Consider the following 56,164-nt stretch of genomic DNA (forward strand, 5'->3'; position numbering starts at 1 on the left):
CCGGGGGACAAGGAGGACGTCGCGGGGGAGCCCTTCGTCGGCCCCGCGGGCCGGCTGCTGGACCGCGCGCTCGACGAGGCCGGCGTCGACCGCTCGCAGGTGTACGTGACCAACGCGGTGAAGCACTTCAAGTTCGTCCGCGGCGAGCGGGGCAAGCAGCGGATCCACAAGAAGCCGTCCCGCGGGGAGATCGTCGCGTGCCGGCCGTGGCTGGTGGCCGAGCTCGAGGCCGTGCAGCCGGCGGTGGTGGTTCTGCTCGGGGCCACCGCCGCGTCGTCGCTGATGGGGCCGTCGTTCCGGGTGACCGCTCATCGGGGTGAGCTGCTGCCCGCGCCGGAGGAGTTCGGCGGCCGGCCGGAGCGGGTCCTGGCCACCGTGCACCCGTCCTCGGTGCTGCGGGCACCGGACCGCGACGAGGCCTACGCCGCGCTGGTGGCCGACCTGCGCTCGGTACCCGAGATGATGTAACCCCCGCCGCTGGGCGCCGGGACGGGCCGGGGCCGTCGGGGCGTGAACTGGAGGAGCCCCTCGCCGGGAGGGCGAGGGGCTCCGGAAACGGCGCGGGGCTGCGTGCGGTTCAGGTGTTGCGCTTGGAGAGCCGGTCGCGGAGCTTGTCGATCAGGCCGGCGCCCGGGTCGAGGATCATGTTCAGCGGCGGGCGGTCCGGGGCGCTGGGGTGCGGGCGGGTCGGTGCCATCTTCTTCGCCCGCTCCACCTTGTCGCCCAGGTCCTGCAGTTCCTCGGCCGAGCAGGCGGCCTGGAGCTTGGGCAGCAGGTCCTGCTCCTCGTCCTCGATGTGGTGCCGGATGTCCTGCATGAGCTGCCGCATCAGCTCGTCGAAGCGCGGGTCGGTCGCCGGCACCTCCTCGAGCTGCTTCATGACCTCCTCGGCCTCGGCGTGCTCCTCCAGTTCGTGGTCGGCGAGCTGGTCGCCGTTCTCCAGGTACTTGCGGGCCGCCGGGTACATGAACTGCTCCTCGGCGACCGAGTGCCGCACGAGCTCGGCGATCACGTGGTCGGCGAGGTCGCGGCGGTGCTCGGGGGTGCCGGTGCCCGCCTCCAGCTCGGTGAAGACGCGCTCGACGTGCCGGTGGTCGGAGATGATCACCGAGATCAGGTCCGGTTTGTCCGTGGCGGTCATCGTGGCTCCGTTTCGGTCCGTTCGAAGATTCCACTCGAACCGGTACCCACCCGATCCGGGGCTAACCTCACGGGTGAGCCGTCAGGCGCAAGGAAAAGTTGTCGAAGGTCGCCGGCAGCGGACGGCCGGGCACGGGTTTCGGTGCGGAGTCCACTGTGTAGTCCCGGTCCCTGATCATCGTCGCGAGCACGGCCGATGTCGTGAACAGCACCAGGTTCTTCGCCGGGCACTCGCCCGGGCCGGCGCTGAACGGCACCAGTGACGGTTCCCGCTGCGCCCGCCCGTCCAGCCAGATCTCCGGCGTGAAACGGTGCGCGTAGGGCAACCGGGACTCGTCGCGGTGGAACAGCGGCGCGAAAATCAGCAGACCGGTGCCGGCGGGCACCCGGTGCCCGTCCCAGTCCAGCTCCTCGGTCGTGTCCCGCAGGATCGCCGGCGTCGTCGGCCACAGCCGCACCGTGTCCAGCACGCACGCTCGCAGGTAACCCCGCGCCGCTCCGGAGGCGAGGTCCTGGCGGGCCTGCTGCCGTTGCGCGGGATGCGTGGCCAGCAGGGCCAGTGTCCGGAACGTCACCATCCCGGCCGCGTCGAACGCGAACAGCCAGTGCGCGACCTGGCTCGCCGCCTCGTCGTCGGCGGCCGACGCCCCGGCCAGGCTGTCCCCGTCCGCGTGCGCCAGCAGCGCGCGCACCCGGCCGAGGAACTCGTCCCGCAGCCGGCGCCGCCGCGGCAGCAGGTAGGACCAGTTCGCCGCCACCCGCAACCGTTCCAGCAGGTCCGTGGTCACCTGGTCGTCGCGTGCGTGGTCGCCGAACACGATCCGGCGCACCAGCCGCCACCACACCGGGGCGAACGTGTCCCAGTCCAGTGGTCCGGGCCCCAGCGCGCCGAACTCGCCGGCGACCTTCGCCTCCACCGCCGGCGCCAGGTGGTGCACCGGACGGCCGGTCTCCAGGGCGCGTTCGTTCCACTCCCGGCGCCGTGCGCGGTCCGGCTCGCCGGAGATCAGCACGCCGTGCGGCTGGAACTGCGACAGCGCCGCGCGTTTCTCCAGGTTCGCCGGGGTGAACGGCTCGGGCGACCGGGCGAGCACGCGCCCCACGTCGTCGGCGGACAGCACCAGGGCGAACGACCGGCCGGGCACCGCCAGGCGCAACAGCCCGGGGCCGTGTCGCGCCCGCAGCTTCCGCAGGGTGCGCACGGCGGAGGCGTCGGCCTGGACCCGCTCCAGTGCGGTCATCACGCGGGGGCGGCGTTTGATCACCCCGCCGGCCAGCGCCGGGCCGACGACACCGGTGAGCACCCGCACCGTCTCGGGCACCGAGGCCGCCGGCAGCCCGCTCACCGCGTCACCAGCTCCGCGATCCGGGCCAGGGCGTGTTTCGCTTCCGGGATGTTCGCGATCATCCACGCGTGGAACATCCCGCCGTACTCCCAGTACTCCAGTGGCACGCCCTGCGCGGCCGCCTTGTGGTACAGGTTGCGCGCGTCGGCGAGCAGCACATCCCGGGTGCCGATGAAGCAGCTCAGCGCACCCAGGCCGCGCAGATCGCCGTGCAGGGGGCTGACGAGCTCGCTGGCCGGGTCCAGCGCGCCGGCGTAGAGGCGGCCTGCCTCCCGCAGCCCGGTGATGCCCAGGTACGGGTCGTGCCGGTCGTACCCGGGCTGTGCCGGGTCGGTCATCGTGATGTCCAGCCACGGCGAGAGAAGGACGATCTCCTTCGGCTGCGGCCGCCCCTCGTCGCGCAGCGCCCGGGCGAGCGTCAGGGAGAGGCCACCGCCGGCCGAGTCGCCCATCAGGATCTGCTCCCCGGGCGCCACGCCGCCCAGCACTTCCTTGTAGGTGGCCTGGATCATCGACAGCGTCTCGTCGTAATGGCTGCCGGGCGCCAGCGGGTACAGCGGTGCGGTGACGGTGCAGCCGGTTCGCCCGATCAGCCGGGCGAAGAACTTCCAGTGGTCGCCCTGGATCTGGTGGACGTACGCCCCGCCGTGGAAGTACAGGACGTGCCGCGGGGCGGCGTTCGCCCTGGGCCGCAGCGTGTACACCGGATGCCCGTGCACCTCGGTGCGGTCGATGTCGAGCTGGTCGCGCACCGCGGGCGGGGGCACCGCGTTCTCCCGCTGCTGCCGTGGTCCCATGCTCTTGCGCAGGGCGTCCACATCGGTGAACGTGCGTTTGCGCCCGGTGAGCAGCATCTGGGCGATCAGCAGTTTGGCGTGCAGGCTGGTCTTCCCGATCACCGGTGGCGGTTACCCTGCTCCGCGGCGGCGAAACTCAGACCAGATCGCGCGGGAACCGGCGCTGCCAGTTGCGGGAGAACACCCGTTGCGCACCCTCGTACCCGTCGAGCGTCGCGTGCAGCACGAACTCGGTGGGCGTGCAGGACAACACGGTGTGCGTCTCCGTGCGGGCCTCCCAGTCGCCGCGCGCGAACGTCATGCTCCACTTCGTCTCGCCGCGCACCGAGGCGAAATCGTCGGCGACCGAGCTGTAGCGCTCGTAGGCGCGGCGGGACACCTCGAGGTCGATGTCGTCCAGCCGCACGGTGCCCGAGTCCTTGACGATCTCCAGGGCGGAACGGTAGTCGACCAGGTCACGCGACACCGTCCACCGCTGTTCCCCGGGCCGCAGCACGGTCGAGGTCATCGGCGGCGAGCCCTCCGGCTCGCCGAACACCGGGCCGGTCACCTCGTCGGACTCCCGGATCGGCCGGACCGGCAGCGTCAGGCTGCTGCCCTCCGGGTGGACGGTCAGCCGGGCCGGTTCCGGCGCCGGCCACGCCAGCGGCCAGTACGAAGTGGACAGGGACAGGCGGATCCGGTGCCCTGGCGGGAAAGCCTGCGCGACCCCGTTGAGCTCGAGCTCGACCTGGTAGCGCTTGCCGGGTTCGAGCGGCTGGGGGTCGTGGTGGCTGTCCCGGTGGGTGAGGTTGAGCATCCCGTAGGTCACGCGGGTGGCGCGCCCGTCCGGGTGCACATCGGACAACCGGGCCGCGACCATCGCCACGGGTTTGTCCACCGACAGCTCCAGCCGGACCTTCGGCGCGCCGAGGATCTCACACGTCTCGGTCAGTTCGTCGCCGTCGAACACCAGCGACCCGCCGTCCTCCTCGCGCTGGTCGTAGGGCAGGTCCGGCGGTGCGTTGTAGGAGGCCCACTTGCCCGCGAACTGGCCGACCGACAACGGGGACTCCACCGGCAGCGGGGTATCCGCCACCTCCTCGCCGCGGCGCGCGATGCGGTGCGGCGCCAGGGGGTAGGTGCGCCAGTCGATGTGCGGCGAGGGCCACTGCGGCTCACCGACCCACCGGCCGGGACGCTCCTGGTAGGACGTGGAGGGCGGCACGCTGTCCTGCATCCAGGTCAGCAGCATCGGCCCGTCCATCGCGCCGTTGTCGCGGTCCTTGAGCCAGTGGTCCCACCAGCGCACGACCTCCTGCAGGTACCCGATCGCCGGGCCGGGCTCGCCCAGGTGCGGGTACTTGTGCGACCACGGGCCGATCAGGCCCTTGCGCGGCACGGACAGGTTCGCCAGCAGCCGGGTGACCGCGTTGGAGTAGCCGTCCGCCCAGCCGCTGGAGGCCAGCACCGGCACCTGGACGTCGCTGTAGCTTTCGCACACCGAGGCGTGGCACCAGTACTCGTCGCGGCGCTGGTGCTCCAGCCAGGTGTCCACCCACGGCCCGACGCCCTCGATCCGCTCGCGCCACATGTCGCGCCAGCGCTCACCGACCAGGGCCGGGTCCGGCGGCAGCGTGCTGTAGGCGAACATCGTGCCGGCCTCACCGAGGTTGTCCGACAGCATGCAGCCGCCCATGTAGTGGAAGTCGTCGGAGTAGCGGTCGTCGGTGAACGAGGAGATGACGATGGCCCGCAGGCTCGGCGGTTTCCGCGCCGCCACCTGCAACGCGGCGAACGCGCCCCACGAGATACCCATCATGCCGGTGCGGCCGTCGCACCACGGCTGCGCCGCGATCCAGGCCAGCACGTCCTCGGCGTCGCGCTGCTCCTGCTCGACGTACTCGTCGGTCAGGACACCCTCCGACTCGCCGGTGCCCCGCAGATCCACCCGGACGCACGCGTAGCCGTGCCCGGCCAGGTAGGGGTGGTGCACCGAGTCCCGGACCGCGGTGAGGTCCCGCTTGCGGTACGGGATGTACTCGCAGATCCCGGGGACGGGTTCGCCGTCGGAGGACACCGGCCGCCAGATCTTCGCGGCCAGCCGCGTGCCGTCCGACACCGGTATCCAGACGTGTTCTTCCGCAGTGATCTCGTACGGCAGGGAGCGGACCTCCCGCATGGCCGATCAGACCTCCTCGAACTCGAAGTGCAGCGAGTCGATGGTGCGCTGGTACTTGTCCTTGAGCTCTTCCTCGCTGTCGGCGCCGACGTAGACGAAGGCCAGTTCGTAGCTGTAGCTGTCCTGGGCGTCCATCTCGGACAGACGTTGTCCCTCGGCCGGCACGATGTCCACCTCGACACCGGGGATCTCGGCCCGCAGCCGCTCCAGTTCGGCGGCGGTGGGGACGCGCTTGACGATGCCGTCCTCGAACCGGCGGTGGTACCACTTCGCCGCGATCCGGTACTCGCCGCGGCCGCGCGGCATCCGCGGGCGGCGGCCCAGGCCGAGCTCGATCATGTTGTAGTGGTCGGGCACGCCGTCGACGTTCTCGAACATCTCCGCGTGCGACTGCGAGTGCCGCGGGTTGATCTCCAGCAGCTTCACCTCACCGGTCTCCGGCCGGCAGAAGAACTCGATGGAGAACGTGGAGTTGTTCAGGCCGATCTGCTCGATGACCTTCGTCGACACGTCGCGCATCTTCTGCACGACCGGTTCGGGCAGCTGCGACGGGTACTGGTGGCGCAGGAACGACGAGCTGTCCGGGTAGTTCAGCGAGTCCAGCGCACCGTAGACGACGACTTCGCCGTCGTACACGAAACCCTCGGTGGCCGCCTGCTGACCGGTCATCTCCTCCTCGGCCAGCGCGGCGAGCGCGCCCGCCTCGGCCACCTCGGCCGGGATGTCCACATCGGTCACCTGGTCCAGGATGTACTGGAACGGCTTGCCGACGCGGCCGATCCCGGCGCGGATCTCCCGCACGGCCTCGGCGAAGTCCTGTTCGTCCTTGACGTGGAAGGCCAGTTCGGACGAGAACGACTTGACCGGCTTGAGCCACATCGGGAACGACAAACCCGCCGGTGGCTCCGGGTCGCCGTCGAGGTCGACGAGCGCGAACTTCGGGTGCGCGTCGGTGACCTTCTGCTGCTCCAGGCGGCTCCAGTACTTGTGCTCGCACTTGAGCACGCCTTCCAGGTTCGGCGTCGGCAGGCCGTAGCGGCGGCCGAGGATGGGCACCATGGTGGTCACCGGGAAGTCCCAGTAGCCGACGATGGCGCCGATCTTCCCGTCGAAGGCGTCCAGTTCCGCCACGGCCCGGTCGATCAGGCCGGCGATGTCGATGTCGCCTTCCTGCACGTCGGCCTGCGACAGCAGCGCGTGGTAACGGTAGTCCTCCGCTCCGGGCACCCGCCGCAGGGTGCGCATGTTCGCGTCGTCGAGTCCCAGCACGAAAATGTCGGTTCCACTCACCCCGAGTTGATCCCCGTTGCCGCCCAACGGTAAACACCGGCGGGTGATGGGTAACCTCGGCCACGTGCCCGATTTCGCCCGCGTACCGGCGGAAACGCGGTCCGGGGCGGACACCGGAACCGGTGCCAGGACGGGCGGTGCGGCACGGTGACGACGAGGACAACCGTGACGACCGGCACAAGGATGAGCGGGCGGCGGATGTGCGGCCGGCGGCTCAGCGGGTCCGATGACGTGGCGCGATGCGTTTCGGGCCCGGCTCGCCAGGGCAATCTGGGCCGTGACCATTGAGCTGCCCGCACCGCGTTCGCTGTGGGTGCAGACCGCTCCGGCGCCGGACCGGGCCGGGCGGGAACTGCCCGCCGAGGCCGACGTGGTGGTCATCGGTGCCGGGATCGCCGGGCTGACCACCGCCTTCGGCCTGGCGCGGGCCGGGAAGTCCGTGCTGGTGCTCGATGCGGCGGAGGTGGCCTCCGGCGTCTCCGGTCACACCACGGCCAAGCTCACCGCCCAGCACGCCCTCAAGTACGCCGCGCTGGCCTCCCGCAAGGGCGCGGAGGCCGCCGCGCAGTACGGGCGCGCCCAGCTGGACGCGGTCGAGTGGGTGGCGGCCACCGCGAGCGAACTGGGCATCGAGTGCGGGTTGACCCGCCGGGACAGCTTCGTCTACTCGACCGACGCCGCCCAGCTCGGCCGGTTGCGGGAGGAGGCCGATGCCGCGGCCGGGGCCGGCCTGCCCGCGGACTTCACCGAGCACGTCGACCTGCCGATCGCCACGGTCGGTGCGGTGCGGTTCGCCGACCAGGCCCAGTTCCACCCGCGCCGCTGGCTGCTCGGCCTGGCCGAGCACGTCGAGCGGCTCGGCGGGCGGATCGTCGAGCGCGTGCGGGCACGCGGGCTCGACGAGCGGCCCTCGCCCACCGTGCACACCGACCGCGGCCGCGTCCGGGCCCGCGACGTCGTGGTGACCACCCACTACCCGGTCTTCGACCGCGGCCTGTACTGGGCGCGCCTGGACATCACCCGCGATCTCGTCGTCGCGGGGGAGGGGCAGGCACCGCCGGGGATGTACCTGGACGCGGTCACGCACCGGTCGGTCCGCGGCCACACCGAGGGCGACCGCCACTACGTGATCGTCGGCGGGGAGCACTACCGCACGGGCGAGCCGGTCGACGTCGAGGCCCGCTACCAGCGGCTCGCCGGGGCCGCCACGACGTTCGGCGTCACCGGGGTGACGCACCGCTGGTCGGCGCACGACATGAGCACACTGGACGACGTGCCCTACGTCGGCCGCTACCACCCGGCCACGGCGCACGTGTGGGTGGCCACCGGCTTCGGCCAGTGGGGGATGTCCGGCGGCACCGCCGCCGGGCTCCTGCTCACGGAACTGATCAGCGGCGCCGGTCACCCCGCCGCCGGCCTGTTCGACCCCAACCGCTTCGACCTGCGGTCCTCGATCACCCTCGCCGAGGACGGCGTCAAGGTCGGCAGGCACTACGTCACCGGCTACACCCGCGCGCTGACCGCCACACCGGCCGAGCTCGCTCCGGGCACCGCGCAGGTGGTGCGCCGGGGCACCGATCTCGTCGCCTCCTACCGGGGTGCGGACGGGCGGCTGCGGGAGGTCAGCGCCCGCTGCACGCACCTGGGGTGCGTGGTCGCGTTCAACAACGCCGAGAAGACCTGGGACTGCGCATGCCACGGATCGCGATTCGCCACGGACGGCTCGGTGATCCAGGGCCCGGCGACCCGGCCCCTGCCGCCGGCCTGACCGTCGGCGTCGAGGAGGAGTTCCTGCTGCTCGACCCGGGCACCGGGGCGACCCTCCCGCGTGCCGCGGCGATCCTCGCCGCCGACCCGCCGCTGCCGCCCGGCGCCCGGTTGCACCGCGAACTGCGGCCCACCCAGGTGGAGGCCTCGACGGGGGTGTGCACCGAGGCGCGGCAGGTGCGCGAGCAGCTCGCCGGCAACCGCGCGGCGCTCGCCGACGTGGCCCGGGTGCACGGTGCGGTCATCGCCTCGTGCGGCACCCCGGTCCTGTCCGGACCGTCCACCTCGGACGGCCAGGACGGCCGGTTCGGCGACATCGACCGGATCTACCGGGGTGTGGTCGGCGACTACGAGGCGTGCGGGTGCCACGTGCACGTCGGCGTGCCGGATCCGGAGACGGCGGTCGGGGTGATGAACCACCTGCGCCCGTGGTTGCCGTCCCTGCTGGCCCTGTCGGTGAACTCGCCGTTCGACCGCGGCCGGGACACCGGCTACGGCAGCTGGCGGATGGTGCAGCAGTCCCGGTTCCCCGGTGCCGGGATCCCGCCGTACTTCCCGGACCTCGAGTCCTACCGGGCCGAGGTCGGGCGGCTGGTGGCGTGTGGTGCGCTGGTGGACGAGTCGATGACGTTCTGGCTCGTCCGGCCGTCCACGGCGTTCCCCACCGTGGAGTTCCGCGTCGCCGACGCGCTGTCCACTGTGGACGATGCAGTGCTGCAGACGGTGCTGTCCAGGGCGCTGGTGCGCCGTGCGCTGCACGACGTGGCCGACGGGACCGCGCCACCGGAGTTCTCCGGCCAGGTGGGTGCGGCCGCGCTGTGGGCCGCCGCGCGGGACGGGATCGACGGCGAGGGCGTGCACCCGCTGCGGGTCCGGCGGGTGCCGGCCTGGCAGCTCGTCGAGGAGCTGGTCCGGCACGTCGCGCCCGCCCTGGACGAGACCGGGGACCGCGACCTGGTGGCGGCGGGGCTGGCACGGCTGCGTCACGACGGCAGCGGCGCGCGCCGCCAGCGCAAGGCGGCCGCGGCCGGCCTGCCCGCGCTCCTCGCCACGATCACCCACCAGGGTTGACACCCGGCCATCGGGGGTAACCAGCGTCCGTGACGACCGCCATGACGCTTTCGGCTGCCCTCCCGGCGGCCCGGGGACCGCTGTCCGAAGCCGTGATCGAGGCGCTGGGCCGCGACGAGCGCGGGGAGTTCCCGGAGCTGCCGGCGACCGCGGCCGCCGACCCGTTCGGCGAGGACCTGCAGCTGGCCCTGCACGTCTGCTACGAGCTGCACTACCAGGGCTTCACCGGGGTCGACCCGGACTGGGAGTGGGACCCCGACCTGCTGCGGCTGCGTGCCGCGATGGAGCGGGTCTTCCTGGCCGGCCTACGGGCCGGCACGGCGGGCGGTGACGACGTCGAGGAGGAACTGGCGCCCCTGCTGGTGGAACCGGTGCACGGCACCGGCATGTCCCACTTCCTGGCGACGGAGGGCACCTGGGAGCAGATCCGGGAGTATTTCGCGTTGCGTTCGGTCTACCACCACAAGGAGGCCGACCCGCACGCGTGGGTCATCCCGCGGTTGCGCGGCAAACCGAAGGCGGCCCTGGTGGCCGTGGAGTTCGACGAGTACGGCGGCGGCCGCCCCGGCCAGGTGCACGCCCAGCTCTACGCCGATCTGCTCGACGGCGCCGGGATGAACTCGGACTACCTGCACTACCTCGACCACGCCCCGGCCTGCATGCTGGCGGTGGTCAACATGATGTCGTTGTTCGGCCTGCACCGCCGCTTCCGCGCGGCGCTGGCCGGGCACTTCGCCGCCGCCGAGATCACCACCGCGCCGAGCGCGCAGCGCCTGGAGAAGGCGTTGCGGCGGCTGGGCGCCGACGAGCGGTGCCGCTACTTCTACACCGAGCACATCGAGGCCGACGCGGTGCACGAGCAGGTCATGCGCCGGGACGTGCTCGGCGGGCTGCTGGAGACCGAGCCGGAGCTCGCCGGGGACATCGTGTTCGGCATCCAGGCCACCGACCTGGTGGAACAGCGCTTCGCCGACCACGTGCTGGGCGCGTGGCGCTCGGGCCGCAGCGCGATGCGCGAACCGCTGTAGCGGACGCTGGGCGCGCAGGCGCGACGGGTGACGTGGGACATTGACCAACAGTATGCTTTGGTTGTCCGATGTTCACTTGATGGAACGGATGTGCCAGATGCGCAGAATCAAGCAGTGGGCGGGGCTTGCCCTTGCCGTTGGGGGCCTGCTCGCCGGGTCGGTCGCCGTGAGCGTCCCGGCCGAGGCGGAGTCGGTGCCGTCACCGGCCGAGGCGTGCGGCAACGACTACTACGAGATCGACCACCACGACCTGGGCAGCATCGCGACGGTTCACCTGCTGTACAACGGGACCACCGACTGCGTGGTGACGACCAAGAAGGTCAACCGGGGAACCCCCACCTACGCGCTCGCCGCGGTCGCCAGGGCGCAACCCGACGGCACAACCGACGAATGGATCCAGGACTACGGCAAGCGCGCCTACTACGCCGGTCCGGTGAGGGTGAACGCCTCGCACACGTGCATCGTCTGGTCCGGCGGGGCAGACGCACCCTGGCACCTGTGGCAGTCCAAGCCCTCGCACTGCAAGTGATGCCGCCGAGGTGAGCTGATCGAGGAGGCGGCTCCATGATCACCTCGGTGATCATGTGAGCCGTCGGCCTCACTCGTTGCGCACCCGCTTGCGGTGGCTGGTGTCGCAGAAGGGGTACCGCTTGCTGCGGCGGCAGGCGCACAGCGCGACCAGGAAGCGGTCCGAGCGGGCCACCGTGCCGTCCGGCAGCTCCAGCTCGACCGGGCCCTCCACCAGCACGGGGCCGCCCTCGACGAGCGTCACCTTGCGTGGTTCAGCGTTCCGTCCGGTCGGCACGGATCACCACCAGTTCCTCGTGCCGTTGTCCCGGCGCGATGAGGCCGGAGCGTTCCAGGAAGCCGACGCGGCTGCGCAGCACCGGGCCGAACGGCTCGATCGCCCGCGCGACCACCGACGTCTTCAGGCCGTGGTCCCGCAGCATCTCCATCGTCTGCCGGATGCCGCACAGTGACGAGTGGACGACCAGCATGGTCCCGCCGGGGGTGAGCAGGTCGCGGGCCTTGTCGCACAGGCAGTCCAGGTGCTTGCGACCGTCGGCGCCGGCGTCCCAGGCCAGTGCCGCCCCGTCCGGGTCCTCGGCCGACTCGCACGGCACGTACGGCGGGTTGGCCAGGACCACGTCGAACGGTGCGCCCTCGATGGAACCGGACAGGTCACCGTGCCGGACCTCCACGGGAAGCCCCCGCACGCGGGTGTTGAACCGGGCGCTCAGCACGGCGGGCAGGTACCGGTCCACCGCGGTGACGCTCGCGGCGCCGTGGCGGACCGCGGCGATCGCCAGCGCGCCGGTGCCGGTGCACACCTCGAGCACCCGCGCACCGGCCGGGAGGCGGGCCTCCCGCATCGCGCGCATCAGCAGCCAGGTGTCCGCCTGCGGGCGGTACACCCCGGGGAGTCTCAGCAGTTTCACCTGTTGCAGGTACCACCGGGAACGCCGGTCAAACGCCGCCGAGCAGGCGGACGACCGCGCGCTCGAGCACCTCCCGGTCGGTGTCGTCTCGAACGCCGCTCTCCCCGATGCGCCGCAGCGCGCTCCGGATCGTCCTGCCCTGGCTGTGCGCCTCCACGATCCGGGGGTCCACATAGGACTTGCGGCAGACCGCCGGGGTGTTGCCGAGCTCCTCGGACACCTGGCGCATCACCGCGGCCTGGGTGCGTTTGAGCCCGCGCTGCGAGCTGACCGGCTCGGCGGCGGCGAACGCGGCGGCGGCGAGCACGGTCGCGTTCCACGTCCGCAGGTCCTTCACGGTGAACTCGTCACCGACCATTTCCTTGAAGTGCTCGTTGATCTCGTCGGCGTGCACCTCGTGCCAGCCGTTGGGTGTGCGGTAGACGAACAGCCGGTCGCTGCCCGACCGCGCCCGGCGCAGCGCCTTGACGGTGGCGGCGAGGTCCCGGTCGATCAGCGTGATGTTGCGTTCGATCCCGCCCTTGGCCGGGTAGCGGAACGTGAGTTCGTCCCGCTTGACCGTCACGTGCTCGCGCAGCAGGGTGGCCGCGCCGTAGGTGCCGTTGTTCTCGGCGTACTCCTCGCTGCCGACGCGGAACACGCCGCGGTCGATCATCCGCAGCGCGGCCGCCAGCACGCGGTCGCATCCCAGCCCCGGCTGCACCAGGTCCTCGGCGATCCGCAGGCGCCACTTCGGCAGGCGGCGGGCCAGTTCCACCACGCGCTCGTGCTTCTCCTCGTCGCGTTCCTGCCGCCAGCGGTCGTGGTAGCGGTACTGCCGGCGCCCGGCGTCGTCGATGCCCACGGCCTGGATGTGGCCGTTGGGGTAGGGGCAGATCCACACGTCGCGCCACGCGGGTGGCACGGCCAGGCCCTTGATCCGCTGCAGGGTCTCCTCGTCGCGCAGCGGCTCCCCCTCGGGGGTGAAATACCGGAACCCGCGGCCGCTGCGCTGCCGCCGGATCCCGGGGCGGCCGAGTTTGCTCTTGCGCAGCCGCTGTGTCGTCCCAGTCGTCGCAGAGGTCACAGTCGTCCCACTCGTCACGTCATTTCGGAGCAGGCGCTGGTCACGGCGTCGAGGTCAGGGTATGTCGAGTCCGGGATCGCGCCCAGGTGTCCCAGGACGCTGTCGTCGGCACCGTTGGCCGTGGCCCGGCGGATCAGCTCCGCCCTGCCGCACGGGAAGTCCACATCGGACAGCAGCGCGTGCAGCCGGTCGCGATCCGGGATGGTCATGCCCGCCGGTTACCCCGCGTCCACCCGGGCAAACGGGTGACGGTGGCCCGGCACGTGCCGGTGCGGCACGGGACGACCGGAAATAAGACCGCGGCCGCGGCCGTTGTGACCGGCATGACAACCGATGCTCGTGGCCGGGTCCGGACCGAGCCGGGCACCAAGCGGGTACGGGCGGTCTTCGGCGGGCAGGTCGTCGCCGACACGCTCCGCCCGCTCCTGGTGTGGGAGGTGCCCTACTACCCGGCCTACTACATCCCGCGCAAGGACGTGCGGGACGACTACCTGGTCGCCACCGGCGAGACGGCGCATTCGCCGAGCCGGGGCGACGCCGAGGTGCTCACCGTGCGGGTGGGTGATCGCGAGGCTCCCGCCGCGGCACTGGACTACACCGGCTCGCCGCTGGACGGGCTGGCGGGGCACGTGCGGCTCGACTTCGGCGCGATGGACTCGTGGTTCGAGGAGGACGAGGAGATCTTCGTGCACCCGCGCGACCCGCACACCCGGGTCGACATCCTCGCCAGTTCCCGGCACGTGCGGATCGAGATCGACGGGGTGACCGTCGCCGAGTCGCGCAGCCCCCGGTTGCTGTTCGAGACCGGTCTGCCGACCCGGTACTACCTGCCCAAGACCGACGTGCGGCTGGATCTGCTCGAGCCGAGCGACACCATCACGCGCTGCCCCTACAAGGGCGAGGCCGGGTACTACTCGGTGCGCGTGGGGGACACGCTGCACGAGGACGTGGTCTGGTACTACCGGGCGCCGCTGCCGGAGAGCCAGAAGGTGCAGGGGCTCGTCGCGTTCTACGACGAGAAGGTGGACGTCTACCTCGACGGTGTCCGGCAGGAGCGGCCCCGGACGAAGTTCGCCTGACCGCGGACTTCGTGGTGCGCACCGAGCACCGGGTGCAGCCGCTGGCCGGGAGCCGCACCCGCGTGCGCTACCGCACCCTGATCACCGGGCCGGCCGCCGACGCGGTCGGCCCGGAGCTGGGCCCGGCGATCACCGGCGACTTCCCCGCGGTGCTCGCCGCACTCGTCCGGCGCGCGGAGGGCTGAGCGGTGCCGCTCGACCCCGACGCGAGCCCGGTTTCCTGCTCTGGCACGTCACGCTGCGGTGGCAGCGGGAGATCACCGCCGCGCTGGCGCCGCTCGGCCTCACGCACGTGCAGTTCGTCCTGCTCGCCACCACGTGGTGGATGAACACCCACGGCGAGGTACCCAACCAGCTCACCCTGGCCGGCCGGGCTGGTACCGACGTGAAGATGGCCTCGCAGGTCCTGCGCAAGCTCGAGGACAAGGACCTGATCCGGCGCGAGGTGGACCGCGCCGACACGCGGGCCAAGCGGCTGCGCACCACCGCACGTGGCGCCGAGCTGGCCCGCGAGGCGGTCGAGCGGGTGGAGGGGGTGGACGGGGCGTTCTTCCGGTCCGTGCCCGACACCGGTGCCCTGATCGGGATGCTGCGCACCCTCGCCGCCGCCGGGCCCGGCTAGTCTTCGGGCATGTCCGACGAGCGCCTGTACTTCCGCCAGCTGCTGTCCGGCCGCGACTTCGCGGTGGGCAACCCGGTGGCCAGGCAGATGGCCAACTTCGCCTACCTGATCGGCGACCGGGAGACGCGGGAGGCCGTGATCGTCGACCCGGCCTACGCCGTGGGCGACCTGCTGGACGTGCTCGCCGCCGACGACATGCGGCTGGCCGGGGTGCTGGCCACCCACCACCACCCCGACCACGTCGGCGGCACCATGATGGGCTTCACCCTGGCCGGCCTGCCGGAGCTGCTCGCGCGCGAGAGCGTGCCGGTGCACGTCAACCGCAACGAGACGGACTGGGTCCAGCGGGTCACCGGCGTGTCCGCCACCGACCTGACCGGGCACGACCACGACGACGTGGTCGAGGTGGGCGCGATCGCCATCCGGCTGCTGCACACCCCCGGCCACACCCCGGGCAGCCAGTGCTTCCTGGTCGGCGACCGGCTCGTCGCGGGGGACACGCTGTTCCTCGAGGGGTGTGGCCGTACGGACTTCCCCGGCGGCGACGCCGAGGCGATGTACCACAGCCTGCGCTGGCTGGCCGGCCTGGCGGGCGACCCGGTGGTCTACCCCGGGCACCAGTACTCGCCCGCCCCGTCGGCGCCGCTGTCGACGGTCAGGGAGAACAACTTCGTCTACCGGCCGCGCAACCTCGACGAGTGGAAGACGATGTTCGGCGGTTAGAGGAACTCCCGGGCGACCCGCTCGCCGAGCCGGGCCAGCAGCGGAGCGGGGTCGCTGAGGCAGCGCCGCACGTCGGGCTCGATGTCGGTCAGCGCGTACGCCGCGGTGAAACCCGCCGCCGTCAGCGCGTCCGGTGCCAGCGTGGTGCGCCCGGCCAGCGCCACCACCGGGATGCCGCGCTCGGCCGCGGCCGCGGCGATGCCGGCCGGGCCCTTGCCGCGCAGGGTCTGCTCGTCCAGCGAACCCTCGCCGGTGATCACCAGGTCCGCGCCTGGCAGCTTGTCCGCCAGCCCGGTCAGCTCCAGCACCACGTCGATGCCCGGGCGGAAGGACGCGCCGAGCAGCGCCAGCGCGAACCCGGTGCCCCCGGCCGCCCCGGCACCCGGCACGTTCGCCACGTCGGCGCCGTGCGCCCGCACGACCTCCGCCAGGCGATGCAGCGCGGATTCCAGCAGATCGACGTCCTCCGGGGCAGCACCCTTCTGCGGCCCGTACACCGCCGCCGCGCCGTGCTCGCCCAGCAGCGGGTTGTCCACGTCGCTGGCGACCAGCAGCTCCACGTCCCGCACCCGCGCGTCCAGGCCGTCCAGGTCGACCCGCGCCAGCCGCCGCAGCGCGGCCCCGCCCAGCGGCAGCTCGTCGCCGTCCTCGTCCAGCAGGCGCGCGCCCAGCGCCCGCAACAGCCCGGTACCGCCGTCGGTGCTCGAACTGCCACCCAGCCCCAGCACCAGCCGGGTCGCGCCGGCGTCCAGGGCGGCGCGCATCAGCTCGCCGACGCCGAGCGTGGTCGCGGTCAGCGGGGCAGGCTCGTCCAGCAGCGCCAGCCCGGACACCGCCGCCAGCTCGATCACCGCGGTCCCGCCCCGGCGGGCGTAGCCGGTCCCGACCGGCTCGCCGGCCGGTCCGCTCGCCCGCGCTGGCACGAACTCGAACCCGGCGGCCACGGCGGCGGCCACCGTCCCGTCGCCGCCGTCGGCGATCGGGCACTCCACCACCTCGGCGTCACCGCGGCCACGGCGGAGCCCGGAAGCGATCGCGGCCGCCACCTGGTCGGCGGGCAGGGTGCCCTTGAACTTGTCCGGAGCGACGATCACCCGGGGACGGCTCACACCTGCGCCCCGTCGCCGTCCGTCGGACCCTGCTTGACCCGCAGCAGCAGCAACGCGATCGCGATCGCGACCGCCAGGATGCCCAGCGGTGTCGCGACGGTGGTGCTCACGCCCACCACACCGGGTGCGATCAGCAACAACAGTCCGGCCAGGAAGAACAGCAGCACGACGAACGCGCCCTTGCCCGGCCGCGGCAGCGGCGGCGGCTCCGGCGGAACGTAGTGCTCCTCGTCGGAGGAGCCGGCCGGGTCGTCGCCCAGCACGGTGTCCTCCCAGGGGGTGCCGCCGGTGCGCCAGTTCGCCTCGGCGGCCGGCTTCTCCGGCTCCGCCGGCTTGTCCGGCTCCGAGCGCGCGGGGGCGCGCTCGGTTTCGACGTCGTCGACCAGGCCGACCCCCTCGGCCCGCAGGTCCGCGACGATCGCCGCGAACGTGGCGTCGACGTCGTCCGGGTCGGGTACGCGTGAGTTCATCGGGCCCCCACTTGTCCCGGGTCGCGGACCGCTTCCACGAAATCGACACTACGCCGGAAGACGAGTGGCGCGTCGTGGTCCAGCGTCGCCACGTGAAAACTCTTCTCCAGCACCACTTCCGTCACGTCCCGGCTGCGGACGCCGTCGAGCACGATCCGGGCGTTCTCCGGCTCCACCACGTGGTCGACGAGCGAGTGCAGCAGCAGAAGCGGCTGCGTCACCTTCGGCAGATCGGCCCGCACGAGCTTCCACAGCCGCGAAAGGCTCGCCGCCGCCCGCACCGGCACCCGGTCGTAGGCCAGCTCGGTGACGCCCGGCTTGGCGATGTCGTTCGCGACGCCGCGCGACCAGGGCACCACCTTCGACAGCACCGGCAACAGCTTGGTGTCCCAGCTCAGCCGGGTCACCGACGGGTTGACCAGCACCAGGCCGGCGACCGCGTCCCCGTGCTGCTGGGCGATCCGCAGCGCGAGGGTGCCACCCATCGACTGGCCGAACACGAACACCGACGCGCACCGCTCGCGCAGCTCCAGGAACTCGCGCTCGACGGCGCCGTACCACTCGGGCCAGCCGGTCTTGTTCATCTCCTGCCAGGTCGTACCGTGCCCGGGCAGGCGGGGCAGCCGCACCGTGAAGTCGTGTGCGGCCAGGTGCTCGGCCCAGCCGCGCAGGCTCTGCGGAGTGCCGGTGAAGCCGTGGCACAGCAACACCCCGACCTCGGCCGAACCGGTGTGCGCGAACGGTTCCGCACCGGCGAGCACAGGCATGGCATCCGCCCCTTCCTCCCGAACGCGGCCCCATCGTCGCACGCCCGGGCCCGCTCGGGGAGCCGCCCGTGCCCGCCGTCCTCCTGCTGTGACCTCCCGCCCAGTGCGCAGGCGGCCGTTGTGCGGTTGGACGGCGTTTCCTACCCTGGACCCGGCAGGGAGTCGGGGCAGGTAGGAGGGCGTGCCGAGTGGTGTACCGGTTGCTGAAGTACGTGCTGCTCGGGCCGTTGCTCAAGCTCCTGTGGCCCACGAAGGTGACCGGGGCGGAGAACGTCCCCGACACCGGCGGCGCCATCCTGGCCAGCAACCACCTCGCCGTCGCCGACTCGTTCTTCATGCCGCTGCGGGTCAAGCGCCGCGTCACCTTCCCGGCGAAGCAGGAGTACTTCACGGAGAAGGGGCTCAAGGGCACCCTCAAGAAGTGGTTCTTCACCGGCGCGGGCCAGATCCCGATCGACCGCTCCGGCGGCTCGGCCGCCCAGGCCGCGCTCGACACCGCGATCCGGCTGCTGCGCGAGGGCAACCTGCTGGGCATCTACCCGGAGGGCACGCGCTCGCCCGACGGCCGCCTGTACAAGGGCAAGACCGGCGTCGCCCGCGTCGCGCTGGAGGCCGGGGTCCCGGTCATCCCGGTCGCGATGGTCGGCACCGACAAGGTCAACCCGATCGGGTCGAAGATGTGGCGTCCCCGCCGCCTGGAGATCCGGTTCGGCAGGCCGCTGGACTTCTCGCGGTACGCGGGGCTGTCCGGGGACCGGTTCGTCGAGCGGTCCATCACCGACGAGATCATGTACGCCCTGATGGAACTGTCCGGCCAGGAGTACGTCGACATCTACGCCGCCAAGGCCAAGGAACTGATGGCTGCGGAGGCCGCCGGGGTGCGCGCCGTGGTGCCCGCGCAGTCCGGGGCGCCCCAGTCCGACCGGGTACCGGAGACCAGGGCCGGTTGAGCGTCTGACTAAGGTGCTCCGGTGCGGTTCTTCTACGACACCGAGTTCATCGAGGACGGCGTGACGATCGATCTGGTCTCGATCGGTGTCGTGGACGAACGGGGACGCGAGTTCTACGCGGTGTCCACCGACTTCGACCCGGCCAAGGCCGGCCCCTGGGTGCGGGAGAACGTCCTGCCGAAGCTGCCGTCCCCGGGCGACCAGGCGTGGCGCAGCCGCGCACGGATCCGGGCCGACCTGCTGGAGTTCTTCGGGCGGCCGCACGGCGGGATCGAGCTGTGGGCCTGGTACGCCGCCTACGACCACGTCGCGCTGGCCCAGCTGTGGGGCACGATGCCCGAACTGCCCCGCCAGCTGCCCCGCTTCACCCGGGACCTGCGGCAGCGGTGGGAGGACGTCGGCAAACCGAAGCTGCCCCTGCCACCGGCGGACGCGCACGACGCGCTGGCCGACGCCCGGTTCAACCTGGAGCGGTGGCGGATCATCGACGAGGTGCGGCGGCGCAAGGGTTTCCCGCTCTGAGACCGCACGCACCCCGCCGGGGACCCCGCGGTCAGCGCCGCGCGGCCACCGCCTCCGCGAGCCGGTCCAGCAGCCCGGCCGTGCTCGGCCAGTCCAGGCAGGCGTCGGTGATGGACTGCCCGTAGGTCAGGTCCCCGGCGCGCCCCAGCACCAGGTCCTGCCGCCCGGCTTCCAGGAAGCTCTCCAGCATGATCCCGGCGATCCCGCGTTCCCCGGCGGCGATGCGATCCGCGATCTCCCCCGCCACCACGCCCTGCCGCACGTGGTCCTTGCCGCTGTTGCCGTGGCTCGCGTCGATGATCACCCGTTCCGGCAGCCCGGCCTTCGCCTGCCGGGCCAGCGTGCCGGCGACCGTCGCCGCGTCGTAGTTCGGTCCGGCCGAGCCGCCACGCAGGATCACGTGGCAGTCCGGGTTGCCCGCGGTGGTGAACAGCGCGGCCAGGCCGTCGTCGTTGATCCCGGCGAACACGTGGCTCGCCGCGGCGGCCCGCGTCGCGTCGATCGCCACCTGCACGTCGCCCTCGGTGGAGTTCTTGATGCCGACCGGCATCGACAGCGCGCTGCACAGCTGCCGGTGCACCTGGCTCGCCGCGGTCCGGGCGCCGATCGAGCCCCAGCTCACCGTGTCGGCGATGAACTGCGGCGTGATCGGGTCGAGGAACTCGCACCCGACCGGCAGGCCCAGCGCGGAGATGTCGAGCAGCAGTTTGCGCGCCAGGCGCAGCCCCTTGTTGACCGAGTAGGTGCCGTCCAGGTCCGGGTCGTTGATCAAGCCTTTCCAGCCCAGCGTGGTGCGCGGCTTCTCGAAGTACACGCGCATGATCACGTGCAGTTCGTCGCGCAGCTCCGTGGTGTGCGCGGCCAGCCGGTGCGCGTAGTCGAGCGCGGCGGCCGGGTCGTGCACCGAGCACGGCCCGACGACGACGATCAGCCGGTCGTCCGCGCCGTCGAGGATGTCGACGGTGGCGGCCCGGCCCTGCGCGACCGTCTTGGCGACCGCCGCGTCCACCGGCAGCTCCTGCCGGAGCAGGGCGGGGGAGATCAGCGGGCTGACGCCGAGCGTGCGCTGGTTGTCGAGGGCCGCGCTGGTGTCCGCGGGGCCTGCGCTGGGCGTCGTTGCGCGGGAGGTCGTTGCGGGGGGTGTCATGTGCGGGGGGTGTCCTTTCGGTGCCCGGCCCGCGGGAGTCCCTGACGAGCCGGTCGGTCATCCGGCTCCAGGGTGGAAGGTCAGCGCGCAGCGAGGCCGCCGGCTGGCCCACCCAGGGCCGGCCCGCTGAACCAGAAATACCGCTGCACGTCGGCCACCCTAGCAGCCGACCCGACCCCTTGACCGATCAAGGGTGGCGACCGCTACGCTGGCGGAGGTCAGGTGTGACCAGCACTACTTTTCGGAGGTCTGATCAGATGCGTGTCGGCGTGCTGACCGGTGGCGGCGACTGCCCCGGGCTCAACGCGGTGATCCGCGCGGTCGTCCGCAAGGGCATCGAGACCCACGGCTGGGAGATCGTGGGCTTCCGCTCCGGCTGGCGCGGCCCGCTGACCGGGGACAGCCGCCCGCTCGGTCTCGCCGACGTCGAGGAGATCCTCAGCCGCGGCGGCACCATCCTCGGATCCTCGCGCACGAACCCGTACCGCGAGGAGGGCGGCGTCGAGCGGATCAAGTCCGTGCTGGCCGAGCAGGGCGTGGACGCGCTCGTCGCGATCGGCGGCGAGGACACGCTGGGCGTGGCGAAGAAGCTCACCGACGACGGCATCGGCGTGGTGGGCGTGCCCAAGACCATCGACAACGACCTCGCCGCCACCGACTACACGTTCGGCTTCGACACCGCGGTGCACATCGCCACCGAGGCCATCGACCGGCTGCGCACCACCGCCGAGTCGCACTACCGCGCGATGGTCGTCGAGGTCATGGGACGGCACGCGGGCTGGATCGCGCTGCACGCCGGCCTCGCCGGCGGCGCCAACGTGATCCTCGTGCCGGAGCGGCCGTTCTCCGTCGAGCAGGTCGTCGAGTGGGTCGAGCGGCGCTTCGAGAAGATGTACGCACCGATCATCGTGGTCGCCGAGGGCGCGGTGCCGGAGGGCGGCGCCGAGGTGCTCAAGACCGGGGCGAAGGACGCGTTCGGGCACGTCCAGCTCGGTGGGGTGGGCACCTGGCTCGCGGACGAGATCGCGGCCCGCACCGGCAAGGAGTCCCGCGCGGTGGTGCTCGGCCACACCCAGCGCGGCGGCACCCCGACGGCCTACGACCGGGTGCTCGCCACCCGGTTCGGCCTGCACGCCGTGGACGCGGTCGCCGACGGCGACTTCGGCACGATGGTCGCGTTGCGCGGCACCGACATCGCGCGGGTCAAGCTCGCCGAGGCGACCGCGGAGCTGAAGACCGTGCCGCCGGAGCGGTACCAGGAGGCCGAGGTCTTCTTCGGCTGATCCAGCGGATCAGCCCGGCATACCGACCTGGGGCGCGACGGTTTCCGCCGTCGCGCCCCCGGTTTTTCGCCGCCTCGCCCGCGCCTATCGTGGCGCGGTGACGAAGTTCGCCGGATTCGGAGAGCACGCGGTCGAGTTCTACGACGGGCTGAGCGCGGACAACTCGAAGGCGTACTGGGCCGACCACGTCGAGGTCTACCGGTCGGACGTGCGCGCCCCGATGGAGGCGCTGATCGCCGAGCTGACGCCCGAGTTCGGTCCCGGCTTCGGCGAGGGCAAGGTGTTCCGCCCCTACCGCGACGTGCGGTTCGCCCGGGACAAGACCCCGTACAAGACCCATTGCGGCGGCGTGGTCGAGCAGGGCCGTGGCGGCGGCGCGTACTACGTCGAGGTGTCCTCGGCCGGGTTGCGGGTCGGCGGCGGGTGCTTCCACCTCCAGTCCGACCAGCTGGCCCGCTTCCGGCAGGCGGTCGGCACCGAGATCCACGGCGCCGCGCTCGCGGGCATCCTCGCCCGCCTGCGCCGGGCCGGCTGGACCGTCACCGGGGACGCGCTGAAGACCAAACCACGCGGCTACCCCGATGACCATCCGCGCCTCGACCTGCTCAGGCACCGCTCGCTGTACGCCGTCCGCTCCTGGGAACCGGACGACACCCTGCACGAACGCGCCTGCCTGGAGCGGGTGCGCACGGCGTGGCGGCAGCTGCGGCCGTTCAACGAGTGGGCCCGCGACCACGTCGGGGTGAGCGCGAAGCCGCGTCGCTGACCGCGTCACCGCATCGGGTCCCCGCTCCGGATCCCCCGAACGAGTTAAATCCGGCCCGGCGCCCCTTGCCGCCCCCTGAGCAGCCGTGATGCCGCTCACTGGTGAACTTTGCTGAACCGTTCGAGAGATCGGTACAGACGTGCGCGGGGAAAGGGACTACGCTACGGGGACGTGAGCCGACGCGCGAAGATCGTATGCACGATGGGACCCGCCACCGCGACCGCGGAGAAGGTGCGCGCCCTAGTCGACGCCGGAATGGACGTGGCGCGCCTGAACTTCAGCCACGGCAGCCACGGCGACCACAAGCAGGTGTACGACCTGATCCGGGAGGCCGCGGCCGAGAGCGGGCGCGCCGTCGGCGTCCTCGCCGACCTGCAGGGCCCGAAGATCCGGCTCGGCACCTTCGCCGGTGGCCCGGTGGAGTGGCGCACCGGGGACGTGGTGCGCATCACCGTGGAGGACGTGGCCGGTACCCACGACCGGGTGTCCACCACCTACCGGGGCCTGGCCAGGGACGCCAAGCCGGGTGACCGCCTGCTGGTCGACGACGGCAAGGTGGGCCTGGTGGTCCAGGGTGTCGAGGGGCCGGACGTGGTCTGCGAGGTCACCGAGGGCGGCCCGGTCAGCAACAACAAGGGCGTCTCGCTGCCCGGCATGGACGTCTCGGTGCCGGCGCTGTCCGACAAGGACGTCGAGGACCTGGAGTTCGCGCTCGAGCTGGGCGCCGACTTCATCGCGTTGTCCTTCGTCCGCTCGCCCGCCGACATCGACCTGGTGCACCAGGTGATGGACCGCGTGGGCAAGGGGCGCCGCCCGGTCATCGCGAAACTGGAGAAGCCCGAGGCGGTCTACAACCTCGAGGCCATCGTGCTGGCCTTCGACGGCGTCATGGTCGCCCGCGGCGACCTGGGCGTCGAGCTCCCCCTGGAGCAGGTGCCCCTGGTGCAGAAGCGGGCGATCCAGATCGCCCGGGAGAACGCCAAGCCGGTCATCGTGGCGACCCAGATGCTCGACTCGATGATCAACAACTCGCGGCCGACCCGCGCCGAGGCCTCCGACGTGGCCAACGCGGTGCTCGACGGCGCGGACGCGGTCATGCTCTCCGGCGAGACCAGCGTGGGCCGCTACCCGATCGAGACGGTGCAGACCATGTCCCGGATCGTGGAGGCGGTTGAGGCCGACACCCCGGTCGTGCCGCCGCTGTCGCACGTGCCGCGCACCAAGCGGGGCGTGATCTCCTACGCGGCCAAGGACATCGGCGAGCGGCTCAACGCGAAGGCACTGGTCGCTTTCACCCAGTCCGGTGACACGGTCCGCAGGCTGGCCCGGTTGCACACGCGGCTGCCGCTGCTGGCGTTCACGCCCGAGGAGAGCGTGCGCAGCCAGCTGTCGCTGACCTGGGGTACCTACACCGAGCTGGTGCCGTCGGTGGACTCGACCGACCGGATGATCAAGCAGGTGGACCGCGCGATGCTGGAGACCGGCCGCTACCAGCCGGGTGACCTGGTCGTCATCGTGGCCGGCTCGCCGCCGGGCACCGTCGGTTCGACCAACCTGATCCGGGTGCACAAGCTCGGTGAGGACGACCACGCCTGACACGTCGGTCCCGGCCGCGCCCCGTAGGCTTCCGGCATGACTGAGCTGGCGCGGGACGCGGCCGCCGGACTGGACGCCCAGGAGGGCGCCGGCGGGCAGGCGGTGCTCGACAACCTCGTCGCGCTGCTGGACCTCGAGCGCATCGAGGAGGACATCTTCCGCGGGGTCAGCCCGCCGCACTCGCCGGTGCGCGTGTTCGGCGGCCAGGTCGCCGGGCAGGCCCTGGTCGCCGCCGGGCGGACGGTGCCACCGGAGCGGAAGGTGCACTCGCTGCACGCGTACTTCATCCGCGGCGGCGACCCGCGGGTGCCGATCGTGTACGAGGTCGACCGCATCCGGGACGGCCGGTCGTTCACCACCCGCCGGGTGGTGGCGGTCCAGCACGGCAAGGCGATCTTCGCGTTGTCCGCGTCGTTCCAGAAGTCCGAGCCGGGGCTGGAGCACGCGGCCGCGATGCCGCAGGTGCCGGACCCGGAGTCCCTGCCGACCTACGCCGAGCGGATCCGCGCGGTCCCGCAGGCGCTGCCGGACTTCCGCGAGCGCCCACGGCCGATCGACATCCGCTACGTCAACGACCCGCCGTGGGTGACGCGGCAGACCGGCGAGCGGCCGGACCGCAACCAGGTGTGGATGCGCGCGGACGGGGTGCTCCCGGACGATCCGCTGCTGCACGTGTGCGTGCTGACCTACGCCTCGGACATGACGCTGCTGGACTCGCCGCTGGCCCGGCACGGCGTGTACTGGGACCTGGACCGGGTGCTCGGCGCGAGCCTGGACCACGCGCTGTGGTTCCACCGGCCGTTCCGCGCGGACGAATGGTTCCTCTACGACACCGAGTCGCCCTCGGCGTCCGGCGGGCGCGGACTGGCGACCGGCCGGTTCTTCAGCCGCGACGGGCAGCTGCTGGCGACCGTGGTGCAGGAGGGTCTGCTGCGCGTGCTGCCGCCGGACGGCCGGCCGGGCTGACGGGTCAGGCCAGCGGGCTCAGCGACCTCGGCGATGCTGCGCGGCGCCGGTGCTTGGTCCGTGGCCGCACCACGTCCTCGATCGCCGGCCCCAGGCTGAGCTGCGCCGCGAGGTAGGCCCGGCACGGGGTGCGCCCGCGGCGCCGGAACAACAGCCGCGACACACGGCCGCGGCACACCGGGCAGTGGCCCCGTGCGTCGGGGGCGTGCGTGGCGAGCGTGGCGCGCAGCGCCTCCACCAGGCGCGGGATCTCCCGGGCGGCGAGCTCGGCCGCCCCGTCGCGGTCGGCGAGGCCGGCCGACCGGCGGAGATCGTCCAGCCTGCGGTGCACGGACGTCTGGAGTGGACCGACGATGGTGCCACGGTCGAGCACGCCGCCTCCTGGGAGTTGATTTCGCGGAGGCGAGACTACCGGGGCACTCTGCAACTTGCAGGACGCTGTGGGCGGAAGATACCTCGTCGGGGTGAGAGAGGCAGGCGGAACATCCCGATCCGGCTGGTTAGATGGAACGCGTTGTCCACGAGCCCGGAGGAACGCGCGGGCCGGAGTGGAGGAGCGCACATGAGCCGGGGTCAGGGTCCCACGATCCGCAGACGACGGCTGGCGAGCGAACTGCGCCGGTTGCGGGAGACCGCGGACTTCACCATCGACGAGGTCGCCGAGAAGCTCGAATGCTCGGCGTCGAAGATCAGCCGCATCGAGACCGGGCACGTCGGGGTGACGCCGCGGGACGCGCGCGACATGCTGGAGTTGTACGGCATCGTCGGCGACGAGCGGGAAGCGCTCGTGCAGCTCGCCCGCGAGGCCCGCAAACCGGGCTGGTGGCAGGCGTACAAGGAGGTTTTCACCGGCACCTTCGTCGGGCTGGAGGCCGACGCCAGCTCGCTGCGGGCGTTCCAGGCGCTGCTCGTGCCCGGGCTGCTGCAGACCGAGGCGTACGCGCGCGCCGTCATCCGCGCCATGCGGCCGGACGCCGACGAGTCCGACATCCAGCGCCGCGTCGCCGCGCGCACCGCGCGCCAGCAGCTGCTGACCGACGAGAACCCGCCGTCGTACTGGGCCGTCATCGACGAGGCGGTGCTGCACCGCGTGGTCGGCGGCGCGGAGGTGATGGCGCACCAGGCCCACCGGCTGCTGACCGTCGCGCAGCTGCCCCACGTGACGATCCAGGTGGTCCCGTTCGGCGCCGGCGCCCACCCGGGCATGGAGGGACCGTTCCTCATCCTCGGCTTCCCGGAGCAGGCCGACCCCGACGTGGTGTACCTGGACAGCACCTCCGGTGGCTTCTTCCTCGAACTACCCCCCGATGTTCGCCGATACATCCTCATGTTCGATCATCTCCGTGCGGCGGCACTCAAACCGGACGACTCGATCGAAGTGATCGCCGCGGCGGTCGAACGCTTTTCCGGATGACCGCGGCCGGGGAGTCGCCCGGGTGTTGCCCGGGAAGTGAGGAGCGGGGAGAACATGTCCCATGTGGATCCGGGCGCCGTGGTGTGGCGCAAGAGCAGTCACAGCGGCGGCGGGAACGACTGCGTCGAGGTCGCGGTGATCGCCGGGGGCGTCGGCGTGCGTGACTCCAAGAACCCGGATGCCGGCGAGCTGCACGTGTCCGCCGAGAGCTGGCGCGGCCTGCTCCGCGCGGTGGGTGCGCTCGACCGCGCCTGAGTGAGCTGACCGGACGACCCCTTACCCCGCCGGGCGGAGGATGCGGCGGGGTAAGGGGTCGGTTCGCGTCCAGGACGAGGTGATCGTCCGATGCCGGGGGGCCGCCCTCAGGACGACTCTGAGGTTCGCCAGGGGAATCGACGAACCGGAAGAGGGACTCCCGATGCGCAACGAGTTGATGTTCGACGCGGTGATGGCCGAGGTCGCCTACCGCCGCGAGCAGCTGGAGAAGGCGGGCCGGCCGGGCGGACGATGGTTCCGGCGCGCCCGGACCCGGGTGCAGGTACCCGAACAGCGCCGCCCGAGCGCGCTCGAGCTGGCCCGCGCCCGGTAAGGCCCACCGGGGTGGATCACCCGGCGGACCGAAAAGGATACCGGTTCTGTCGGTGGGGTGCGTCAGAATGATGGTCGTGCCCCGCCTAGGTTCCGGAATCCCACTGGTCGCTCGTGCCGACGAGATGCGGCGGCTGCGCGCTGCCTTCGCCGCCGCCGATCGGGGTGAGGGCGGCGCGGTCCTCGTGTCCGGTGACGCCGGGGTGGGCAAGACCCGTCTGCTGACCGAGCTGTCCGAGCACGCCGCCTCCCGCGGTGCGCTCGTGCTCACCGGGCGGTGCCTGGACGTGCGGGAGGGCGGTCTGCCGTACCTGCCGTTCGCCGAGGCGCTGTCCCCGCTGAGCACGGACGAGGATCCGGTGGTGGCCGAGGCGGTGCGGCTCCGGCCGGCGCTGGCGCGGTTGCTGCCCCAGGGGGCGATGCCGCCGGCGCCGGGTGGCGATTACCTGGTGCCGGACACGTCGGGGGAGCGGGACGTGCCCTACCGGGTCCGGCAGGAGCAGGACCTCGGGCAGCTCCAGTTGTTCGACGCGGTGTTCGGCGTGCTGACCCAGATCGCCGAGCACCGGCCCGTCGTGCTGGTGCTGGAGGACCTGCACTGGGCCGACTCCTCCAGCCGGAACCTGCTGTCGTTCCTGCTCAACCGCCTGCGTGTGCATCGGTTGCTGGTGGTCGGCAGCTACCGGGAGGAGGACGTGCACCGGCGGCACCCGTTGCGGGCGCTGCTGGTCGAGCTGGTCCGCCTGCCCGTGGTGTCGCGGATCGACCTGCGGCCGTTCGGCGCCACGGAGGCGCGGGCGTTCGTTGCGGCGCTGGCCGACGGGCCGGTGTCACCCGAGGTGCTGACGGACATCGCGGAGCGGTCGGAGGGCAACCCGTTCTTCGCCGAGGAGCTGATGGCCGCCGGCCTGGACTGCGAGGACCTGCCCGCCGGGCTGGCGGAGGTGCTGCTGTCGCGCCTGGAACGGCTCTCGCCGCAGGCGCGGCGCGTGGTGCGCACCGTCTCGGCGGCGGGTGACTCCGTCGCGCACGCCGCGCTGGCCGAGGTCAGCGGGCTGGACGAGCTCGAGCTGGACGAGGCGCTGCGCGAGGCGGTGCAGCACCACGTCCTGGTCATCGAGCGCGGCGCCTACACGTTCCGGCACGCGTTGCTGCAGGAGGCGGTGTACGCGGACCTGTTGCCGGGGGAGCGGGTGCGCCTGCACGCGGCGTACGCCGAGCGCATCCGCCGCATCCCGCAGGGGCGTGGTCACGACGCGAAGCTGGCGTACCACAGCCTGCGCAGCCGTGACCTGAGGGCGGCGCTGCCGGCGCTGGCACGCGCGGCCGACGAGGCCGAGCGGCTGGGCGCGCCGGGTGCGGCACTGCGGCACATCGAACAGGCCCTGGAGATCTGGGACGCGGTGCCGGAGGCCGACCGGCCCGCCGACATCACCGAGCTGCGCCTGCTGCAGGAGGCGTCCTACTTCGCCGGCACGACCGGCGAGCCGGAGCGCGCCATCGCCTACGCCCGCTCATCGGTGCAGGCGCTGGGGCCGGACGTGCCGGCGGAGACGGCGGCCAAGACGTGGCGGCGCCTCGCCGAGGCACTGCTCAACGCCGAGGGCACCCTGGACGAGGCGCTCGGTGCGATCAACCGCGCGTGGGACCTGGTCGCCGAGCGCGAGCCCAGCAAGACCCGCGCGTGGGTGCTGGCCACGCGGGCCTTGATCCTGCGCAGCGCGGGCGAATACGAGGCGGCCAGCTGGAACGCGCACACGGCGGTCGCCGACGCGCAGGCCGTCGGCACCACCGGCGGGGAGGCCGCCGCCCTGGTCACCCTGGGGGCCCTGGCGGACTGGGCGGGCGAGCCGGTGGAGGCACGCAAGCGGTTGCGGGAGGCCGAGCGCAAGGCCGTCGACTCCGGTTCGCTGAACGTCGAGCTGCGGGCGATCTGCTACCAGGGGTTCAGCCACGAGGACCTGGGCGAGTACGCCGAGGCGATGGAGATCTACCAGCGCGGCATCGCGCGGGCCGAGCAGACCGGCCTCACCTGGAGCATCTTCGGACTGGAGATGCGCGCCCGGTACGTGATGCTGCGCTACCTCACCGGGGACTGGCCGGAGATGGCGAGCACGGACGCGCCGGCCCGGGGCGTCTCGAGCGTGCTGGCGGCCCGGATGACGTCGTCGTGGCTGCCGTTCGAGGTCGCGCGCGGCCGGGTGGCGACGGCGGAGAAGCTCCTGGAGGAGCTGCGGCCGCACTGGCGTGCCGAAACGGCGACCGCGATCGTGAGCGGCGCGACCGGTGCCGAACTCGCCTACTGGCACGGCGACTACGAGCAGGCGGTGGGTCGGGCCCGGAAGGTCATCGACTTCCTGCTGGCCTCCGACGAGAACTACCTGCTCGCCACCGTCCGCCTGGGCGCGCTCGCGGTCGAGGCGGCCGCGGCGTGGGCGGGGAGCGCCCGCGCGCACGGCGATCAGGAGCGGGCCGGGAGCGCGGCCGCGGTGGGCCGGGAGATGATCGAGCACGCGCGGTACGCGGTGGCCAACGGCCGGCCGCGGGCGCAGAAGGTCGGCCCGGAGGCGCGGGCCTGGCTGGCGCGGGCCGAGGCGTCGGCGAGCGGCCTGGCGGGCCCGGCCGATCCGGCGCTGTGGGCCGCGGCGGTCGCCGCGTTCGATTACGGCGCGGTCTACGAGCAGGCGATCTGCCGCCTGCACCACGCCGAAGCGCTCCTGTCCGGGCAGGGCGACGCCGGTCTGGCGGCGAAGGAACTGCTCGCCGCGCACGAGGTCGCCGACCGCCTGGGAGCAGGCCCCCTGCGCACCGCGATCCGCGAACTGGCCCGCCGGGCGCGCATCGACATCCCCGGGACGGAGCCGAAACCCGCCCCGCGCACCGCGATCGACCCGCTGACCGAACGCGAACGCGCCGTGCTCGAACGGGTGGCGCTCGGCCGGACGAACAAGCAGGTGGGCGAGGAGCTCTACATCAGCGAGAAGACGGTCAGCGTGCACCTGTCCCGGGTGATGGCGAAACTCGGCGCGAGCCGGCGCGCGGAAGCGGTGGCGATCGCCTACGACCGGGGCCTGCTCACCTGAGCGGGCCGGCTCCTGCCGGTGCGCGAGAGTGCGCCTGCGGTGCCGGTGGTGGCGCCGGGTGCTGACCTCTCCCGCTTCGACGGGCGCCTGGACGGGGTGTCAGCGCCCGGCGCCGCCGTCCGGGCGCTCACCGGCCCGGGAGCTTGCCCAGCAGCCGCAACCCGACGGTCATCCCCTTGGCCCAGGCGCTGCCCGGCACGACCCGCGGGGGCCGCAGCCGCACGCCGCGCTGGACGGCGATCGACTGGGCCTCGGTGTACTTCAGCAACCCGTCCCGGCCGTTGCGCCGCCCCACACCGCTGGCCTTCATGCCACCCATGGGCAGCCCGACGCTGCCGAAGGTCGCCGCGTAGCCCTCGTTCACGTTGACCGTTCCGGCCCGCAACCGGGACGCCACCGCCCAGCCCGCCGCGCCGCTGCCGGACCACACGCTCGCGTTCAGCCCGTACTCGGTGTCGTTCGCCCGCTCGATCGCGTCGTCCAGATCCGTGTAACCGTAGATCGCCACGACCGGGCCGAACGTCTCCTCGCGGAACAGGGCCACGTCCTCGGTCACGTCCGTCACGATCGTGGGCTCGTAGAACAGCGGGCCGAGGTCGGGACGGGCCCGGCCGCCGGTCAGGATCGTCGCGCCCTTGGCCCGTGCGTCCTCGACGTGCGCGCTCACCGCCGCCAGCTGGGCCGTGCTGGTCAGCGACCCCATGTCGGCGCCGAACCCGAGCTCGGCGCCCAGCCGCAGCGCCCGCGTCCTCGCCACGAACGCCCGGGTGAACTCGTCACGGACGTTCTCGTGCACGTAGATCCGCTCGACCGACACGCACAGCTGCCCCGCCGAGGAGAAGCACGCGGTGACGGCGCCTGCCGCCGCCTTGGCGATGTTCGCGTCCGGCAGGACGACCATCGGGTTCTTGCCACCCAGCTCGAGCGAGTACCCGGTCAGCCGCTTCGCGACCTTCTCCGCCAGCACCTTGCCCGTCGGCGTCGACCCGGTGAAGCACAGGTAGTCCGACTCCTCGGCGATCGCGTCGCCGATCTGGGAGCCCCGGCCGAGCACGATGCGCCACACCCCCGCGGGCAGCCCGGCCTCCTCGGCCAGCTCGTGCAGCCACAGGGCGGACAGCGCCGTCTGGTTGTCGGGTTTCTGCACGACGGCGTTGCCGGCGGCGAGCGCGGGCAGCACGTCCATGGCGGTCAGCGCGAGGGGGTAGTTCCACGGCGAGATCACCGCGACGACGCCCTTCGGGTGACGGATCTCGCCTGCCTTCGTGGCCACCGGGATGACCCCCGCCGCCCGGCGCGCACCGAGGAACTTCGCGCTGTGCCTGCCGTAGTAGCCCGCCACCAGAGCGGTGGCGCTGACCTCGTCGAACGCGTCGATGCGGGCCTTGCCGGCCTCGACCTGCACCAGGTTGAGGATCTCCTCCTGGCGGCCGAGGATGAGCTCGCCCAGCCGCCGGAGCACGCGTTGCCGCTCGGTCACCGGGCGCGCCGCCCACGCCCGCTGCGCGGCACGGGCGCGGGCGAACACCGCGCGGACGTCGGGATCGGTGGCCTGGGGCAACGTCACGGTCGGCAGCCCGGTGAACGGCGCGGTCACCTCGACCGGGGCGGAGTCCTGCCCGCCCTCGGCGCGGCGGGCGAGCTGCGCGGCCCGGGCGGCGGTGGGTGCGCCGGTGATCCCGCCGACCGTGGCCGGCCCCGGCGAAGTCTCACCCGTGCTCGCGGTGGTGCTGGTCATCGGCCCTCACCCGTGCCCGCGATCGTGCTGGTCATTGACCCTCCTGACGCTGGTCGGCAACATTACCGGCGAGTACAGCATACCGACAGTATGGCCGTCCGCCATTTGCGTTCGCGAACGTCACGACCCGGCAGCCGCCCCGTCTCCCTCTGGGGTGGCCGGCCCGGGCGAGGGCCGGGCCGGCCACCCGGCGCCGCACCGGGCCGCCCAGCACGCCGCGCGCAGAAGCAAACACGCCGCGGGTGGCGTGTCTGCTGTCGCGGGCAGCGTGTTCGCCGGTGGGGGCGCAGTGTTTGCTGTTGAGGCGTCGTGTTTGCCGCTTGGGGTGGCGTGTTGGCGGTGTACGTGGGAGGCGGTCGCGCTAGCGGTGCGGTACGGCGGCCGCGTTCGTCTCACGCGCCCCGGTACGCGGCGAGCGCCAGCCGCTTCCACTCCTCGAGCAGCTGCTTCCGCCGTGCGGGTGCGCCGCCCAGTTCGGCGTCCAGCGCCAGCCCGCGGGTGAAGTTCACCGTCAGCCAGAACAGCGTCTCCAGCCGTTCGCGGGGCAGCTCCGGCGCGATCGTACGGATCTGCGTGAGCGTCTCCCGCCCCAGCGCCCGGTCGACCGGGCGGATGGCGGCGCGCAGTGCGGGGTCGGTGCGGGCGGCGATCCACAGCTCCGTCGCCGCCGTCGCCAGCGTGCCGGAATACCCCGCCCACAACAGGTCGATCGCCGCGGGGATGGCCGCCTCGCCCCTGGGCAGGTCCGCGAACGACGCCGACAGCGCCGCCATCCGCCGTGTCGTCAGGTGGGCCACGGCGGAGGCCATCAGGTCGGCCTTGTCGGCGAAGTGGTGCTGCGCCGCGCCCTTCGACACCCCGGCCCTGGCGCAGATTTCCTGCACCGACGTGCGTGCGTAGCCGAGTTCGACCAGGCACTCGATGGTCGCGTCGAGCAGGGCCGTCCGGGTCTGCTCCCGGCGCTCGGCCTGAGTGCGGTGCCGCCGCGCAGTCACGTTGCCTCCCTTTACCGGCGGACCCGCCGGATGTACATTCCAGTGAGAACTTACATTCCGAACGTCATGTTTTCCCGGCTGGAGGTCACCGATGCCGCTGCCCGCACCGAGGAGTTCCTGGGCGCAGGACCTGGGCGAGTTCCGTGAGCTGGCTCGCGCGTTCTGCCAGAAGGAGCTCGCGCCGAACCAGGAGCGGTGGGCCGAGGACAAGCACGTCGACCGCGAGCTGTGGACGAAGGCCGGTGAGGTCGGTCTGCTCGCGATCTCCATCCCCGAGGAGTACGGCGGCGGTGGTGGCACCTTCGCCCACGAAGCGGTCCTCTACGAGGAGCAGGCCCGCAGTGGCGACGGCGCGTGGGGCGTCTCCGTGCACAACGGGATTGTGGCGCACTACCTGCTCAACTACGCCACCGAGGAGAAGAAGAAGGAGTGGCTGCCCAAGCTCGCCAGCGGCGAGTGGGTCGGCGCGATCGGCATGACCGAGCCGGGCACCGGCTCCGACCTCCAGGGCATCAAGACCCGCGCGGTGCGCGAGGGCGACGAGTACGTCATCAACGGCGCCAAGACGTTCATCAGCAACGGCGGCATGGCCGACCTCGTCGTCCTGGCCTGCAAGACCGATCCGGACGCGGGCGCGGCCGGTGTGTCGCTGATCGTCGTCGAGACGCACCGCGCGGGCTTCCGCCGCGGCCGGGTGCTGAACAAGGTCGGCCTCAAGGGCCAGGACACCGCCGAGCTGTTCTTCGACGACGTCCGCGTGCCCGCCGCGAACCTGCTCGGCGAGGAGGGGCAGGGCTTCATCCAGATGATGGAGCAGCTCCCGCAGGAGCGGCTGATCATCGCCGTCACCGCGGTCGCCGGGATGGAGGCCGCGATCGACCTGACCATCGACTACACCAAGGGCCGCACCGCCTTCGGCCGCCCGGTCTACAACTTCCAGAACAGCAAGTTCACGCTCGCGGACGCGGCCACCGAGGCCGTGGCCGCCCGGGCCTTCCTCGACCAGTGCGTCGAACGGCACCTGAAGGGCGAGCTGGACGTGCAGGGCGCGGCCATGGTCAAGCTGTGGACGACCGAGCGCGCGAACAAGGTGGTGGACGACTGCGTCCAGCTGCACGGCGGCTACGGCTACATGACCGAGTACCCGATCGCCCGCGCGTGGACGGATCTGCGCGTCTCCCGCATCTTCGGCGGGACCAGCGAGATCATGCGCGAAGTCATCTCCCGGACGCTGTGATGGCGGGACCACTCGCCGGGCTGACGGTCGTCGAGCTCGCCGGGCTGGCTCCGGCGCCGTTCGCCGGCACGCTGCTGGCCGACCTCGGCGCGGACGTGGTGCGCGTCGACCGGGCCAGGCCGGGCGCCGACGTGCTGGGCGTGCCGGACGACCCGCTGATGCGCGGGCGCCGGACCATCGGTGTGGACACCAAGACCACCGAGGGCGTCGAGGTGGTGCTGCGGCTCGCCGAGCGGGCCGACGTGTTCATCGAGGGGTTCCGGCCGGGTGTGGCCGAGCGCATGGGGCTGGGCCCGGAGCAGGTCCAGGCACGCAATCCGCGCATCGTCTACGGCCGGGTGACCGGCTGGGGCCAGGACGGGCCGCTCGCCTCCGCGGCCGGGCACGACATCAACTACCTCAGCCTGGCCGGCGCGCTCGAACCGGTCGGGCGCGCGGGGGAGCGGCCGGTGCCGCCGCTCAACCTGGTCGGCGACTTCGCCGGCGGCGGCATGCTGCTGGCGCTGGGCGTCCTGGCCGCGCTGCACGAGCGCACGACCTCCGGGCGCGGGCAGGTCGTGGATGCGGCGATGGTCGACGGCGCGGCGCTGCTGATGACCCAGCTGTTCGGGATGCGCGCGGCCGGGTTGTGGCCGAACGAGCGGGGCGGCAACCTCCTCGACGGCGGCGCGCCGTTCTACGACACGTACGAGACCGCGGACGGCAAGTACGTGGCCGTGGGCGCGATCGAGATGCGCTTCTGGGGTGACCTGGTGCGGGTGCTCGAGCTGGATCCGGCCGAGCTGCCCCCGCACCTGGACTGGAACCAGTGGCCGCGGCTGCGGGAGATCCTGGCGGCGGCGATCGCGAAGTACACCCGGGACGAGTTGGTGGCCCGGGCCGAGGGTACGGACGCCTGCCTGACCCCGGTGCTCAGTCCGTGGGAGGCGGCCGGGCACCCGCACAACGCGGCACGCGGCACGTTCGTCGAGATCGGCGGGGTCGTGCAGCCGGCGCCGGCGCCGCGGTTCGACCGCACCCCGCCCGGCACGCCGGAGCCGCCGCACGAGAAAGGTGCCGACACCGCGGATGTCCTGGCCGAACTCGGGTATGACTCCGACCGCCTCGCGGCGCTGCGCGCGGCGGGGGTGATCGTCTCCTGACGCGGAGCGGACGGATCGTTTAGAGTGGTCATCGGCCCGGGCTGGGCACGCAGGGTCACCACGTCCAGCCGTTCGTGTGAAGGGGTGTTGAAAACGTCCCGGTGACGGCAGGATTGCCGGTGATCCGGGGGCGCACGAGCCCGCGGCACGACGCGGGCGCAGCGGAGCGAGGGGAAGGCGTAGCCATGTCGGCGAACACCAAGAAGATCGTCATCGTGGCCGTCGTCGCGCTCGTTCTCTTCTTCCTGATCTCGCGTCCGACGCAGTCCGCCGAGGTCGTGCGCAGCGCACTGGGCTGGCTGCGCGACGGCGCGGAAGCGATCGTGACATTCGTGCGCAGCCTCTTCTCCTGACCCCATCCGGCCACGGCCGGCACCGTCGCGTGCGGTGCCGGCCGTGGCCGTGCGCGCGTCCGCAGTCGCTACCGAAAGTCACGAAGGTTGGCATCTGAGGGTGCTGTTCGACCATCCGGGTGGATTGGTGTGATTAACGTGCTGGTCGCCGAATTCCTTGCCCCGAACCTCTGGCGCGGCAGGCCGGATTCGCCCTACGGTGCTCACATTGCGTGACCAGCCGGTTCTTCCCGGCGAAACGGTCAATCGCTTCGATCATCGCCGTTCGACGGTGGCTTTCAGCGGGGCACGAGGAGGCAGGGATGACCGGAGATCCCGGAGTGGATGCGGTGATTGCGCAGTGGGCGGCCGAGCTCGAGCGCACGCCCGAGGAGATGGAGGCCGACCGGATCGCCTCCGCCTGGCTCGCCGAACTGCCCCAGCAACCACCAGGGATCCCCGGCCAGCGCGCCCGCACCGGCACCCGCACCTGGAAGCCGGTCGAGTCGGCCGACCCGGACTACCTCGACGCCATGCGGGAGCGCCTGCCCGGGGTGCCGCTGGACCTGCTGGTCGCCGCCGCGGGGTGGTGGCAGATGGTCGGTGACATCGCGGAGGCGAAGGCGTGGTGGGACGCCGGCATCAGCCCGCTGGACCAGCGCGCGCTCGACTACCGGTCCGCCGGGCTCACCCCCGCCGACCTGTCCCGCCGCCTGGGCCCGATGACGGTCCTGCAGCACCTGCGCCGCGGCAGCGCCCCGGCCTGGTGCGTGGCGCGGCTCGCCCGGCAGCAGCGCGCCGGCTGACCGGTCGCGTAACGTCGGTGGCCGCCGCCTCGTTGGTCAGGCAGGGCTTCGCGCTCGCTTGACACCGCTGCACCTAACGTCGGCGCGCGAGGCGTGCGCACGTCGCTGGGAGGCAAGGTTCTTGGACACGGGGCAGATCGAGCACGAACCTGCGGACGTGTCCACCGAGGACGACGCGGACGACGCGGACGACCGGATCGCGGAGGACACGCGGCCCGCTCGGCGGCGGGCCGCCCCGCCGGTGCTCGGCCGGGTCGCGGTCGTGGTGGTGGTGCTGGCCACGGCGGTCGGCGGGATCTGGGCGACCAGCACGGTCGCCCGCCCCGGCCACACGCCGACCACCACCGAGATCCCGGACCTGGACAACCTCGCGGCTTCGGTCGAACCCGGCACGGCGGCCCCGGTCAACGCGACCATCGAGGGCACGCCGGTGGTGGAGACGCGGCCGCCCGAGCAGGCGCAGCAGCACCAGCAGAGCGCCGGTGGTCCGGACCTGCTGTCGCGGTGGGCGGACAAGGTCGCCGAGGTCACCGGCGTCCCGGCCCGCGCGCTCGTCGCGTACGGCAACGCCGAACTGGAGATGCGGGCCACCCAGCCGAAATGCCGGCTGTCCTGGGCCACGCTCGCCGGGATCGGCCGGATCGAGTCCAACCACGGCCAGTACGGCGGCGCCGTGTTGCAGGCCAGCGGGCTGCCGTCGAAGCCGATCGTCGGCGTGCCGCTGGACGGCTCGCCGGGTGTGCGGGCCATCGCCGACACCGACGGCGGCCGGTTCGACGGCGACCCGGTCTACGACCGGGCGGTCGGGCCGATGCAGTTCCTGCCCGGCACGTGGGCGCGCTACGGCGGCGGGTACAACCCGCAGCAGATCGATGCGGCCGCGCTCGCTGCCGCGAAGTACCTGTGCGCCGGCGGCCGGGACATGGCCACCGCGAGCGGCTGGTGGTCGGGAATCCTGTCCTACAACAACTCCGTGGACTACGGGCAGAAGGTGTTCGCCCTGGCCGACGCCTACGCCAAGGCCGCCCAGGTCGTCAAGGTCTCCTGACCCGCAGGTGCTAGCGTCGTGGTGTGCCCACGAAGCTGTTCACGCCCCGGCGGATCGCGATCGGCGCGCTGTGCGTCGCCGCGTTCGCGGTGTGCTGTGGACTGGCGTGGTGGCAGTGGAACCGGTTCGAGTCGGCGAGCGGTACCTTCCAGAACCTGGGTTACGTGTTGCAGTGGCCGCTGTTCGGGGTGTTCCCGGCGTTCATGGTGTGGCGGATCATGAGGCTGCGCCGCGAGGCCGCCGAGCAGGACGCGGCGCAGCCGGAGCAGGCCCGCGCCGAGTGGGGCCGTCCGGCCCCGGTGCCGGCGCCCCGCGCGCCGGTGATGCGGCAGGCCGCGCCCGACGAGCCCGACGACGAGCTCGCCGCCTACAACCGGTACCTGGCCGAGCTGCACGCTCGGGACCAGCGCGAGAGTTAGGAAGGCAGACTGCGATGGTGGACACGGACGAACGCGCCGGCGCCCCGGCCGCGAAGGCCGGCCCGGCCCTGCGGGGGCCGCTGCTGCGGTACCGCGTGCTGGCCTACGCCACCGGTGTGGCGCTGCTGCTGCTGACGGTGGCGTTCATCCTCAAGTACGGGTTCGACTCGGCCGGCATGATGAGCTGGGCCGGCGTCACCCACGGCGTGTTCTACATGGTCTACCTGGTGCTCGCGGTCGACCTGGCGCTCAAGGCGCGGTGGTCGATCAAGGGGACGGTCCTCGTGCTGCTGGCGGGCACCATCCCGTTCCTGTCCTTCGTCGCCGAGCGCGCCGTCACGCACCGCGTGCGGGCGGGCCGCAAGCTCTGACGCCCAGCGCCACCCCACCACCCGGAGCGGCGAACACGCCGGGCGGCGGGCGTGGTGGCTGCTGCGGGCGGTGTGTCGGCCGGTGGGGGGCGGTGTGTTGGCCGCTCAGCGGCGCGCGCGGAGGTTGAACGGCACCACGGTCGAGCCACGCAGGGTCTGCGCGTCCAGGGTGGCGGGCGCGCGGGTGCCCAGCCGGGAGATCATCGCCCCCACCGGGTCGGCCACCTCGTCCACCCGGCCGGACAGGAACGCCCATTCGTGCTCGTCCGAGCCGAAGTACACCGGGGTGGCGAACACCTCGGTGAACCGGGCCCACGCGGCGCGCAGCGTGTCGTTGCGCCACAGCGTCGGGCAGCCGCCCTGGCAGCTCACCACGCCGCCGGGCGCGAGCAGCGCCGCGCACCGGCGCAGGAAATCCGCCCCGTACAACCGGTTGTGCTGGGCGCCGGCGTCGGTGCTCTCGTCCGGCAGGTCGATCACCACCACGTCGTAGCCCCCGTCGGACGCGTCCACGAACGCGAAACCGTCCGCGTAGTGCATCCGCACCGGTCCCTCCCCGCGCTCGGCCGCCTCCAGCTCCTCGACGGTGTAGCCGTAGGGAAGCAGCTCCGCGCACGCTCGCACCGCCACCCGGTCGAGGTCCACGTGGTCCACCAGCGTCGCACCGAACTCGACCGCCAGCCGGCTCGCCACCCCCTCGCTCGACCCGATGATCAGCACCCGCCGCACCGCGTCCGCCAGCAGCATCGCCGGCACCATCAGCGCCTCGTGGTAGACGAGCTGGCTCGCCTCGGTGCTCTGCCGCTCGTCGTCGCAGAACAGCGACACTCCCTGCGCGGTGCGGCCGATCAGCACCTGCTGGAAACCGGTGTGCTCGTCGAACAGCACCTCCGAGACGTCCCACACCCGCGACAGCCCGGGGCCGAGGGACTCAACGACTCGCCGCGACATCCTTCTCCCCGCGGTCGACGACCGACATGTGCACCGCGGTGGTGCCCAGTGCCGCGGCCAGCAGCCGGACCGCCAGCACCGGGTCGGCCTGGTGCCCGCAGGTGAACACGTCCGCGAACAGCGCCCCGACCTCCGGGTAGGTGTGCACCGAGGCGTGTGACTCCGACAGCAGCGCCAGCACGGTCACGCCCTGGGGCTCGAACCGGTGGTCGACGACCTCGCGCACCGACGCGCCGGCCTCGGTCACCGCCACCCGCAGCGCCGCGCGCAGGAACGCCGGATCGTCCAGCAGCACCGGGTCGATGCTCCTCAGCTCGGCCAGGACGTGCCGCCCGGCGAACGCGCCGATCTCAGGTGTCATGGGTGGTCGTGTCTCCTTCAAGGCAGTAGGTGGGCAGCGGTGGGATCCCGTTGAACGCCACCGACGAGTAGCTCGCCGTGTAGGCGCCGGCGTCGAGGATGTCCAGCCGGTCGCCGGCCCGCAGCGACAACGGCAGTTCGTACGGCGTGCGCTGGTACATCACGTCGTCCCCGTCGCAGGTCGGTCCGGCGATCACGACCGGCCCGCGCGGACCGTACCGGTCGGGCGGATCCAGCCGGTAGGGGATCGCCTCGTTCTCGGTCTCCGCCAGCCCGTTGTATCGCCCGACGTCGAGATAGACCCAGCGCCGGCCGAACCTGCTGGACACCAGCACCACCTCCGTGCGAATCAGGCCGGCCTCCGCCACCACGGCGCGACCGGGCTCGAGCAGGACCTCCGGTTCCCGGGGGAAGTGCGCCCGCACCGCGGCGCGGATCGTCCGCGCGTAGGACTCCAGCGGTGGCACCGCCTCCCGATATGTGACGCCGAAGCCACCGCCGAGGTTCAGCCGCCGCGGCTGCACACCTGCGGCGGCGCACTCGGCGAAGATCTTCGCCGCCGCCGCGATCCCCGTCTCCCACGCCTGCGGGTCCGCCTGCTGCGAGCCGACGTGGAACGCGACCCCGGCGGCGTCCAGCCCCAGCCGGCCGGCCGCGACCAGCAGTTCGGCCGCGCGGTCCGGTTCGCAGCCGAACTTCTGCCCGAACGGGGTCGCCGAAGCCGGGCCGTCGACGAGGATCCGCACCGATACCGACGCGCCCGGCGCGTGTTCCGCGAGCGCCGCCAGGTCGCCCGCGGAGTCAGTGGTGAAGTCCCGCACGCCCCGGCCGTGGGCGAAGGCGATGTCGGCGGCCTTCTTGATCGTGTTGCCGTAGGACAGCGCGGCCGGGTCGGCACCGGCGGCCAGGCACGCGTCGATCTCGGCGGGGCTCGCGACGTCGAACCCGCCGCCCGCGGCCAGGACGGCCCGGAGCACGGCCGGCTCGGGGTTCGCCTTGACCGCGTAGCACAGCCGGGAATGCGGGAAGTCCCGGCCGAACTCCCGTACCCGGGCGGCGACGGCGCCGGCGTCCACCACCAGGCACGGTGCGGGCGGGTCGTGCTCACGCAGGAACCGGCGGATCCGGTCCAGGGTTGCTGGTGTCACCGCCGAAGGGTCTCAGGAGCCGATGCCGGTCATCGCACGGACCTCCATCTCGGCGTGCTTGCGCGCGTCGGCCTTGTCCCGGCCGGCCAGCGTGCCGAGGAAGCCGCACAGGAACGAGAACGGGATCGACACCAGACCCGGGTTCTTCAGCGGGAACCAGTGGAAGTCCACGCCCTTGATGATCGACTCCGGCGCCCCGGACACGACCGGCGAGAAGACCACCAGCACCAGGCACGCGCCCAGGCCGCCGTAGATCGCCCACAGCGTGCCGGTGGTGTTGAAGCGCTTCCAGAACAGCGAGTACAGCAGCGTCGAGAGGTTCGCCGACGCCGCGACCGCGAACGCCAGCGCGACCAGGAACGCGATGTTCTGCCCGTTGGCGAGGATTCCGCCGATGATCGCCAGCACGCCGATCACGATCGCGGTCAGCCGCGCCACCCGCACCTCGTCGGCCGGGTCGGCCTGCCCGCGCTTGACGATGTTCGCGTACACGTCGTGCGCGAAGGAGGCCGACGCGGTGAGCGTCAGGCCCGCCACGACCGCGAGGATCGTCGCGAAGGCGACCGCCGCGATGATGCCCAGCAGCAGGGTGCCGCCGATGTGCAGGGCCAGCAGCGGCGCCGCGGAGTTCTCGCCGCCCGGCGCGGCCTTGATCTCGCCGCTGCCGACCAGTGCGGCGGCGCCGAAGCCGATCACCAGGGTGCACAGGTAGAACACGAACATGCAGGCGGTGGCCCACACCACCGAGCGGCGCGCCTCCTGCGCGTTGGGCACGGTGTAGAAGCGCATCAGGACGTGCGGCAGCGCGGCGGCACCCAGGATCAGCGCCACGGCGAGCGACACGAAGTCCAGCTTCGTGGTGCCGTTGGCGCCGTACTGGCCGCCCGGCTCGAGCAGCCGCTCGCCCATCGGGCTGCGGTAGGCGGCCTGCGAGAGCAGGTTCGACAGGCTGAACCCGAACTTGCCGAACAGGAACACCGTCATCAGCACCGCGGCCAGGATCAGGATGGCGGCCTTGATGATCTGCACGTAGGTGGTGCCCTTCATGCCGCCGACCAGCACGTACACGACCATCACGATGCCCACCACGGCGATGACCAGCGCCTGGCCGAAACCGCCGCGGATGTCCAGCAGCAGCGCGATCAGGCCGCCGGCACCGGCCATCTGGGCCAGCATGTAGAACAGCGAGATCACCAGCGTCGACGTCGCGGCCGCGGCCCGCACCGGGCGCTGCTTCATCCGGAAACTCAGCACGTCGCCCATGGTGAAGCGGCCGGTGTTGCGCAGCAGCTCCGCGATGAGCAGCAGGTCCACCAGCCAGGCGACCAGGAAACCGATGGAGTAGAGGAAGCCGTCGTAGCCGTGCACGGCGATGGCGCCGGCGATGCCGAGGAACGAGGCGGCCGACAGGAAGTCGCCGGACAGCGCGATCCCGTTCTGCCTGCCGGTGAACACGCCGCCCGCGGCGTAGTAGTCGGAGCGGGAGGAATGCCTGCTGCCCACGCGGTACACCACGTACAGCGTGATGGCGACGAACAGGGCGAACACGGCCACGTTCAGGATCGGGCTGCTGTCCGCGGTCGCGCTGCCCGCGACGAGAAGGTGGCTCATCGGATCACTGCACTCCTGCCTGCCGGCGGACCTTGTCCACGCCGGGATCGATCCGGCGCCGCGCGAACCGCAGGTACCCGGCGGTGATCGCGGCCGTGGACACGAACTGGAGAACCCCGAGCACGATCGCGACGTTGACCTCGCCGAACACCTTCGTGCTCATGAAGGCGTGGGCGTACGCGGCGAGCAGCACGTAGGCGAGGTACCAGAGCACGAACGCCAGGCTCATCGGGAACACGAACCGCCGGAAGCGGCCGCGCAACTCGGTGAATTCGGGACTGTGCTGGATGGCCACGAAGTCGGGGCCGGCCGGAGGGCGTGGCCGCGGCGCCTTCTCCGCGGGAGCGCCGAACAGCGGCCGCAGTTCTCCCGGATCCTCCACGGGGTTGGGCGCCGCAGGGGTAGGGGCGACGTCCTGCATTTCTGCCTCCCGGCAAGCGAGCGAACTCGGTGGAATTCCTTCGGTGGGCGCACATGCTAGCCACGCCGACCTGGGCCGCTGCCGGCGGAGGACCTGGGAGGACCTCGTCAGGGTGAAGCGATGCTGCGCCACCCGGATGGGTTAATCCGCTGTTCGGGGGAAAGGACTACGTCATTCCGCGCAAGCATGTGACGGGCAGTTATGTGACGCGGGGTGTCGTACCTTGAAGGGGTGAGGTGCGGTGGAATGCGCAACACCGCGCCAATGGTGGGAAAGTGCTGGCCAACGGCGGTGACCCGGCAGGAATCCACATCATCGCGAATGCCACAAGATCGGGGGGTATTGGGCTGTATCGGCACGCGCTGTTCGTACAGCCCGTGCGGATTCTCCCATTTATCACCGCACACCTTGGGCTATGTGGGTGACGCTCGTGGCCCCCGGCGTGTCCTCGCGTAACCGGAAGCACGGCCCGCAGTGCCCTGACGAGGGATTTTCCGGTCAACCCCTGGTCACGTCCGGTGTTTCCGCAGGTCAGCCCGGCTGGCTTCGGTGGAGTTCCGGTCAGCCCGATTGGTGTACGCTTCCGGGGCCACGCTGACTCGCTGTGACCGAGCGTAAACCGGTGTTGTGCACCGCATTGTGCACACCGCATGATGCACGGCACCGCCGCCGTGATCCGGTCCGGCGGGACGGCGGGCGGCCGGGACAGCGCCGTCGGCTGGGGCTGGGGCTGCACGAGAAGCGACGAGTTCTACCCGTGACGAGGAGAGCCATGCGGTTGACGCCACACGGTGCCGCCGCCATGTGCCCCGCCACGGGTCCGGCCCACCGACGCGAACACGAAACGCCGGACAGGGAGTCACCTTCGTGACCGTTGCAGGACAGGGCCAGGTGCCGGTGGGGCAGCTCCTCGGCCAGCAGCCCAAGGAGCCGTCGAAGTGGGCCGCGTTCACGCGGTGGCGTGACTGGCGGCTGTCCGCCAAGCTCGCCGCCGTGTCCCTGGTGCCCATCGTGGTTGCCCTGGTGCTGGGCGGGATCACCATCGGCAGCCAGGTCGAGCGCTCCGGCAACTACGAGCGGATGAACCGGCTGGTCGAGCTGAGCGGCACGGTCCGCACGCTGGTGGACGCGCTGGAGCGGGAACGCACCGAGACAGCGGCCCTGCTCACCCCGGGCACCGTCGGCAGTTCGCCGCAGCTGGACGCGGCCCGCCGGCAGGTGGACGCCGCGACCGGTCCGGTCGGCAACGCCATCGCCCGCGCCACCAACGCGGACGGGAGCGTCCGCGCACCCGGCACGGCGGCCACCGCGGCGGTCGGGCGCCTGGCCGAGGTCCGCCGCCAGATCGCCGAGGGCCGCCTGGACGCGGTGCAGGCCCTGACCGCCTACAGCGAGATGACCGACGCGCTGGTCGGGCTGGACACGGCAGTGGTCGCCGGCATCGGCGACGACGCCATCGGCGGCACCCCGAGCGCCCTGCACGACCTGATGGTCGTCAAGGAGGAGGTGTCCACCTCCCAGGCGCTGCTCGGCTACGGCATCACCCGCGGCAACCTGACCCCGGGCCAGCTCAACGACCTGCGCACCGCCGAGCTGCGCGTGGCCGACCGGCTCGCCGACTTCCGCGCCGCGGCCTCCGCCGCCCAGGAAACCCAGTTCGACCAGGCCGTCGTCGGTCCCGACTTCACCACCCGCACCCGGCTGGTCAACGGGGTGCTCGCCGCCGAGGGCGCCTCGGTGCCCAACGCTCTGCACGGAATTTCCGCGCCGCAATGGACGTCGGTGTCGGCGTCGGTGCTCGCCGCGCTCACCACGGTCGGCGACAGCCTGGGCAACGAGCTCACGGCCACCGCCACCGGCCTCGCCGACAGCGCCGGTACCCACGCGGGCCTGCTCGCGGTACTGCTGTTCCTCGCGCTGGTGCTCACCGCCGCGGTCGTCATCCTGATCACCCGCCACTTGCTGCATTCGCTGCGGGTGCTCCGGGCCGGTGCACACGACATCGCCGATCGGCAGCTGCCCGCGGCGGTGCGCAACATCCAGGAGGGCCGCGAGCAGACGATCGACGTCCAACCGGTCCCGGTGGACAGCAAGGACGAAATCGGCGAGGTGGCCAGGGCGTTCGACGCGGTGCACAGCCAGGCGCTGCGGCTGGCGGTCGAGCAGGCCAACATGCGCGCCGGCTACAGCAGCGTGTTCGTCAACCTGTCCCGCCGCAGCCAGAGCCTCGTGCAGCGGCAGCTGCAGCTGATCGAGCGGCTCGAGCGGGACGAGGAGGACGCCGACCAGCTGGCGACCCTGTTCCAGCTCGACCACCTCGCCACCCGGATGCGGCGCAACAACGAGAACCTGATGGTGCTTTCCGGTGCCGAGCCGGGGCGCCGTTCCGGGCAGCCGGTCATCACCTCCGACGTGCTGCGGGCCGCGGTGTCGGAGATCGAGCAGTACCAGCGGGTCGTGGTGCAGGCGCCGCCGGACGCGCGGATCGTCGGGTTCGCCGCGAGCGACCTGATGCGCCTGGTCGCGGAGCTGCTGGACAACGCCACCGCGTTCTCCGCGCCGGAGACCCAGGTGACGGTGACGACCCGGGTGTCCGACGCCGGCGGGCTGGTCGTCGACATCATCGACCAGGGCATCGGCATGAACGAGGCCGAGGTTGCCGAGGCCAACGCGCGGCTGCGCGAGGCCGGCACGATCGACCTCGCGACGTCCCGGCGGATGGGCCTGTTCGTGGTCGGCCGCCTCGCGGGGCGGCACGACATCGGCGTGGTCCTGCACGGCGGCAAGGACATCGTGGGGGTGCGGGCGACGGTGACCGTGCCCCCGGACCTGGTGATGGACCTGCCCGCGCCGGCACCGGCCCGCCAGCAGGCGCCGGACGCGGCGGCCGCGCTGCCGCGGCGGCGCACGGTCAACGGGGCCGGGCGGCCGGAGGCGCTGGCGAACTTCGGTCAGAGCGAGGACGGGCACAACGGGCACGCCGGGGTGCTGCCACCGCGGCCGCCGTCGGACCTGGAGATCTCGGGCACCGCGCTGTTCACCCCGATTCCCGCCGAGGAGGGCGGCCAGCCACCCGCGCCGCCGGTGGCGCCGCCCGCCGAGCCGGAGCCGGCGTCCGACGAACTGCCCAGTGGCAAGGCGCTGTTCGCGGCGAACAGCAGCCCGTTGTCGGAGTGGTGGAGCTCGGCCGCGAACGAGCCGAAGCCGGTCACGCCGCCGCCGTCGCGCCGCGAGACGACGCCGATCTTCGACGAGACGCTGTCCGCGTGGTTCCGCAGCGACGATCCGCCGGCCGCCACGGAGTCCACTGCGGACAAACCGGCGAGCCCCAAGGCGGCCAGCAGCTGGGACTTCGCGGTCGACGAGAACTGGCGCGCCGTGCAGGCGGCGTCCCAGGCGGAGCCGAAGACGTTCACCGACGCCGGCCTGCCCAAGCGGCGGCGCGGCGAGCAGCTGCTTCCGGGCAGTGCGACCGGCGAGGCTCCCGCGGCCGCTCCGCAGGTGCCGGCGCGCGACCCGGCCGACGTGCGCGGGAGGCTGAGCAGCTTCCAGCACGGGGTGAACCGGGCGCGTCACGTCAAGCGGGATCAGTCCACCGAGGACAGTGCACACCAGACCGGTGCGGCTCCGGTCACGGACCAGGCGGACGGGACGGCTCAGGGGTCGCCGGTGCAGCCGGCCGGGCGGTCCGCCACCCAGCTCCCCGGCTCGCCGGAGAACGGCGCGGACACCGACGGCGGTGACCTGCCCCGCCGGAAGCCGCGAACCTCCCCGGACAGCGCGGTCACGCCCCAGCCCGACAGCGGTCTGCCCCAGCGGCGCCCGGCACCGGAAGGCACGGACGAGGCGGCGCCGCAGGCGACAGCCACGGGAACCGAGTCCGCCCCGAGCAGCCCTGGACCCAAGCCGGCGAGCGGCACCGAACCGGCTCCGGCCCAGGCCGGCGCCGCCCAGACCGACGCAGCCCAGACCGACGCAGCCCAGACCGAAGCCGCCCCGGCCGGGACCGGGCTGCCCCGCCGGGAGACCACGCCGGGCGAAGGTGCCCCACCGCAGCGGCAGCCGGCGCGGCCCGGGGCGGACAGGCAGCCGGCCGGCGCGGCCGCCCAGGCCGACGGTGGTTCGCCCCAGCCGGACCGCTCCGGCACCGCTCTCCCGCAGCGGCAGCCCACGCCGGGCAGTGGGTCCGGCAGCGGGCTGCCCCGGCGCCGGCCGGGTGCGACTGCGGAGCACGGCACCGCGGGATTCGCCCAGCCGGCCGGCGAGGGCACCGGCCTGTTCCAGCCCGTCACCGGTGAGGGCAGCGGCCTGTTCCAGCGGCCGGAGCCGGCACAGGCCGGTCCAGCCGCCCAGGCCGAGGGGGCCGCCGACGGCCCGCCGGTTCCGCCCCGCGAGCCGGCCGAGGCCGAGCCGCAGCGGCCGGCCGGCGGGGAGGGCTCCTGGTCGTTCGCGACCGACGAGAGCTGGGCCGCGGTGCAGGCGGTCTCCTCGGCGTCCTCGTCGTCACCGTCGAGTTTCACCGCCGCGGGACTGCCCAAGCGGCGCCGCGGCGAACAGCTTCTGCCCGGCAGCGCCCTGTCCCCGGGCGCGGCCACACCGGCGGCGCCGCGGACTCGCCGCGACCCGCAGGACGTGCGTGGCAGGCTGAGCAGTTTCCAGCAAGGTGTTCAGCGTGGAAGGCACCGGACCGCTCAGTCCGCCGACCCCGATCAAGGAACCATGGAGGGTGAATGACCACGCCGCAGCCACAAAACCAGTTCGGATGGCTGGTCAACGATTTCGCCGAGCGTGTGCCTGGCGTGGCGCACGCGGTGGTCGTTTCGGCCGACGGCCTGTTGCTGACCGCCTCGAACCGGTTGCCGCTCGACCGCGCCGACCAGCTCGCCGCGGTGGCCTCCGGGCTCATCAGCCTGACGCAGGGCGCGGCGCGGTGCTTCGAGGCCGGTGCGGTCAACGAGACCGTCGTGGAGATGGAGCTCGGGATCATGATCCTGATGTCCATCAGCGACGGCTCGTGCCTGGCTGTCCTGGCCGCCCCGAACTGCGACATCGGCCAGGTCGCCTACGAGATGACCATGCTCGTCGACCGGGTGGGCCAGATCCTCACCCCCGAACTGCGCGCCCAGCTGCAGGGTGCCGGCGGGGCCCTGATCGGCGAACCGGTGGGATGATGCCGACATGACCACGGGATCCGAGAATGGCTCCCCGTCCGGCGGCGAAGCACAGCCCACGTTCGCCGACGTGATGAACAGCTTCAGCCTGGACTCCGGTCGGGGCCGCCGGAAGCGCAAGAAGCAGCGCGACCCGCGGCCCGAGCCGGACCGGGCGGTCGCCCCCGAGGCACCGCGGGCCGAGCAGGCGAAGCCCGCACCGGCGCCGCAGCCCTCGCCGTCACCACATCCGGCGCCCTCACCACATCCGGCGCCGTCGCCCCATCCGGCGCCGGAGAGCCGGGTGCAGGCGGCGAGCCGGTCCGGCTCCGCGCCGGGCACCGGGTTCTTCGAGCCGGTGCAGCCCGTCCAGCACGCGGAGCCGGCCCAGCCGGCCCAGCCCGTGTGGCCGGAGGAGCCGGAGATCCACCCCGCCGAGGAGACCGCCGTGGTGCGCCCGTACGCGCTCACCGGCGGCCGCACCAAGGCCCGGGTCGCACTGGAGCTGGAGACCCTGGTCTCCGTCCAGGACGCCGTCCTCGCCCGGCTGGACGCCGGGACGCTGACGGTGCAGTTCGAGCACCGCTCGATCATGGAAGAATGTCGCACACCTCGGTCGGTCGCGGAGATCGCAGCGCTGCTGCGGGTCCCGATCGGCGTGGCCAGAGTCCTCATCAGCGACGCCGCCGATGCTGGTCTGGTCACCGTGCACCGCACGGTGTCGACCAACGACGACGCCGAGGCGCATCTCATGTTGATGGAAAGGGTGTTGAGTGGACTCCGTCGGCTTTAAGGCACCGCGGCAGACCGCGCCGCAGACCATGACCTCGGCGAAGATCGTCGTCGCCGGTGGGTTCGGTGCCGGTAAGACCACCTTCGTCGGCTCGGTTTCGGAGATCGTGCCGCTCACCACCGAGGCGATGATGACCGACGCCAGTCGCGGCATCGACAACCTCGACCAGACACCCAACAAGTCGACCACCACCGTGGCCATGGACTTCGGGCGCGTGTCGCTGGACACCGACCTGATCCTGTACCTGTTCGGTACGCCGGGTCAGCAGCGGTTCTGGTTCATGTGGGACGACCTGGTGCGGGGTGCGATCGGCGCGGTGGTGCTGGCGGACACCCGCCGGCTGGCGGACTCGTTCGCGCCGGTCGACTTCTTCGAGGACCGCGGGCTGCCCTACATCATCGGGGTCAACACCTTCGACGGGCAGCTGCACCACGAGCTGAGCGACGTGCGCGAGGCGCTGGCGATCGACGAGAGCATCCCGATCGTGCGGTGCGACGCCCGCGACCGCGAATCGACCAAGCAGACGCTGATCACGCTGGTCGAGTACGCGATGCGGCAGTGGATCGCGATGCGCGCGGGCACACCCTGACCCAGTCGGGACAGGCGCAACGGGGTGCCGGGCGGCGGCCCGGCACACATCCGTCCGGCGCCGGCTTCGTGCTGCCCGTCTCCTGAATCGTTACCGTACCCCGCGGGATGTCGCGGCGGTCACGCTTGGGTTTGCGATAGTAGGAAGTCCAAGTATTTTTGAGGCATGAACGCCTCACTTCACCGGCCCGCGCACCCGGTGCGGTTCGTCACCGCCTCGAGTCTGTTCGACGGGCACGACGCTTCCATCAACATCATGCGGCGCATCCTCCAGTCGCAGGGTGCGGAGGTCGTCCACCTCGGGCACAACCGGTCGGTCGACGAGGTCGTCCGCGCGGCGATCAGCGAGGACGCCCAGGGTGTGGCGATCAGCGCCTACCAGGGCGGGCACGTCGAGTACTTCAGTTACCTGGTGGAGCTGCTGAACGAGCGCGGCGCCGGGCACATCAAGGTGTACGGCGGTGGTGGTGGCGTCATCGTGCGCGAGGAGATCGAGCTGCTGCACTCCCGTGGCGTCGCGCGGATCTTCTCCCCGGACGACGGGCTCCAGCTGGGGCTGCCGGGGATGGTCAACCTGATGATCAAGGAGTGCGACTACGACCTCGCGGAGGTGCCCGCGGGGCCGGACGACGACCTCCTGGCCGGCGACGTGCCGACCCTGGCGCGCTTCATCACCCAGCTGCAGGCCGGCCGCGTGGACGACGACCGGCTGGCGCGCATCACGGAGGCGGCCCGGACGCGGCCGGTGCCGGTCCTCGGCATCACCGGCACCGGTGGGTCCGGCAAGTCGTCGCTGACCGACGAGCTGATCCGGCGGTTCCGGCTGGACCAGGAGGACAAGCTGCGGATCGCGGTGCTGGCGGTCGACCCGACCCGGCGCCGCGGCGGTGGCGCGCTGCTGGGCGACCGGATCCGGATGAACGGGCTGGACAGCTCGCAGATCTACTTCCGGTCGCTGGCCACCCGGCAGGCCGGCGGCGAGGTGCCGGAAGGGCTCGACGAGGCGGTGCTGGCGTGCAAGGCCGCCGGCTACGACCTGGTGATCGTCGAGACGCCGGGCATCGGGCAGGGTGACGCCGGCATCGTCGACCACGTCGACTACTCGCTGTATGTGATGACGCCGGAGTTCGGCGCCGCCTCGCAGCTGGAGAAGATCGACATGCTCGACTTCGCCGACGTGGTCGCGATCAACAAGTTCGAGCGCCGCGGCGCCGAGGACGCCCGCCGGGACGTGGCGCGCCAGCTGCTGCGCAACCGCGAGGAGTTCGGCGCCTCGCCCGAGGACATGCCGGTGTTCGGCACCAGCGCCGCGCGCTTCAACGACGACGGTGTGACCGCGCTGTACCAGTACCTGCGGGACGCGCTGGCCGAGCGGGGCCTGTCGGTGTCGGCGGGGCAGCTGCCCAGGGCCGGGACCAAGGTGTCCACCGGCGCCTCGGTGATCATCCCGCCGGCGCGTGAGCGCTACCTCGCCGACATCGCCGCCACCGTGCGCGGCTACCACGAGCAGACGCGGGAGCAGGTCGCGTCGGTCCGCCAGGTCGACCACCTGCGCGCGGCGAAGGACGCGCTCGCCGCGGACAACGCGGACACCGAGGCCATCGAACGGCTCCTGGCGAAGGCGGAGTCCGAAGTCGACTCGTCCGTCGCCGGGCTGCTGGAGCGCTGGGGTGAGCTGTCGGAGTCCTACCGGCAGCAGGAGCTCGTCGTCCGCATCCGGGACAAGGAGCTGCGCACCCAGCTGTGGCGGGAGACGCTGTCCGGCAACCGGATCCCGCGCGTGGCGCTGCCCCGCTACACCGACCGGGGCGAGCTGGTGTCGTTCCTGCGCCGGGAGAACCTGCCCGGCTACTTCCCGTTCACCGCGGGCGTGTTCCCGTTCAAGCGCGAGGGTGAGGACCCGGCACGCATGTTCGCCGGCGAGGGCGACGCGTTCCGCACCAACCGCCGGTTCAAGTACCTCTCCGCCGATTCCGAGGCCAAGCGGTTGTCGACCGCGTTCGACTCGGTCACGCTGTACGGGCACGACCCGGACACCCGCCCGGACATCTACGGCAAGATCGGCACGTCCGGCGTGTCCATCGCGACGCTGGACGACATGAAGGCGCTGTACGACGGTTTCGACCTGACCGCGCCGAACACGTCGGTGTCGATGACCATCAACGGTCCCGCGCCGACGATCCTGGCGTTCTTCCTCAACACCGCGATCGACCAGCGGATGGACGCCTTCCGCGCCGAGCACGGCCGCGAACCCACCGCGGAGGAGGCCGGCGAGCTGCGGGAGTGGACGCTGCGCAACGTCCGCGGCACGGTGCAGGCCGACATCCTCAAGGAGGACCAGGGGCAGAACACCTGTATCTTCTCCACCGAGTTCTCGCTGCGGATGATGGCCGACATCCAGGAGTGGTTCATCGAGCACGGCGTCCGCAACTTCTACTCGGTGTCGATCTCCGGCTACCACATCGCCGAGGCCGGGGCGAACCCCATTTCGCAGCTCGCGTTCACGCTGGCCAACGGGTTCACCTACGTCGAGTCCTACCTGGCGCGCGGCATGCACGTCGACGACTTCGCGCCGAACCTGTCGTTCTTCTTCTCCAACGGGATGGACGCGGAGTACTCGGTGCTGGGCCGCGTCGCCCGCCGGATCTGGGCGATCGCGATGAAGGAGCGCTACGGCGCGAACGAGCGTTCGCAGAAGCTGAAGTACCACGTGCAGACCTCCGGCCGGTCGCTGCACGCACAGGAGATGAGCTTCAACGACATCCGCACCACGCTGCAGGCGTTGTGCGCGTTGTACGACAACGCCAACTCGTTGCACACCAACGCCTACGACGAGGCCATCACCACGCCGACGGAGAGCTCGGTGCGCCGCGCCATGGCGATCCAGATGATCATCAACAAGGAGTGGGGCCTGGCGAAGAACGAAAACCCGTTGCAGGGTTCGTTCATCATCGACGAGCTGACCGACCTGGTCGAGGAAGCGGTGCTGGCCGAGTTCGACCGGATGGCCGAACGCGGCGGGGTGCTGGGGGCGATGGAGACCGGCTACCAGCGCGGCAAGATCCAGGACGAGTCGATGCTGTACGAGCGGCTCAAGCACGAGGGCTCGCTGCCGATCGTCGGGGTCAACACGTTCCGCAACCCGCACCCGGAGGACGACGAGGTCGAGGTCGAGCTGGCCCGCGCCACGGAGGAGGAGAAGCAGTCGCAGCTGACGCGGCTGGCCGGTTTCCAGCAGCGGCACGGCCAGGAGGCCCAGGAGGCGCTGCAGGCGCTCCGGGACGCCGCCACACGTGGTGAGAACGTCTTCGGTGTGCTGATGGACGCCGCGCGGGTGTGTTCGCTGGGGCAGATCACGGAGGCGTTCTTCGAGGTCGGCGGCCAGTACCGGCGCAACATCTGACCGCCGCGGCCCGGCCCGGGACCCCGCGGGAATAGCCCGCCGGGGTCCCGCGGTTACCGGAGGACATGAAGTTCGGGATCGCCGCCTTCGTGACCGACGAAGGAATCCGCCCCGGCGCGCTGGGCCGCGCGCTGGAGGAACGCGGGTTCGACTCGCTGCTGCTCGCCGAGCATTCGCACATCCCGGTCAGCCGGGAGAGCCCCTATCCCGGCGGGGGTGAGCTGCCGCGGGTCTACTACCGCACCCTCGACCCGTTCGTCGCGCTGACCGCGGCCGCGGCCGAGACCACCGACCTGCTCCTGTTCACCGGGGTCGCCCTGCTGGTCCAGCGCGACGTGATCCACACCGCCAAGGAGGTCGCGAGTCTCGACCTCCTCTCCGGCGGCCGGGTCGTGTTCGGTGTGGGCGTGGGCTGGAACCGCGAGGAGATGCGCAACCACGGCACCGAACCACGCACCCGCGGCGCGTTGATCGACGAGCAGCTCCAGGCGCTCAAGGCGATCTGGACCTCCGACGAGGCCGAGTTCCACGGCAAGCACGTCGACTTCGACCCGATCTGGCAGTGGCCCAAGCCGGTGCAGCGCCCGCACCCGCCGATCTACGTCGGCGGCGAGAGCGAGGCCGCGCTCACCCGGCTCGCCAGGCACGCCGACGGGTGGATGCCCCGGGCGCACACCTCGCCGCAGAAGATCAAGCGGGTCCGCGCGTGGCTGGCCGAGCAGGGCCGGCCGGACGTCCCGTTCACGGTGTTCGGCGCCGGGCGCAACGAGGAGGCGCTGGCCGGTTTCGCCGACGCCGGTGTCGAGCGCGTGACGTTCCTGCTGGGTACCCGTCCCGAGTCGGAGACGCTGACCAAGCTGGACGAGCTCGCCGCACTCGCGGAGGGCTACCGGTGAAGCTGGGGATCTCGACGTTCGTCACGGACGAGAGCGCGCGCCCGGAGGTGCTCGCGAAGGCGGTCGAGGAGCGCGGGTTCGACTCGCTGCTGCTCGCGGAGCATTCGCACATCCCGGTCAGCCGGGAGTCCCCGTACCCGCCTGGTGGCGAGATGGCGCGCCACTACTACCGCGCGCTCGACCCGTTCGTCGCGCTGACCGCGGCCGCCGCCGCGACCACGACGCTCACGCTGGGCACCGGGATCGCGCTGCTGATCCAGCGGGACGTGCTGCACACCGCGAAGTCCGTCGCGAGCCTGGACCTGCTGTCCGGTGGGCGGTTCCTGTTCGGCGTCGGCGCCGGCTGGAACCGCGAGGAGATGCGCAACCACGGCACGGACCCGCGCACCCGCGGCGCGCTGCTGGACGAGCAGATCCAGGCGCTACGGACACTGTGGACGAATGACGAGGCGGAGTTCCACGGCGTGCACGTGAACTTCGACCCGGTGTTCCAGTGGCCCAAGCCGGCCCGCGAGGTGCCCGTCTACATCGGCGGCACCAGCGCGGCGGCCCTCGACCGGGCGAAGCGGCTCGGCGCCGGGTGGATGCCCAGCGCGGTGCGTGACCCGGAAGCGGCGACCGCGCAGCTGGCGCACGCCGGCTCGGTGCCGGTGACGGCAACGTCCGCGCCCCCGGACCCGGGTCTGCTCGACGCCTACGCCGAGGCCGGGGCCGAGCGGGTCACGCTCGTCCTGCCCGCGTCGTCGCCGGGCAGCGCGATGCGCCGCCTCGACGCGCTCGCCGCGCTGGTTCCCCGGTTCAGGTGAGCAGCGGCCGCAGGGCGGCGGTGCCGGCGGTCAGGGCCGGCGGGAGCGCGACGTAGGACCTGAGCGGCGCGCTGCTCAGCACGACCACCACGTACCGCGCGTCGGCGCCGAGCAGACCCGTCGTGTGGTGGAAAGCCTTTCCGTCGCTGGTGCCCCAGCCCTGTTTGATCGCCCACGTCGTGCCGGGCAGCGCGTCCGGGATGCCGAAGTACTGGTACTTGCCGTCCGCAGCCGTCGCCGGTGCGCGGCACAGGGCGCGGTAGAGCAGGTCGCGCGCCGGCCGGGGCAGGCTCTCCTCGAGGTAGCGGTAGACCGTGACGACGTCTTCGGCGGTGATCCGGGTGGAGCCCCACTGGCCGGGCGTGGCCGGCGGTTGGGTGCCGTGCAGCCCCAGCAGGTGCGCCACGCGGGTCACCAGCGCGTCGCCACCCTGCTGCACCCAGAAGGCACTGGCGATGGTGTCGTCGCTGGCGCTGATCATCCGGGTGAGCCGGGCCTGCGTGTGCGCGTCGGGCACCTCCCAGTGGCCGGCGCGCAGCACGTCCAGCGCGATCAGCAACTTGACCACGGACATCGACGCGAACTGCCGGTCGGGGTCCAGCCGCGTCAGCACGGTGCCGGTGCGCCGGTCGAACACCTCGACCGCGACCTGGGCGGCGGGCAGTGCCGCTCGCACCCGTTCCCGCACCTGCATGGCGATGTCCGCGTCCGCCCGGGGAACCGTGGCGTGCGTGGCGGTCAGCTTCGGGACGGTGCTCGCCAGCGAGGTCGGGGATTGGTGCCCGACGGTGAGGATCAGCGTGGTGACCGCGGCGAACACGGCAGCGGGGAGCGCGACCTTGGCGGCCGTCTTGCCTCTCATGCCCACCAGACGCGGGCACGATCATGACTTGTTGCGGCCGGATCGCGGGTCCCCGGCGAACCGGTGTCAGCGCGTGTCGTCCAGCAGCAGGTGCACCGACAGCTCCAGCCGGTTCGCGACATCGGCGGCCGAGGCGCGCCGGGTCACCCAGGCCACCAGGTTCGCCATCCACACGTCGGCGATGAGGTGGAACACCGCGCGGTCGTGCTCGGTCGGCTCCTCGATGCCCATGGCGCGGGCGAACATGCTCTCCAGCAGCCGCCCGACCTGTTCGACCTCGGCCGCGGCCGTGGTGTCGGCGAACATGAACGCGCGCACCATCGCTTCGGTCAGGTGCGGATCGCGCTGCATCAGCCGGGTGTTGCGGCTGAGCACGAAGATGAGCCGTTCGGTCGGCGTGTCGCCGGGGATGCTGGTGCGCTGCAGCTTCTCGTGCGCGCGCTCGAACTCGCGCGCCAGACCCGACACCAGCAGGTGGATCTTGGACGGGAAGTAGCGGTAGAGGGTGCCCAGCGCGACGTCGGCCTTCTCGGCGACGGCCCGCATCTGGACGGCGTCGTACCCGCCCTTGGACGCCAGCGCCAGCGTCGCGTCGATGATGCGCCTGCGCCGGTCCCGCTGCGCGGCGGAACCGAGCTCGTCGCTGGGCAGCGCGCTCAGCCCGTTCTTCGGTTGGGTGGACGTCTTCGCTCTGGCGGCCATCGGCACCTGCTCCGGAACTTGTTTCAGTTTCGCTCGACAGTTTACCGGTAGGTCTGCTGATCTCGCGCAGGGAGTGATCTGGCCGAAAAACTGAAACACGTTCTATAGTGAGCCGCATGGCTGTCCTCACCGCGGAGCAGCGCGCGCTCGCCCGCACGATCCGTTCCGGCGCCCGCACCCGAGCCGATCTGGTGG

General features: G+C 72.1%; 57 protein-coding genes (2 of these 57 only partly in view). 34 read left to right on the plus strand and 23 right to left on the minus strand.

The window, feature by feature from the left end:
• Positions 1 to 468: the 3' portion of a UdgX family uracil-DNA binding protein gene (locus tag FHX45_RS24810; RefSeq protein WP_167106647.1), read on the plus strand. Its footprint begins 174 nt before the window's first position; only the last 468 of its 642 coding nucleotides appear in the window; its start codon lies off the left edge, out of view; it ends in the stop codon at positions 466 to 468.
• Positions 469 to 577: 109 nt separating this feature from the next.
• Here the strand turns inward: FHX45_RS24810 and FHX45_RS24815 are convergent, their stop codons facing one another.
• The 5 genes from FHX45_RS24815 to FHX45_RS24835 form a co-directional block, all read right to left on the minus strand.
• Positions 578 to 1,141 (minus strand): hemerythrin domain-containing protein, encoded by a 564-nt coding sequence (locus FHX45_RS24815; protein WP_167106654.1) that lies wholly within the window; start codon positions 1,139 to 1,141, stop codon positions 578 to 580.
• Between the two features lie 67 nt (positions 1,142 to 1,208).
• The gene (locus tag FHX45_RS24820; protein ID WP_167106656.1) at positions 1,209 to 2,486 is read right to left on the minus strand and encodes a cytochrome P450; all 1,278 of its coding nucleotides are present in this window, start codon (positions 2,484 to 2,486) and stop codon (positions 1,209 to 1,211) included.
• The gene (locus tag FHX45_RS24825; protein WP_167106659.1) at positions 2,483 to 3,385 is read right to left on the minus strand and encodes an alpha/beta hydrolase fold domain-containing protein; all 903 of its coding nucleotides are present in this window, start codon (positions 3,383 to 3,385) and stop codon (positions 2,483 to 2,485) included. The genes FHX45_RS24820 and FHX45_RS24825 overlap by 4 nt, the downstream gene beginning before the upstream one ends.
• A gap of 34 nt (positions 3,386 to 3,419) precedes the next feature.
• Positions 3,420 to 5,444, minus strand: a complete 2,025-nt coding sequence (locus FHX45_RS24830) for a CocE/NonD family hydrolase (RefSeq protein WP_167106661.1) — start codon at positions 5,442 to 5,444, stop codon at positions 3,420 to 3,422.
• Between the two features lie 6 nt (positions 5,445 to 5,450).
• Complete coding sequence (locus FHX45_RS24835; RefSeq protein ID WP_424923822.1) at positions 5,451 to 6,734, minus strand: ATP-grasp domain-containing protein; 1,284 nt, start codon at positions 6,732 to 6,734, stop codon at positions 5,451 to 5,453.
• Positions 6,735 to 7,011: 277 nt separating this feature from the next.
• Here FHX45_RS24835 and FHX45_RS24840 point away from each other — a divergent pair, with 277 nt between their 5' ends.
• From FHX45_RS24840 to FHX45_RS24855, 4 genes are all read left to right on the plus strand, one after another.
• Positions 7,012 to 8,502, plus strand: coding sequence for an FAD-dependent oxidoreductase (locus tag FHX45_RS24840; RefSeq protein WP_167106663.1), 1,491 nt, complete (start codon positions 7,012 to 7,014; stop codon positions 8,500 to 8,502).
• Complete coding sequence (locus tag FHX45_RS24845; protein WP_167106665.1) at positions 8,427 to 9,572, plus strand: carboxylate-amine ligase; 1,146 nt, start codon at positions 8,427 to 8,429, stop codon at positions 9,570 to 9,572. Before FHX45_RS24840 ends, FHX45_RS24845 begins: the two co-directional genes overlap by 76 nt.
• Before the next feature lie 41 nt (positions 9,573 to 9,613).
• Positions 9,614 to 10,600: an iron-containing redox enzyme family protein gene (locus FHX45_RS24850; protein ID WP_167109417.1), complete on the plus strand. Its 987-nt coding sequence runs from the start codon at positions 9,614 to 9,616 to the stop codon at positions 10,598 to 10,600.
• 97 nt (positions 10,601 to 10,697) lie between these two features.
• Positions 10,698 to 11,129 (plus strand): hypothetical protein, encoded by a 432-nt coding sequence (locus FHX45_RS24855; protein WP_167106667.1) that lies wholly within the window; start codon positions 10,698 to 10,700, stop codon positions 11,127 to 11,129.
• Between the two features lie 69 nt (positions 11,130 to 11,198).
• Here FHX45_RS24855 and FHX45_RS24860 read toward each other — a convergent pair whose 3' ends face one another.
• The 4 genes from FHX45_RS24860 to FHX45_RS24875 are packed head-to-tail and all read right to left on the minus strand — an operon-like array spanning position 11,199 to position 13,314.
• Entirely contained in the window at positions 11,199 to 11,405 is a 207-nt protein-coding gene (locus tag FHX45_RS24860) for a CDGSH iron-sulfur domain-containing protein (protein WP_167106669.1), read from the minus strand.
• A complete protein-coding gene (locus tag FHX45_RS24865) occupies positions 11,383 to 12,039 on the minus strand; it encodes a HemK2/MTQ2 family protein methyltransferase (RefSeq protein ID WP_167106671.1) in 657 nt (218 codons plus the stop codon). Before FHX45_RS24865 ends, FHX45_RS24860 begins: the two co-directional genes overlap by 23 nt.
• Before the next feature lie 28 nt (positions 12,040 to 12,067).
• The gene (locus FHX45_RS24870; RefSeq protein ID WP_167106673.1) at positions 12,068 to 13,105 is read right to left on the minus strand and encodes a DNA topoisomerase IB; all 1,038 of its coding nucleotides are present in this window, start codon (positions 13,103 to 13,105) and stop codon (positions 12,068 to 12,070) included.
• Between the two features lie 14 nt (positions 13,106 to 13,119).
• Complete coding sequence (locus FHX45_RS24875) at positions 13,120 to 13,314, minus strand: DUF2795 domain-containing protein (protein WP_167106676.1); 195 nt, start codon at positions 13,312 to 13,314, stop codon at positions 13,120 to 13,122.
• 114 nt (positions 13,315 to 13,428) lie between these two features.
• Here FHX45_RS24875 and FHX45_RS24880 point away from each other — a divergent pair, with 114 nt between their 5' ends.
• The 4 genes from FHX45_RS24880 (at position 13,429) to FHX45_RS24895 (ending at position 15,529) form a co-directional block, all read left to right on the plus strand.
• Positions 13,429 to 14,184, plus strand: a complete 756-nt coding sequence (locus FHX45_RS24880; protein WP_167106678.1) for a DUF427 domain-containing protein — start codon at positions 13,429 to 13,431, stop codon at positions 14,182 to 14,184.
• A gap of 14 nt (positions 14,185 to 14,198) precedes the next feature.
• Complete coding sequence (locus FHX45_RS24885; RefSeq protein WP_208407940.1) at positions 14,199 to 14,369, plus strand: SRPBCC family protein; 171 nt, start codon at positions 14,199 to 14,201, stop codon at positions 14,367 to 14,369.
• Positions 14,370 to 14,476: 107 nt separating this feature from the next.
• Positions 14,477 to 14,806, plus strand: coding sequence for a MarR family winged helix-turn-helix transcriptional regulator (locus FHX45_RS24890; RefSeq protein WP_341771603.1), 330 nt, complete (start codon positions 14,477 to 14,479; stop codon positions 14,804 to 14,806).
• Between the two features lie 9 nt (positions 14,807 to 14,815).
• Positions 14,816 to 15,529, plus strand: a complete 714-nt coding sequence (locus tag FHX45_RS24895) for an MBL fold metallo-hydrolase (RefSeq protein ID WP_167106681.1) — start codon at positions 14,816 to 14,818, stop codon at positions 15,527 to 15,529.
• Here the strand turns inward: FHX45_RS24895 and FHX45_RS24900 are convergent.
• From FHX45_RS24900 to FHX45_RS24910, 3 genes are read right to left on the minus strand one after another with little or no spacing between them, the layout of a single operon-like run.
• Positions 15,526 to 16,638 carry a glycerate kinase gene (locus FHX45_RS24900; RefSeq protein WP_341771604.1) on the minus strand — a complete coding sequence of 371 codons (1,113 nt, stop codon included), beginning with the start codon at positions 16,636 to 16,638 and terminating at the stop codon, positions 15,526 to 15,528. The genes FHX45_RS24895 and FHX45_RS24900 overlap by 4 nt on opposite strands.
• Positions 16,635 to 17,108, minus strand: coding sequence for a hypothetical protein (locus FHX45_RS24905; protein ID WP_167106684.1), 474 nt, complete (start codon positions 17,106 to 17,108; stop codon positions 16,635 to 16,637). Before FHX45_RS24905 ends, FHX45_RS24900 begins: the two co-directional genes overlap by 4 nt.
• A complete protein-coding gene (locus tag FHX45_RS24910) occupies positions 17,105 to 17,875 on the minus strand; it encodes an alpha/beta hydrolase (protein WP_167106687.1) in 771 nt (256 codons plus the stop codon). Before FHX45_RS24910 ends, FHX45_RS24905 begins: the two co-directional genes overlap by 4 nt.
• A 188-nt stretch (positions 17,876 to 18,063) precedes the next feature.
• Here FHX45_RS24910 and FHX45_RS24915 point away from each other — a divergent pair, with 188 nt between their 5' ends.
• Both FHX45_RS24915 and FHX45_RS24920 read left to right on the plus strand, forming a co-directional pair.
• A complete protein-coding gene (locus FHX45_RS24915) occupies positions 18,064 to 18,825 on the plus strand; it encodes a 1-acyl-sn-glycerol-3-phosphate acyltransferase (RefSeq protein WP_167106690.1) in 762 nt (253 codons plus the stop codon).
• 21 nt (positions 18,826 to 18,846) lie between these two features.
• Entirely contained in the window at positions 18,847 to 19,347 is a 501-nt protein-coding gene (locus FHX45_RS24920; protein ID WP_167106693.1) for a polyadenylate-specific 3'-exoribonuclease AS, read from the plus strand.
• A gap of 31 nt (positions 19,348 to 19,378) precedes the next feature.
• Here the strand turns inward: FHX45_RS24920 and FHX45_RS24925 are convergent, their stop codons facing one another.
• Entirely contained in the window at positions 19,379 to 20,494 is a 1,116-nt protein-coding gene (locus FHX45_RS24925; RefSeq protein ID WP_167106696.1) for a 3-deoxy-7-phosphoheptulonate synthase, read from the minus strand.
• A gap of 257 nt (positions 20,495 to 20,751) precedes the next feature.
• Here FHX45_RS24925 and FHX45_RS24930 point away from each other — a divergent pair, with 257 nt between their 5' ends.
• From FHX45_RS24930 to tesB, 4 genes are all read left to right on the plus strand, one after another.
• Entirely contained in the window at positions 20,752 to 21,777 is a 1,026-nt protein-coding gene (locus tag FHX45_RS24930; protein WP_167106699.1) for a 6-phosphofructokinase, read from the plus strand.
• Between the two features lie 97 nt (positions 21,778 to 21,874).
• The gene (locus FHX45_RS24935; protein ID WP_167106702.1) at positions 21,875 to 22,543 is read left to right on the plus strand and encodes a TIGR02453 family protein; all 669 of its coding nucleotides are present in this window, start codon (positions 21,875 to 21,877) and stop codon (positions 22,541 to 22,543) included.
• Positions 22,544 to 22,714: 171 nt separating this feature from the next.
• A complete protein-coding gene (gene pyk, locus FHX45_RS24940) occupies positions 22,715 to 24,139 on the plus strand; it encodes a pyruvate kinase (protein ID WP_167106705.1) in 1,425 nt (474 codons plus the stop codon).
• A gap of 36 nt (positions 24,140 to 24,175) precedes the next feature.
• Positions 24,176 to 25,105 carry an acyl-CoA thioesterase II gene (gene tesB / locus FHX45_RS24945; RefSeq protein WP_167106708.1) on the plus strand — a complete coding sequence of 310 codons (930 nt, stop codon included), beginning with the start codon at positions 24,176 to 24,178 and terminating at the stop codon, positions 25,103 to 25,105.
• Positions 25,106 to 25,109: 4 nt separating this feature from the next.
• Here tesB and FHX45_RS24950 read toward each other — a convergent pair whose 3' ends face one another.
• Entirely contained in the window at positions 25,110 to 25,478 is a 369-nt protein-coding gene (locus tag FHX45_RS24950) for a hypothetical protein (protein ID WP_167106711.1), read from the minus strand.
• Positions 25,479 to 25,667: 189 nt separating this feature from the next.
• Here FHX45_RS24950 and FHX45_RS24955 point away from each other — a divergent pair, with 189 nt between their 5' ends.
• The 4 genes from FHX45_RS24955 to FHX45_RS24970 all read left to right on the plus strand — a co-directional run bounded on the left by FHX45_RS24955 (position 25,668) and on the right by FHX45_RS24970 (position 30,190).
• Positions 25,668 to 26,519 (plus strand): helix-turn-helix domain-containing protein, encoded by an 852-nt coding sequence (locus FHX45_RS24955; RefSeq protein WP_167106714.1) that lies wholly within the window; start codon positions 25,668 to 25,670, stop codon positions 26,517 to 26,519.
• Between the two features lie 54 nt (positions 26,520 to 26,573).
• The gene (locus tag FHX45_RS24960; RefSeq protein ID WP_167106717.1) at positions 26,574 to 26,774 is read left to right on the plus strand and encodes a DUF397 domain-containing protein; all 201 of its coding nucleotides are present in this window, start codon (positions 26,574 to 26,576) and stop codon (positions 26,772 to 26,774) included.
• 163 nt (positions 26,775 to 26,937) lie between these two features.
• Entirely contained in the window at positions 26,938 to 27,108 is a 171-nt protein-coding gene (locus FHX45_RS24965; RefSeq protein ID WP_167106719.1) for a hypothetical protein, read from the plus strand.
• A 67-nt stretch (positions 27,109 to 27,175) separates the two neighbouring features.
• The gene (locus FHX45_RS24970) at positions 27,176 to 30,190 is read left to right on the plus strand and encodes a helix-turn-helix transcriptional regulator (RefSeq protein ID WP_167106722.1); all 3,015 of its coding nucleotides are present in this window, start codon (positions 27,176 to 27,178) and stop codon (positions 30,188 to 30,190) included.
• A gap of 127 nt (positions 30,191 to 30,317) precedes the next feature.
• Here FHX45_RS24970 and FHX45_RS24975 read toward each other — a convergent pair whose 3' ends face one another.
• Both FHX45_RS24975 and FHX45_RS24980 read right to left on the minus strand, forming a co-directional pair.
• Complete coding sequence (locus tag FHX45_RS24975; protein WP_167106725.1) at positions 30,318 to 31,928, minus strand: succinic semialdehyde dehydrogenase; 1,611 nt, start codon at positions 31,926 to 31,928, stop codon at positions 30,318 to 30,320.
• A 392-nt stretch (positions 31,929 to 32,320) separates the two neighbouring features.
• Positions 32,321 to 32,923: a TetR family transcriptional regulator gene (locus tag FHX45_RS24980; protein WP_167106727.1), complete on the minus strand. Its 603-nt coding sequence runs from the start codon at positions 32,921 to 32,923 to the stop codon at positions 32,321 to 32,323.
• A 91-nt stretch (positions 32,924 to 33,014) separates the two neighbouring features.
• On the opposite strand from FHX45_RS24980, the gene FHX45_RS24985 reads away from it, so the two are divergent.
• From FHX45_RS24985 to FHX45_RS25015, 7 genes are all read left to right on the plus strand, one after another.
• Positions 33,015 to 34,160, plus strand: coding sequence for an acyl-CoA dehydrogenase family protein (locus FHX45_RS24985; RefSeq protein WP_167106730.1), 1,146 nt, complete (start codon positions 33,015 to 33,017; stop codon positions 34,158 to 34,160).
• Positions 34,160 to 35,302, plus strand: coding sequence for a CaiB/BaiF CoA transferase family protein (locus FHX45_RS24990; RefSeq protein ID WP_167106732.1), 1,143 nt, complete (start codon positions 34,160 to 34,162; stop codon positions 35,300 to 35,302). Before FHX45_RS24985 ends, FHX45_RS24990 begins: the two co-directional genes overlap by 1 nt.
• A gap of 185 nt (positions 35,303 to 35,487) precedes the next feature.
• Positions 35,488 to 35,655 (plus strand): hypothetical protein, encoded by a 168-nt coding sequence (locus FHX45_RS24995; RefSeq protein ID WP_167106735.1) that lies wholly within the window; start codon positions 35,488 to 35,490, stop codon positions 35,653 to 35,655.
• Between the two features lie 302 nt (positions 35,656 to 35,957).
• The gene (locus tag FHX45_RS25000; RefSeq protein WP_167106738.1) at positions 35,958 to 36,440 is read left to right on the plus strand and encodes a helix-turn-helix transcriptional regulator; all 483 of its coding nucleotides are present in this window, start codon (positions 35,958 to 35,960) and stop codon (positions 36,438 to 36,440) included.
• Between the two features lie 157 nt (positions 36,441 to 36,597).
• A complete protein-coding gene (locus tag FHX45_RS25005) occupies positions 36,598 to 37,488 on the plus strand; it encodes a lysozyme family protein (protein ID WP_424923823.1) in 891 nt (296 codons plus the stop codon).
• Positions 37,489 to 37,511: 23 nt separating this feature from the next.
• A complete protein-coding gene (locus FHX45_RS25010) occupies positions 37,512 to 37,907 on the plus strand; it encodes a hypothetical protein (RefSeq protein ID WP_167106745.1) in 396 nt (131 codons plus the stop codon).
• A 14-nt stretch (positions 37,908 to 37,921) separates the two neighbouring features.
• Positions 37,922 to 38,278, plus strand: coding sequence for a DUF3817 domain-containing protein (locus FHX45_RS25015; RefSeq protein WP_167106749.1), 357 nt, complete (start codon positions 37,922 to 37,924; stop codon positions 38,276 to 38,278).
• A gap of 105 nt (positions 38,279 to 38,383) precedes the next feature.
• Here FHX45_RS25015 and FHX45_RS25020 read toward each other — a convergent pair whose 3' ends face one another.
• Genes FHX45_RS25020 through FHX45_RS25040 form a run of 5 tightly spaced genes read right to left on the minus strand, consistent with a single transcriptional unit; the run spans position 38,384 to position 42,769 of the window.
• A complete protein-coding gene (locus FHX45_RS25020; RefSeq protein ID WP_167106752.1) occupies positions 38,384 to 39,229 on the minus strand; it encodes a spermidine synthase in 846 nt (281 codons plus the stop codon).
• Complete coding sequence (speD, locus tag FHX45_RS25025; protein WP_167106755.1) at positions 39,210 to 39,590, minus strand: adenosylmethionine decarboxylase; 381 nt, start codon at positions 39,588 to 39,590, stop codon at positions 39,210 to 39,212. The genes FHX45_RS25020 and speD overlap by 20 nt, the downstream gene beginning before the upstream one ends.
• Positions 39,580 to 40,737: a type III PLP-dependent enzyme domain-containing protein gene (locus FHX45_RS25030; RefSeq protein WP_167106758.1), complete on the minus strand. Its 1,158-nt coding sequence runs from the start codon at positions 40,735 to 40,737 to the stop codon at positions 39,580 to 39,582. The genes speD and FHX45_RS25030 overlap by 11 nt, the downstream gene beginning before the upstream one ends.
• Before the next feature lie 12 nt (positions 40,738 to 40,749).
• Entirely contained in the window at positions 40,750 to 42,348 is a 1,599-nt protein-coding gene (locus FHX45_RS25035) for a solute symporter family protein (protein WP_167106761.1), read from the minus strand.
• A gap of 4 nt (positions 42,349 to 42,352) precedes the next feature.
• A complete protein-coding gene (locus FHX45_RS25040; RefSeq protein ID WP_167106764.1) occupies positions 42,353 to 42,769 on the minus strand; it encodes a DUF485 domain-containing protein in 417 nt (138 codons plus the stop codon).
• A gap of 897 nt (positions 42,770 to 43,666) precedes the next feature.
• Here FHX45_RS25040 and FHX45_RS25045 point away from each other — a divergent pair.
• The 7 genes from FHX45_RS25045 to FHX45_RS25080 all read left to right on the plus strand — a co-directional run bounded on the left by FHX45_RS25045 (position 43,667) and on the right by FHX45_RS25080 (position 54,405).
• Entirely contained in the window at positions 43,667 to 47,503 is a 3,837-nt protein-coding gene (locus FHX45_RS25045) for a sensor histidine kinase (protein ID WP_341771660.1), read from the plus strand.
• A complete protein-coding gene (locus FHX45_RS25050) occupies positions 47,500 to 47,940 on the plus strand; it encodes a roadblock/LC7 domain-containing protein (protein WP_167106767.1) in 441 nt (146 codons plus the stop codon). The genes FHX45_RS25045 and FHX45_RS25050 overlap by 4 nt, the downstream gene beginning before the upstream one ends.
• 7 nt (positions 47,941 to 47,947) lie before the next feature.
• Entirely contained in the window at positions 47,948 to 48,712 is a 765-nt protein-coding gene (locus FHX45_RS27835) for a DUF742 domain-containing protein (RefSeq protein WP_208406100.1), read from the plus strand.
• Positions 48,693 to 49,301, plus strand: a complete 609-nt coding sequence (locus FHX45_RS25065; RefSeq protein ID WP_167106770.1) for an ATP/GTP-binding protein — start codon at positions 48,693 to 48,695, stop codon at positions 49,299 to 49,301. Before FHX45_RS27835 ends, FHX45_RS25065 begins: the two co-directional genes overlap by 20 nt.
• Positions 49,302 to 49,466: 165 nt before the next feature.
• A complete protein-coding gene (gene icmF / locus FHX45_RS25070; protein WP_167106773.1) occupies positions 49,467 to 52,703 on the plus strand; it encodes a fused isobutyryl-CoA mutase/GTPase IcmF in 3,237 nt (1,078 codons plus the stop codon).
• A 65-nt stretch (positions 52,704 to 52,768) separates the two neighbouring features.
• Positions 52,769 to 53,599 (plus strand): LLM class F420-dependent oxidoreductase, encoded by an 831-nt coding sequence (locus tag FHX45_RS25075; protein ID WP_167106776.1) that lies wholly within the window; start codon positions 52,769 to 52,771, stop codon positions 53,597 to 53,599.
• Positions 53,596 to 54,405 (plus strand): TIGR03619 family F420-dependent LLM class oxidoreductase, encoded by an 810-nt coding sequence (locus tag FHX45_RS25080; RefSeq protein WP_167106779.1) that lies wholly within the window; start codon positions 53,596 to 53,598, stop codon positions 54,403 to 54,405. The genes FHX45_RS25075 and FHX45_RS25080 overlap by 4 nt, the downstream gene beginning before the upstream one ends.
• On the opposite strand, the gene FHX45_RS25085 is transcribed toward FHX45_RS25080, so the two are convergent.
• Together FHX45_RS25085 and kstR are read right to left on the minus strand one after the other, a co-directional pair.
• A complete protein-coding gene (locus tag FHX45_RS25085) occupies positions 54,398 to 55,267 on the minus strand; it encodes a serine hydrolase (protein ID WP_167106782.1) in 870 nt (289 codons plus the stop codon). The genes FHX45_RS25080 and FHX45_RS25085 overlap by 8 nt on opposite strands.
• A gap of 66 nt (positions 55,268 to 55,333) precedes the next feature.
• Complete coding sequence (gene kstR, locus FHX45_RS25090; protein ID WP_167106785.1) at positions 55,334 to 55,969, minus strand: cholesterol catabolism transcriptional regulator KstR; 636 nt, start codon at positions 55,967 to 55,969, stop codon at positions 55,334 to 55,336.
• Between the two features lie 116 nt (positions 55,970 to 56,085).
• On the opposite strand from kstR, the gene FHX45_RS25095 reads away from it, so the two are divergent.
• A protein-coding gene (locus FHX45_RS25095) for an acyl-CoA dehydrogenase family protein (protein ID WP_167106788.1) crosses the window boundary here: on the plus strand, positions 56,086 to 56,164 show its beginning. Its footprint extends 1,916 nt past the window's final position; 79 of the gene's 1,995 nt are visible here — the first part of the coding sequence; its start codon is at positions 56,086 to 56,088; its stop codon lies off the right edge, out of view.

The organism is Amycolatopsis granulosa (assembly GCF_011758745.1).
Taxonomy (GTDB): Bacteria; Actinomycetota; Actinomycetes; order Mycobacteriales; family Pseudonocardiaceae; genus Amycolatopsis_E; species Amycolatopsis_E granulosa.

Bases quoted from the DNA above. Each gene is read 5' to 3' on its own strand.
- FHX45_RS25075 (WP_167106776.1), top strand. From the start codon at position 52,769: ATGAAGTTCGGGATCGCCGCCTTCGTGACCGACGAAGGAATCCGCCCC.
- icmF (WP_167106773.1), top strand. From the start codon at position 49,467: ATGAACGCCTCACTTCACCGGCCCGCGCACCCGGTGCGGTTCGTCACC.
- FHX45_RS24905 (WP_167106684.1), bottom strand. From the start codon at position 17,108: ATGAACTCACGCGTACCCGACCCGGACGACGTCGACGCCACGTTCGCG.
- FHX45_RS25040 (WP_167106764.1), bottom strand. From the start codon at position 42,769: ATGCAGGACGTCGCCCCTACCCCTGCGGCGCCCAACCCCGTGGAGGAT.
- FHX45_RS25020 (WP_167106752.1), bottom strand. From the start codon at position 39,229: ATGTCGCGGCGAGTCGTTGAGTCCCTCGGCCCCGGGCTGTCGCGGGTG.
- FHX45_RS27835 (WP_208406100.1), top strand. From the start codon at position 47,948: ATGACCACGGGATCCGAGAATGGCTCCCCGTCCGGCGGCGAAGCACAG.
- tesB (WP_167106708.1), top strand. From the start codon at position 24,176: ATGACTGAGCTGGCGCGGGACGCGGCCGCCGGACTGGACGCCCAGGAG.
- FHX45_RS25050 (WP_167106767.1), top strand. From the start codon at position 47,500: ATGACCACGCCGCAGCCACAAAACCAGTTCGGATGGCTGGTCAACGAT.
- FHX45_RS24880 (WP_167106678.1), top strand. From the start codon at position 13,429: ATGACAACCGATGCTCGTGGCCGGGTCCGGACCGAGCCGGGCACCAAG.
- FHX45_RS24930 (WP_167106699.1), top strand. From the start codon at position 20,752: ATGCGTGTCGGCGTGCTGACCGGTGGCGGCGACTGCCCCGGGCTCAAC.
- FHX45_RS24960 (WP_167106717.1), top strand. From the start codon at position 26,574: ATGTCCCATGTGGATCCGGGCGCCGTGGTGTGGCGCAAGAGCAGTCAC.
- FHX45_RS25000 (WP_167106738.1), top strand. From the start codon at position 35,958: ATGACCGGAGATCCCGGAGTGGATGCGGTGATTGCGCAGTGGGCGGCC.
- FHX45_RS24925 (WP_167106696.1), bottom strand. From the start codon at position 20,494: ATGACACCCCCCGCAACGACCTCCCGCGCAACGACGCCCAGCGCAGGC.
- FHX45_RS24990 (WP_167106732.1), top strand. From the start codon at position 34,160: ATGGCGGGACCACTCGCCGGGCTGACGGTCGTCGAGCTCGCCGGGCTG.
- FHX45_RS25035 (WP_167106761.1), bottom strand. From the start codon at position 42,348: ATGAGCCACCTTCTCGTCGCGGGCAGCGCGACCGCGGACAGCAGCCCG.
- FHX45_RS24955 (WP_167106714.1), top strand. From the start codon at position 25,668: ATGAGCCGGGGTCAGGGTCCCACGATCCGCAGACGACGGCTGGCGAGC.
- FHX45_RS24970 (WP_167106722.1), top strand. From the start codon at position 27,176: ATGATGGTCGTGCCCCGCCTAGGTTCCGGAATCCCACTGGTCGCTCGT.
- FHX45_RS24855 (WP_167106667.1), top strand. From the start codon at position 10,698: ATGCGCAGAATCAAGCAGTGGGCGGGGCTTGCCCTTGCCGTTGGGGGC.
- FHX45_RS25085 (WP_167106782.1), bottom strand. From the start codon at position 55,267: ATGAGAGGCAAGACGGCCGCCAAGGTCGCGCTCCCCGCTGCCGTGTTC.
- FHX45_RS24830 (WP_167106661.1), bottom strand. From the start codon at position 5,444: ATGCGGGAGGTCCGCTCCCTGCCGTACGAGATCACTGCGGAAGAACAC.
- FHX45_RS24910 (WP_167106687.1), bottom strand. From the start codon at position 17,875: ATGCCTGTGCTCGCCGGTGCGGAACCGTTCGCGCACACCGGTTCGGCC.
- FHX45_RS24985 (WP_167106730.1), top strand. From the start codon at position 33,015: ATGCCGCTGCCCGCACCGAGGAGTTCCTGGGCGCAGGACCTGGGCGAG.
- FHX45_RS24895 (WP_167106681.1), top strand. From the start codon at position 14,816: ATGTCCGACGAGCGCCTGTACTTCCGCCAGCTGCTGTCCGGCCGCGAC.
- kstR (WP_167106785.1), bottom strand. From the start codon at position 55,969: ATGGCCGCCAGAGCGAAGACGTCCACCCAACCGAAGAACGGGCTGAGC.
- FHX45_RS24815 (WP_167106654.1), bottom strand. From the start codon at position 1,141: ATGACCGCCACGGACAAACCGGACCTGATCTCGGTGATCATCTCCGAC.
- speD (WP_167106755.1), bottom strand. From the start codon at position 39,590: ATGACACCTGAGATCGGCGCGTTCGCCGGGCGGCACGTCCTGGCCGAG.
- FHX45_RS24995 (WP_167106735.1), top strand. From the start codon at position 35,488: ATGTCGGCGAACACCAAGAAGATCGTCATCGTGGCCGTCGTCGCGCTC.
- FHX45_RS24965 (WP_167106719.1), top strand. From the start codon at position 26,938: ATGCGCAACGAGTTGATGTTCGACGCGGTGATGGCCGAGGTCGCCTAC.
- FHX45_RS24875 (WP_167106676.1), bottom strand. From the start codon at position 13,314: ATGACCATCCCGGATCGCGACCGGCTGCACGCGCTGCTGTCCGATGTG.
- FHX45_RS24845 (WP_167106665.1), top strand. From the start codon at position 8,427: ATGCCACGGATCGCGATTCGCCACGGACGGCTCGGTGATCCAGGGCCC.
- FHX45_RS25015 (WP_167106749.1), top strand. From the start codon at position 37,922: ATGGTGGACACGGACGAACGCGCCGGCGCCCCGGCCGCGAAGGCCGGC.
- FHX45_RS24975 (WP_167106725.1), bottom strand. From the start codon at position 31,928: ATGACCAGCACCACCGCGAGCACGGGTGAGACTTCGCCGGGGCCGGCC.
- FHX45_RS24850 (WP_167109417.1), top strand. From the start codon at position 9,614: ATGACGCTTTCGGCTGCCCTCCCGGCGGCCCGGGGACCGCTGTCCGAA.